The 56656-nt window shown below is 71.6% G+C and carries 50 protein-coding genes and 2 pseudogenes; 40 read left to right on the top strand and 12 right to left on the bottom strand.

Annotated elements, in window-relative coordinates; genetic code table 11:
- Nucleotides 1-1242 precede the first annotated feature (1242 nt).
- From KUA19_RS35965 to recN, 7 genes and pseudogenes are all read left to right on the top strand, one after another.
- Entirely contained in the window at nt 1243-2199 is a 957-nt protein-coding gene (locus KUA19_RS35965) for a tetratricopeptide repeat protein (protein WP_372451980.1), read from the top strand.
- Nucleotides 2196-2996 (top strand): annotated as a pseudogene (locus KUA19_RS35960) (HAD-IIA family hydrolase); the annotation flags it as partial. The gene KUA19_RS35965 and the pseudogene KUA19_RS35960, both read left to right, overlap by 4 nt.
- A 118-nt stretch (nt 2997-3114) precedes the next feature.
- The gene (locus tag KUA19_RS44235) at nt 3115-3912 is read left to right on the top strand and encodes a phasin family protein (RefSeq protein WP_308167841.1); all 798 of its coding nucleotides are present in this window, start codon (nt 3115-3117) and stop codon (nt 3910-3912) included.
- A complete protein-coding gene (locus KUA19_RS35945) occupies nt 3909-4136 on the top strand; it encodes a hypothetical protein (RefSeq protein WP_217403397.1) in 228 nt (75 codons plus the stop codon). The genes KUA19_RS44235 and KUA19_RS35945 overlap by 4 nt, the downstream gene beginning before the upstream one ends.
- Before the next feature lie 7 nt (nt 4137-4143).
- Nucleotides 4144-4962: a TlyA family RNA methyltransferase gene (locus KUA19_RS35940; RefSeq protein ID WP_217403375.1), complete on the top strand. Its 819-nt coding sequence runs from the start codon at nt 4144-4146 to the stop codon at nt 4960-4962.
- A gap of 17 nt (nt 4963-4979) precedes the next feature.
- Nucleotides 4980-5882 (top strand): NAD kinase, encoded by a 903-nt coding sequence (locus KUA19_RS35935; protein ID WP_308167840.1) that lies wholly within the window; start codon nt 4980-4982, stop codon nt 5880-5882.
- A gap of 61 nt (nt 5883-5943) precedes the next feature.
- Nucleotides 5944-7692: a DNA repair protein RecN gene (recN, locus tag KUA19_RS35930; RefSeq protein WP_217403373.1), complete on the top strand. Its 1749-nt coding sequence runs from the start codon at nt 5944-5946 to the stop codon at nt 7690-7692.
- Between the two features lie 150 nt (nt 7693-7842).
- Here recN and KUA19_RS35925 read toward each other — a convergent pair whose 3' ends face one another.
- Complete coding sequence (locus KUA19_RS35925; protein ID WP_217403372.1) at nt 7843-8166, bottom strand: DMT family transporter; 324 nt, start codon at nt 8164-8166, stop codon at nt 7843-7845.
- 306 nt (nt 8167-8472) lie between these two features.
- On the opposite strand from KUA19_RS35925, the gene KUA19_RS35920 reads away from it, so the two are divergent.
- The 14 genes and pseudogenes from KUA19_RS35920 to KUA19_RS35855 all read left to right on the top strand — a co-directional run bounded on the left by KUA19_RS35920 (nt 8473) and on the right by KUA19_RS35855 (nt 26548).
- Nucleotides 8473-9819, top strand: a complete 1347-nt coding sequence (locus tag KUA19_RS35920; RefSeq protein WP_217403371.1) for a hypothetical protein — start codon at nt 8473-8475, stop codon at nt 9817-9819.
- A gap of 121 nt (nt 9820-9940) precedes the next feature.
- A complete protein-coding gene (steA, locus tag KUA19_RS35915) occupies nt 9941-11119 on the top strand; it encodes a putative cytokinetic ring protein SteA (protein ID WP_217403370.1) in 1179 nt (392 codons plus the stop codon).
- 25 nt (nt 11120-11144) lie between these two features.
- Complete coding sequence (locus KUA19_RS35910) at nt 11145-12074, top strand: copper transporter (RefSeq protein ID WP_217403369.1); 930 nt, start codon at nt 11145-11147, stop codon at nt 12072-12074.
- An 8-nt stretch (nt 12075-12082) separates the two neighbouring features.
- A pseudogene (locus tag KUA19_RS35905) lies at nt 12083-12910 on the top strand (hypothetical protein); the annotation flags it as partial.
- 212 nt (nt 12911-13122) lie between these two features.
- A complete protein-coding gene (gene murJ, locus KUA19_RS35900; protein WP_254550633.1) occupies nt 13123-14751 on the top strand; it encodes a murein biosynthesis integral membrane protein MurJ in 1629 nt (542 codons plus the stop codon).
- A 185-nt stretch (nt 14752-14936) separates the two neighbouring features.
- A complete protein-coding gene (locus tag KUA19_RS35895) occupies nt 14937-16022 on the top strand; it encodes a glycosyltransferase family 4 protein (RefSeq protein WP_217403395.1) in 1086 nt (361 codons plus the stop codon).
- Complete coding sequence (locus KUA19_RS35890; RefSeq protein WP_254550632.1) at nt 16022-18190, top strand: hypothetical protein; 2169 nt, start codon at nt 16022-16024, stop codon at nt 18188-18190. Before KUA19_RS35895 ends, KUA19_RS35890 begins: the two co-directional genes overlap by 1 nt.
- 40 nt (nt 18191-18230) lie before the next feature.
- On the top strand, nt 18231-19934 hold the full coding sequence (gene pyrG, locus KUA19_RS35885; RefSeq protein ID WP_217403368.1) for a CTP synthase: 1704 nt from the start codon (nt 18231-18233) through the stop codon (nt 19932-19934).
- An 83-nt stretch (nt 19935-20017) separates the two neighbouring features.
- A complete protein-coding gene (locus KUA19_RS35880) occupies nt 20018-20605 on the top strand; it encodes an NUDIX domain-containing protein (protein ID WP_308167839.1) in 588 nt (195 codons plus the stop codon).
- Nucleotides 20606-20970: 365 nt separating this feature from the next.
- A complete protein-coding gene (gene ald, locus KUA19_RS35875) occupies nt 20971-22083 on the top strand; it encodes an alanine dehydrogenase (RefSeq protein WP_217403366.1) in 1113 nt (370 codons plus the stop codon).
- A gap of 219 nt (nt 22084-22302) precedes the next feature.
- A complete protein-coding gene (locus KUA19_RS35870) occupies nt 22303-23232 on the top strand; it encodes a ParA family protein (RefSeq protein WP_212831028.1) in 930 nt (309 codons plus the stop codon).
- Nucleotides 23233-23297: 65 nt separating this feature from the next.
- Nucleotides 23298-24239 carry a segregation and condensation protein A gene (locus KUA19_RS35865; protein ID WP_308167838.1) on the top strand — a complete coding sequence of 314 codons (942 nt, stop codon included), beginning with the start codon at nt 23298-23300 and terminating at the stop codon, nt 24237-24239.
- 676 nt (nt 24240-24915) lie between these two features.
- Nucleotides 24916-25755, top strand: a complete 840-nt coding sequence (gene scpB, locus KUA19_RS45260) for an SMC-Scp complex subunit ScpB (protein ID WP_443623190.1) — start codon at nt 24916-24918, stop codon at nt 25753-25755.
- Entirely contained in the window at nt 25742-26548 is an 807-nt protein-coding gene (locus tag KUA19_RS35855) for a pseudouridine synthase (RefSeq protein ID WP_217403361.1), read from the top strand. Before scpB ends, KUA19_RS35855 begins: the two co-directional genes overlap by 14 nt.
- Here KUA19_RS35855 and KUA19_RS35850 read toward each other — a convergent pair.
- From KUA19_RS35850 to KUA19_RS35825, 6 genes are all read right to left on the bottom strand, one after another.
- Complete coding sequence (locus KUA19_RS35850) at nt 26492-27604, bottom strand: S8 family serine peptidase (protein ID WP_217403359.1); 1113 nt, start codon at nt 27602-27604, stop codon at nt 26492-26494. The genes KUA19_RS35855 and KUA19_RS35850 overlap by 57 nt on opposite strands.
- Nucleotides 27601-28809, bottom strand: a complete 1209-nt coding sequence (locus KUA19_RS35845) for a hypothetical protein (protein WP_217403356.1) — start codon at nt 28807-28809, stop codon at nt 27601-27603. Before KUA19_RS35845 ends, KUA19_RS35850 begins: the two co-directional genes overlap by 4 nt.
- Entirely contained in the window at nt 28806-29225 is a 420-nt protein-coding gene (locus KUA19_RS35840; RefSeq protein ID WP_217403354.1) for a hypothetical protein, read from the bottom strand. The genes KUA19_RS35845 and KUA19_RS35840 overlap by 4 nt, the downstream gene beginning before the upstream one ends.
- 96 nt (nt 29226-29321) lie before the next feature.
- Nucleotides 29322-30092: a hypothetical protein gene (locus KUA19_RS35835; RefSeq protein WP_217403353.1), complete on the bottom strand. Its 771-nt coding sequence runs from the start codon at nt 30090-30092 to the stop codon at nt 29322-29324.
- Nucleotides 30089-34402, bottom strand: a complete 4314-nt coding sequence (locus KUA19_RS35830) for a WXG100-like domain-containing protein (protein WP_217403352.1) — start codon at nt 34400-34402, stop codon at nt 30089-30091. Before KUA19_RS35830 ends, KUA19_RS35835 begins: the two co-directional genes overlap by 4 nt.
- 121 nt (nt 34403-34523) lie before the next feature.
- Nucleotides 34524-35519 (bottom strand): hypothetical protein, encoded by a 996-nt coding sequence (locus KUA19_RS35825; RefSeq protein WP_217403351.1) that lies wholly within the window; start codon nt 35517-35519, stop codon nt 34524-34526.
- 195 nt (nt 35520-35714) lie between these two features.
- On the opposite strand from KUA19_RS35825, the gene KUA19_RS35820 reads away from it, so the two are divergent.
- The 7 genes from KUA19_RS35820 to der all read left to right on the top strand — a co-directional run bounded on the left by KUA19_RS35820 (nt 35715) and on the right by der (nt 40841).
- Nucleotides 35715-36434 carry a hypothetical protein gene (locus KUA19_RS35820; RefSeq protein WP_217403350.1) on the top strand — a complete coding sequence of 240 codons (720 nt, stop codon included), beginning with the start codon at nt 35715-35717 and terminating at the stop codon, nt 36432-36434.
- 81 nt (nt 36435-36515) lie between these two features.
- Nucleotides 36516-37058 carry an NUDIX hydrolase gene (locus KUA19_RS35815; protein ID WP_217403348.1) on the top strand — a complete coding sequence of 181 codons (543 nt, stop codon included), beginning with the start codon at nt 36516-36518 and terminating at the stop codon, nt 37056-37058.
- Between the two features lie 78 nt (nt 37059-37136).
- Nucleotides 37137-37775 carry an endonuclease V gene (locus tag KUA19_RS35810; protein ID WP_217403391.1) on the top strand — a complete coding sequence of 213 codons (639 nt, stop codon included), beginning with the start codon at nt 37137-37139 and terminating at the stop codon, nt 37773-37775.
- Nucleotides 37756-38184 carry a YbaB/EbfC family nucleoid-associated protein gene (locus KUA19_RS35805; RefSeq protein WP_217403346.1) on the top strand — a complete coding sequence of 143 codons (429 nt, stop codon included), beginning with the start codon at nt 37756-37758 and terminating at the stop codon, nt 38182-38184. Before KUA19_RS35810 ends, KUA19_RS35805 begins: the two co-directional genes overlap by 20 nt.
- The gene (locus KUA19_RS35800; RefSeq protein WP_217403344.1) at nt 38171-38500 is read left to right on the top strand and encodes a hypothetical protein; all 330 of its coding nucleotides are present in this window, start codon (nt 38171-38173) and stop codon (nt 38498-38500) included. The genes KUA19_RS35805 and KUA19_RS35800 overlap by 14 nt, the downstream gene beginning before the upstream one ends.
- Nucleotides 38501-38677: 177 nt before the next feature.
- Entirely contained in the window at nt 38678-39346 is a 669-nt protein-coding gene (gene cmk / locus KUA19_RS35795) for a (d)CMP kinase (protein WP_308167836.1), read from the top strand.
- A 76-nt stretch (nt 39347-39422) separates the two neighbouring features.
- Nucleotides 39423-40841: a ribosome biogenesis GTPase Der gene (gene der / locus KUA19_RS35790; protein WP_217403342.1), complete on the top strand. Its 1419-nt coding sequence runs from the start codon at nt 39423-39425 to the stop codon at nt 40839-40841.
- Nucleotides 40842-41063: 222 nt separating this feature from the next.
- Here the strand turns inward: der and KUA19_RS35785 are convergent, their stop codons facing one another.
- Entirely contained in the window at nt 41064-41273 is a 210-nt protein-coding gene (locus tag KUA19_RS35785; protein WP_217403341.1) for a heavy-metal-associated domain-containing protein, read from the bottom strand.
- Nucleotides 41274-41393: 120 nt separating this feature from the next.
- On the opposite strand from KUA19_RS35785, the gene KUA19_RS35780 reads away from it, so the two are divergent.
- The 6 genes from KUA19_RS35780 (at nt 41394) to mscL (ending at nt 45661) form a co-directional block, all read left to right on the top strand.
- Complete coding sequence (locus tag KUA19_RS35780; protein ID WP_217403340.1) at nt 41394-41759, top strand: ArsR/SmtB family transcription factor; 366 nt, start codon at nt 41394-41396, stop codon at nt 41757-41759.
- Nucleotides 41756-42331 (top strand): SRPBCC domain-containing protein, encoded by a 576-nt coding sequence (locus tag KUA19_RS35775; RefSeq protein WP_217403339.1) that lies wholly within the window; start codon nt 41756-41758, stop codon nt 42329-42331. The genes KUA19_RS35780 and KUA19_RS35775 overlap by 4 nt, the downstream gene beginning before the upstream one ends.
- 170 nt (nt 42332-42501) lie before the next feature.
- On the top strand, nt 42502-43584 hold the full coding sequence (locus KUA19_RS35770; RefSeq protein ID WP_217403338.1) for a type III polyketide synthase: 1083 nt from the start codon (nt 42502-42504) through the stop codon (nt 43582-43584).
- Nucleotides 43585-43586: 2 nt separating this feature from the next.
- Nucleotides 43587-44099 carry an isoprenylcysteine carboxyl methyltransferase family protein gene (locus tag KUA19_RS35765; protein ID WP_308167835.1) on the top strand — a complete coding sequence of 171 codons (513 nt, stop codon included), beginning with the start codon at nt 43587-43589 and terminating at the stop codon, nt 44097-44099.
- The gene (locus KUA19_RS35760; RefSeq protein ID WP_217403337.1) at nt 44096-45139 is read left to right on the top strand and encodes an NAD(P)/FAD-dependent oxidoreductase; all 1044 of its coding nucleotides are present in this window, start codon (nt 44096-44098) and stop codon (nt 45137-45139) included. The genes KUA19_RS35765 and KUA19_RS35760 overlap by 4 nt, the downstream gene beginning before the upstream one ends.
- 84 nt (nt 45140-45223) lie before the next feature.
- A complete protein-coding gene (gene mscL, locus KUA19_RS35755; protein WP_217403336.1) occupies nt 45224-45661 on the top strand; it encodes a large conductance mechanosensitive channel protein MscL in 438 nt (145 codons plus the stop codon).
- Between the two features lie 9 nt (nt 45662-45670).
- Here the strand turns inward: mscL and KUA19_RS35750 are convergent, their stop codons facing one another.
- Nucleotides 45671-47842 carry a serine/threonine-protein kinase gene (locus KUA19_RS35750; protein WP_217403334.1) on the bottom strand — a complete coding sequence of 724 codons (2172 nt, stop codon included), beginning with the start codon at nt 47840-47842 and terminating at the stop codon, nt 45671-45673.
- 227 nt (nt 47843-48069) lie between these two features.
- Between KUA19_RS35750 and KUA19_RS35745 the strand changes: the two genes are divergently transcribed.
- The 5 genes from KUA19_RS35745 (at nt 48070) to KUA19_RS35725 (ending at nt 52184) form a co-directional block, all read left to right on the top strand.
- A complete protein-coding gene (locus tag KUA19_RS35745) occupies nt 48070-48516 on the top strand; it encodes an NUDIX hydrolase (protein WP_217403333.1) in 447 nt (148 codons plus the stop codon).
- A gap of 77 nt (nt 48517-48593) precedes the next feature.
- Entirely contained in the window at nt 48594-49463 is an 870-nt protein-coding gene (locus KUA19_RS35740; RefSeq protein WP_217403332.1) for a YunG family protein, read from the top strand.
- A 94-nt stretch (nt 49464-49557) separates the two neighbouring features.
- Nucleotides 49558-50184, top strand: a complete 627-nt coding sequence (locus KUA19_RS35735) for an alpha-ketoglutarate-dependent dioxygenase AlkB (RefSeq protein ID WP_217403331.1) — start codon at nt 49558-49560, stop codon at nt 50182-50184.
- 25 nt (nt 50185-50209) lie between these two features.
- A complete protein-coding gene (locus tag KUA19_RS35730; RefSeq protein WP_217403330.1) occupies nt 50210-50851 on the top strand; it encodes a class I SAM-dependent methyltransferase in 642 nt (213 codons plus the stop codon).
- A 97-nt stretch (nt 50852-50948) separates the two neighbouring features.
- Nucleotides 50949-52184, top strand: coding sequence for a threonine/serine exporter family protein (locus KUA19_RS35725; protein ID WP_217403329.1), 1236 nt, complete (start codon nt 50949-50951; stop codon nt 52182-52184).
- Between the two features lie 86 nt (nt 52185-52270).
- Here KUA19_RS35725 and KUA19_RS35720 read toward each other — a convergent pair whose 3' ends face one another.
- Nucleotides 52271-54763 carry a DEAD/DEAH box helicase gene (locus KUA19_RS35720; RefSeq protein WP_217403328.1) on the bottom strand — a complete coding sequence of 831 codons (2493 nt, stop codon included), beginning with the start codon at nt 54761-54763 and terminating at the stop codon, nt 52271-52273.
- A gap of 15 nt (nt 54764-54778) precedes the next feature.
- A complete protein-coding gene (locus tag KUA19_RS35715; RefSeq protein WP_217403326.1) occupies nt 54779-55303 on the bottom strand; it encodes a PadR family transcriptional regulator in 525 nt (174 codons plus the stop codon).
- Nucleotides 55304-55398: 95 nt separating this feature from the next.
- On the opposite strand from KUA19_RS35715, the gene KUA19_RS35710 reads away from it, so the two are divergent.
- Nucleotides 55399-56187 carry an alpha/beta fold hydrolase gene (locus tag KUA19_RS35710; protein WP_217403324.1) on the top strand — a complete coding sequence of 263 codons (789 nt, stop codon included), beginning with the start codon at nt 55399-55401 and terminating at the stop codon, nt 56185-56187.
- Between the two features lie 131 nt (nt 56188-56318).
- Here KUA19_RS35710 and KUA19_RS35705 read toward each other — a convergent pair whose 3' ends face one another.
- Nucleotides 56319-56624, bottom strand: coding sequence for a hypothetical protein (locus tag KUA19_RS35705; RefSeq protein ID WP_217403322.1), 306 nt, complete (start codon nt 56622-56624; stop codon nt 56319-56321).
- Nucleotides 56625-56656: the final 32 nt, after the last annotated feature.

The raw sequence follows: 56656 nt of genomic DNA, 5'->3' as shown, positions 1-56656 counted from the left end.
GACCGGCCTTCGTACGGTGACCGTCGTGAGGGCGGCGACCGCGGCGGGTTCCGCAGCGGTGGCGACCGTCCCGGTGGTGACCGCTCCGGCGGTGGTTTCCGTTCGGGTGGCGACCGGCCTTCGTACGGTGACCGTCGTGAGGGTGGCGGCGGGTTCCGCAGCGGTGGTGACCGTACCGGTGGTGACCGCTCCGGCGGCGGGTTCCGCTCGGGTGGTGACCGGCCTTCGTATGGCGAGCGTCGTGAGGGTGGTTTCCGCTCCGGCGGCGACCGGCCCGGTGGCGACCGTCAGGGTGGCGGCTACCGCTCCGGTGGCGACCGTGAGCGTTTCGGCGGCGGTGACCGTCGTGAGGGCGGCTACCGTGGCGGCGACCGTACCGGTGGCGACCGCTCCGGTGGTGGCTTCCGCTCCGGCGGCGACCGGCCTTCGTACGGTGACCGTCGTGAGGGCGGCGACCGCGGCGGGTTCCGCAGCGGTGGCGACCGTCCCGGTGGTGACCGCTCCGGCGGTGGTTTCCGTTCGGGTGGCGACCGGCCTTCGTACGGTGACCGTCGTGAGGGTGGCGGCGGGTTCCGCAGCGGTGGTGACCGTACCGGTGGTGACCGCTCCGGCGGCGGGTTCCGCTCGGGTGGTGACCGGCCTTCGTATGGCGAGCGTCGTGAGGGTGGTTTCCGCTCCGGCGGCGACCGGCCCGGTGGCGACCGTCAGGGTGGCGGCTACCGCTCCGGTGGCGACCGTGAGCGTTTCGGCGGCGGTGACCGTCGTGAGGGCGGCTACCGTGGCGGCGACCGTACCGGTGGCGACCGCTCCGGTGGTGGCTTCCGCTCCGGTGGCGACCGGCCTTCGTACGGTGACCGTCGTGAGGGCGGCTTCCGCTCCGGCGGCGACCGGCCCGCGTACGGCGACCGTCGTGAGGGTGGTTTCCGCAGTGGCGGCGACCGTCCCGGTGGCGACCGCTCCGGTGGTGGCTTCCGCTCCGGTGGCGACCGGCCCGCGTACGGCGACCGTCGTGAAGGCGGCTTCCGCAGCGGTGGTGACCGTCGTGAGGGCGGCTTCTCGCGTGAGGGCGGTGACCGCGGCGGTTTCCGTGGCGGTGACCGTGAGCGCGGCGGCGAGCGGCGCGACTTCGCCCGCTCGGATGACCGTGCCGGGTTCAAGAGCGAGGACGCGCCCCGCGAGGAGCGCGACGAGCGTTCGACCGGCCCCGCCCCGCAGCTGCCCGACGACATCTCCGCGTCCGACCTGGACGCCGACGTCCGTGCCGAGCTGCTGTCGCTGGCCAAGCCGGTCGCCGACACCGTCGCGAAGCACCTGGTCGCCACGGGTCAGCTGCTGGACGACGACCCCGAGCAGGCACTGCAGCACGCGCTGGCCGCACGTCGGCTGGCCTCGCGCATCGCGGTCGTCCGCGAGGCGGTCGGGCTGGCGGCGTACCAGGCCGGTGACTGGGCCAGCGCCATCGCGGAGCTGCGCACGTACCACCGGATGACCGGGCGGCAGACGCACCTGGCCGTGCTGGCCGACTGCGAGCGCGCGCTGGGTCGGCCGGAGAAGGCGATCGACCTGTTCCGTGCGGCCGAGCGCGACAAGATGAGCCAGGGCGAGGCCCTGGAGCTGCTCATCGTCGCCGCCGGTGCCCGCAGCGACCTGGGTCAGCACGACGCCGCGGCCGCGATGCTGCAGGTGCGCGAGCTGACCGTGGAGTCCACTGAGGACTGGGCGCCGCGGCTGCGGTACGCGTACGCCGACGCGCTGCTGGCGTCGGGTCGTACCGAGGAGGCGCGGGAGTGGTTCACCAAGGCCGCCGCCGCCGACACCGACGCGGTGACCGACGCGGCGGAGCGCCTGCTGGAGCTCGACGGTGTTGAGCTCGAGGACGAGTCCGATGAGGACGACGACCGTCCCGCCGCCCGCGCCGCCGGCGACTCCGCCGACGACCTCGAGTCCGATGAGGATGACGAGGACGACGACGACGACGATTACGACGACGAGGACGACGACTACGACGACGAGGATGAGGACGACCTCGACGACGAAGACGACGACCGCGACGAGGACGACGACGAAGAAGACGACGAGGACGACGAAGACGAGGACGACGAAGACGAGGACGGCGAAGACGACCTCGACGAGAAGGACTCGGCGTCGCCCGCGGCCTCGGCCGACAAGACCGAGCGGAAGGCGGACTCTGCCTCGTGACCGCGCTTGTCGAGGTTTATGACCTGGTCATCTTCGACCTCGACGGTGTGCTCTACCTCATCGACCGCCCCATTGCCGGGGCGGTCGATGCGCTCGCGAAGCTGCGGGCGCAGGGCATGCCGGTCCGGTTCGCGACCAACAACGCGTCTCGGCGCGCCGGTGAGGTGGCCGCGCTGCTGCGCGGGATGGGCATCGACGCGCAGCCTGACGAGGTGCTGACCTCGGCGGGCGCGGCGGCGGCGCTGCTGGCGCAGCGGCTCGAGCCGGGCTCGCCGGTGCTGGTGGTCGGCGCGGCCGCGCTGCGGGCCGAGGTCGTCGACGCGGGCCTGCGCCCGGTCGACAGCGCCGAGGACAACCCGCGCGCCGTGGTGCAGGGATTCGGTCCCGAGGTGGGCTGGGCGCAACTGGCCGAGGCCAGTGTGGCGATCCGGGCGGGTGCCTGGTGGGTCGCGACCAACACCGACCGTACGCTGCCGACCCCGCGGGGGCCGTTGCCCGGCAACGGTTCCCTGGTCGCGGTGCTGGTCTCGGCGCTGGAGCGGCAGCCGGACGTGGTGGTGGGCAAGCCCGAGCCGGGCCTTTTCGCCACCGCCGCGAGTCAGGCGGGCGCGCACCGGGCACTGGTCGTCGGCGATCGGCTCGACACCGACATCGCCGGAGCGCACCGCGCCGGCATGGACAGCCTGCTGGTATTGACCGGGGTCTCGACCGCCGTCGAGGCGGCAAAGGCGGACGGGCAGCAGCGGCCCACCTATGTGGCGGCTGATCTCGGGGGCCTCTTCACAGCGCCCGCGGTGCCGGCACGGTAGTTTTGACCCGCGTAGGCCGGAGCCTGCCCCGTTCCGCCGTCGTTCGGCGGGGTCGTGGGCGGGCCCTTTCCGGGTACGTCAGTCGGCAGGATGGATGGTGACAGCAGTGGCAACCAAGTCGAGCGAACCGGTCCAGGACGTGGTCAAGGCGTACCTTGAGCTGGCGTTCGGGCTCACCGAGGCGTCGAAGAAGAAGGCCGAGAAGACCGTCCGCAAGGCGGCCAAGGAACTGCTGGGCAAGAGCGGAGCCACCGCCACGCAACTGCAGGCGATGGCGGAGGACCTGGTCAGCACCGGGCTGGCGAACCGGGAGGCGGTCACCCGGATCGTGCGGCTGGAGCTCGACCGTGCGCTGGGCCGGGTCGGCCTGGCCACCGCCGAGGAGGTCGCCACGCTGACCGCCCGGATCGAGGACCTGGAGCGCGAGCTGCACGAGGCCCACGCCGCGGCTGCCGCCGCCCCCGCTGTCGCGAGCCCGGCCCCGGCCGCCGCGACGGCACCCGCGCAGTCAAAGCCTGCCGAGTCGAAGCCGGTCGAGCCGAAGCCCGCCGTCAAGGTCGTGGCAAAGAAGACGGTCGCGAAGAAGGCTGTGGCCAAGGCCACCCCGGCCAAGCCGGTGGCGTCCGCCACGCCGACCGAGCCGGTCGCGCAGGCCGAGCCGGTCACCGCCGCGGCGCCTGCCGCTGTCGCCGCGCCGAAGGCGGCCGACGACGTGCCTGTCGCGGCGAAGAAGGCACCGGTCAAGAAGGGCGCCACCAAGGCTTCCGCCAAGGCCGAGCCCGCGAAGGCGGCACCTGCCAAGAGCGAGCCGGTCAAGGCCGCGGCGACCAAGGCGACCGTGACCAAGGCCGCTGCCAAGAAGGCCCCGGCCAAGAAGGCGGCCGCCGGTAGGGCCGGGTCATGAGTTCGCCGCAGCTGCCGCTGTCGTTCTCGACGGGTACGCCCGGACCGCGTCCGGTGCCGAGCCCGGCGACGCTGATGCCAGGTCCGACCGGCCATCACGCGGTCGACGCGGCCGTGCGCGCGGTCGCCAACACCGCCGAGCTGCCCCTGGCGGAGCAGCTGGAGGCGTACGAGGCGGCACACCGCACGCTGCGCGAGGTGCTGACCGCGATCGACGCGGCCTGAGGCTGCCGTGGCCAAGCGCACCCGCCTGGACGCGGAGCTGGTCCGGCGCGGCCTGGCCCGCTCCCGTGAGCAGGCCGGCGAGCTGATCGCCGCGGGCCGGGTCGAGGTCCGCGGCACGGTGGCGCACAAGGCGGCGGCGATGGTCGACCCCGCCGACGCGGTACGGGTCGTCGATGCCCCAGGTGACGAGTACGTCTCCCGGGGCGGGCACAAGCTGGCCGGTGCGCTGGCGGCGTTCGTCCCGCTGGGGCTGGGCGTCGCCGGGCGCCGCTGCCTGGACGCCGGGGCGTCCACCGGCGGCTTCACCGACGTGCTGCTGCGCGCCGGGGTGGCCGAGGTGGTCGCTGTGGACGTGGGTTACGGGCAGCTGGCCTGGGCGCTGCGTACCGACGAGCGGGTGCGGGTGCACGAGCGCACCAACGTGCGCACGCTGACGCCTGAGCTGATCGGCGGCGTGGTCGGGCTCACCGTCGCGGACCTGTCGTTCATCTCGCTGCGGCTGGTGCTGCCCGCGCTGGCCGCCTGCACCGACGGCGATTTGGTGCTGATGGTCAAGCCGCAGTTCGAGGTGGGCAAGGAGCGGGTCGGTCCGGGCGGGGTCGTGCGCGATCCGGCGCTGCGTGCCGACGCGGTGCTGGACGTGGCCGCCGCCGCGGCCGAGCTGGGGCTGGGTGTGGCGGGGGTCACCGCGAGCCCGCTGCCCGGACCGTCGGGCAACGTGGAGTTCTTCGTGTGGTTCCGCCGGGACGCGCCCGCGCCCGACCCCGCGCGCATCCGCGAGGTGGTCGAGGCAGGAGTGCCCGAGCAAACAGAGGGCGGGCTGTGACGACTGGGGGAGGCACGGTGACGGAGCGCATTGCGCTGCTGGTCACCCATACCGGGCGTAAGGATTCCACCGACCACGCCCGGACGGTGGCGCGCGACCTGATCGCGGCCGGTTTCACGGTACGGGTCGTCGCCGAGGAGGCCGGTGAGCTGGACCTGTCCGGCGTGACGCCGATGACCGGCGCCTGCGCGGCGCGCGACGCCGAGATTGTGTTCGCGATCGGCGGCGACGGCACCCTGCTGCGCGCGGCCGAGCTGGCCCGCCCGGAGGGCGCCCCGCTGCTGGGCATCAACCTGGGCCGGGTCGGCTTCCTGGCCGAGGCCGAGATCGCCGACCTGGACCTGGCCGTACGCGACGTGGTGGCGCGCGCTTACAGCGTCGAGGAGCGGCTGACCATCGACGTCACCGCGGAACTGGCCGGTGAGACGATCGCCGAGTCGTGGGCGCTCAACGAGGTCAGCGTCGAGAAGTCCAGCCGGGAACGGATGCTGGAGCTGCTGGTCGATGTGGACGGTCGCCCGCTGTCGCGCTACGGCTGCGACGGCGTGGTGTGCGCCACGCCGACGGGCTCGACGGCGTACGCGTTCTCGGCGGGCGGGCCGGTGGTGTGGCCGCAGGTCGAGGCGCTGCTGTTGGTGCCGATCAGCGCGCACGCGCTGTTCAGCCGACCGCTGGTGACGGCGCCCAGCTCGCTGATCCAGATCACCATCGACCCGTACACCGAGCAGGCGGCGATGTGCTGCGACGGTCGGCGTACGTTCATGCTGCCGCCAGGTGCGCAGGTCACGATGCGTCGCGGGGCGCTGCCGGTGCGGGTGGCGCGGCTGCGGCCGCAGCCGTTCACCGACCGGCTGGTGGCCAAGTTCGGGCTGCCGGTCGAGGGCTGGCGAGGACACAGCGGCCGACACGGCACCCACTGAGCAGGTGGTGTGCCCCCTCCCAGCGTGACAGTGTCACAGGGGCGGACTACTGTCATCAGCTGTGCTGGAAGAGTTGCGCATCACCGGTCTCGGCGTCATCGAGGACACCACGCTCCCGCTGACCCGTGGCATGAACGTCATCACAGGCGAGACCGGCGCTGGCAAGACCATGGTCGTGACCGGTCTGGGGCTGCTCTTCGGCGGCCGGGCCGACGCGGGCCGGGTCCGGTCCGAGCCGGGCCGGGCGTCGGTCGAGGGTCGGTTGCGGCTGAGCGGCCACGCCGCCTCCGCCGTTGCCACCCGCGTCGCCGACGCCGGTGCCGAAGCCGACGTGGACGGCAGCCTGCTCATGGGTCGCACCGTCACCATCGAGGGCCGTTCCAAGGCGTTCGTCGGGGGGCGCACCGTCCCGGTGTCGCTGCTGGGCGAGGTCGGCGAGCTGGTCGTCGCGGTGCACGGGCAGTCCGACCAGTTGCGGCTGCTGCGCCCGTCCGAGCAGCGCGGCGCGCTGGACCGCTTCGCCGGGCCGGAGCACGAGAAGCTGCTCGTCGAGTTCAAGGAGCTGTTCGGCCGCTGGCGCGCCGTCGCCGAGGACCTGGCCGACCGGCGCGCCAACGCGCGCACCCGGGCGCAGGAGGCCGACCTGCTGCGACTGGGCCTCGACGAGATCACGCGGGTCGACCCGCAGCCCGGCGAGGACGAGGAGCTGCGCAACGAGGCCCAGCGTCTCGAGCACGCCGAGGGGCTGCGTACGGCGGCGCACATCGCGCACCAGGCCATCGCCGGTGGCGGCGAGACCGACAGCGAGGACGCGACCAGCCTGGTGGGCACCGCCCGCCGCACGCTGGAGTCCCAGTCGACCGTCGACACCAAGCTCGGGGAGTACGCCGCCCGGCTCGAGGAAGCGGCGACGCTGCTCGGCGACGTGTCGGTGGAGCTGTCGACGTACCTGGCCAGCCTCGACGCCGACCCCGCCCGCCTGCAGTTCATCTACGAGCGGCGGGCCGCCCTGCGCTCCCTGACCCGCAAGTACGCCGACGACGTCGAAGGCGTCATCGTGTGGGCCGAGAAGGCCAAGGCGCGCCTGGCCGCGCTGGACACCTCGGACGAGTTGCTGGACGAGCTCGAGCGCGAGATGAACCGGCTCGCCGGTGAGGTCGCCGTGCTCGCCGAGAAGCTGCGTGCGGCGCGGCTGGAGGCCGCCGGGCGCTTCGCCGACAAGGTCACCGTCGAGCTCGCCGGTCTGGCGATGCCGCACTCGCGCATCCAGGTGCTGGTCGTGCCACGTCCGGCCGGTGACATCAGCCTGGTGGTCGGCGGGGTCGAGTCGGGCGTCAGCCCCGACGGCGCCGACGACATCGAGCTGCGCCTGCTGGCCCACCCGGGCGCGCCCGCGCTGCCGCTGCAGAAGGGCGCCTCCGGCGGTGAGCTGTCGCGCGTCATGCTCGCCATCGAGGTGGTCTTCGCCGGTGTCGGCGGCCCGCCCACGCTGGTCTTCGACGAGGTCGACTCCGGGGTCGGCGGCCGTGCCGCGGTCGAGATCGGACGGCGGCTGGCCCGGCTGGCGCGCAACCACCAGGTGCTGGTGGTGACGCACCTGCCGCAGGTCGCGGCGTTCGCCGACCGGCATCTGGTGGTGGCCAAGGACACCGGCGGCGCGATCACGACCAGTGGCGTTCGCGTGGTCGAGGAGACGGAGCGGGCCCGCGAGCTGGCACGCATGCTGGCCGGTCTACCCGACTCCGACCTGGGCATCGCGCACGCGGAGGAGCTGCTGGCGGTGGCCGCCCGCGAACGTACGGCCGACTGACCCGTCGTATCCGTCAGCCCCGGCTCCCGCTCTCAGCGGAGGCCGGGGCTGACGCGTATCCGCGGACGATGCCGTGCGGTGGGAGGTGTGGCGCGCGTGGTGTGAGGCGTGGGCGGGGTCAGCGGCGTTGTCGGGTGGTGGTTGGGCGGTTCAGTGGGACTGGCCGAGTTCGAGGGCGGCGACGCCTGCGGCGACGAGGACCAGGCCGAGGACCTGGATCCAGGTGAACTTGTCGTAGAAGAAGACGACTCCGGCGATGGCGACGAGCGCGACGCCGATCCCGGCCCAGACGCCATAGGCCAGACCGAGGGCCATGCCGCGCTTCAGTACCTGGCTCAGCAGGACGAACGCCGTCACGTAGCCGACCACGACGACGACCGATGGCACCAGCTTCGTGAAACCCGCCGACGCGCGCAGGCACACAGTCGCGGCGACCTCCGCCAGGATCGCCCCCGCCAGCATCAGATAAGCCATTTGATCACTGTAGACAGTCCCGTCCGGGCCGCCGCCTGGTCCCATCGTGCAGTTTCCGGGTAAGTGCAGGAATCTTGGCCGTCATTCGTGCACCTTCCCCGAAACTGCACGGATCTTGGCGCGGCGCGGGGGAGCGCGGCGTGGCGCGGCGTGGCGCGGCGTCGTGGCGTGGCGTGGCGCGGCGTCGTGGCGTGGCGTGGCGTGGCGCGGGACGGCGTGGTCGGGGACGGCGTGGCGCGGTGTGGCGTGGCGCGGGACGGCGTGCTCGGGGCCGTGTGGGGTGGGGAATTCTGTTAGCGTGCGCGCGTGCTTGGGGCCGTCGACGTGAAGGTCGCCGCCGCGGCCGGTACGGCACCGCGTGCGGACCGGTCCGCCGCGCGGCTGGACTATGTGCTGCTCGCGGTGGGTCTGCTGACGATGGTGCTGGCCCGGCACCGGATCACCGGCGACGGCCTCTTCCGGTACGACGCCCTGTCCCGCCTGCTGTCCGGCGGCGGCCTGTCCGCGGACCGGTACCCGTTGGTCGGGCCGCTGTTCGCGGCGCCGCTGTGGTGGCTGGGTCGGGCGACGGTGGGCGCGGAGCAGTTGCTGCGATACCACAATCTGATCTTGTTCGGGCTGGGCCTGCTCGCGCTGCACCTGCTGCTGCGCGACCGGATCGACCGCGTCCTGCTGCGCCGGTTCCTGTTGCTGCTGGTCGTGGCGGGGATGGTGCCCGCGCACATCGCGAACTTCTATGGCGAGATGTTCACCGCGCTGGCGGTGGTGCTGGGCCTGGTGGTGCTCTACCGGGTGGGCAGTGGACCGGTGCTGCGGGCGCTCGGCTGGGCGGGGCTGGTGCTGGGCACCGCGAACACCCCGGCCGCGCTGCCGGGGCTGGGGCTGGCGCTGGGCGACCGGGCCGTGCGCACGCGCCGCTTGCGTTACGGCCTGGCCGTGGTCGCGGCGTTGGCGCTGGTGCTGGCCGAGGCGTGGCTGCGCCGGGGTGATCCGCTGGAGCAGGGCTACACGGGGGAGCGGTTCGACTTCCCGATGGTGTTGGGGCTGCTGGCGATCATGCTGTCGTTCGGCAAGGGGCTGGTGTTCTTCGTACCCGCCCTGTTCCTGCCAGTGCGTGACCGGCTGGCCGGGTTGTATGACCCCGACCGGCTCGACCTGCCCGCGATCCTGCGCGGCTGGCGGTTGTTCGTGCTGGGCCTGGCCCTGGTGTACGCGAACTGGTGGGCCTGGAGTGGCGACCTGTACTGGGGCCCGCGGTTCTTCCTGGTGGCGGTGTTCCCGGCGGCGCTCGGCCTGGCGGTGTGGCTGCACCGCCCCGATCCGCGTCCACTGGCGCGGCTGGGGTTGCTGGCGGTGCTGGCGTTGTCGGTGTGGGTGGCCGCGAACAGCAGTGTGTTCGAGACCACAGCGCCGCCGCGCTGCTACGACCCGGCCAGTCCGCAGGAGGACTACTGCCGGTTCGGGGTGGTGGAGAGCGACCTGTGGTATCCGCTGTGGCACCGACCCGTGCTGCCCTGGTTCCGCTGGGCGGAGCTGGCGTTCTTCGTGGTGGCTTTCGTCCGGTTGGCGTGGCCGCTGCTGCCCGCGCTGGTCCGGGCCGCCGCCGCGGTGCCGCCCCGGGTGCGGGCCCTGGCGGCGGGTTGGCGCTGGTAGCGCGACGCGCCGACGTCGATGCGGTGTCCAGCACATTTCCTGCATCACAATTCGGTCGGTATCGGCCGATCAAGGGGTGTCGTACGCGCCAACCCCGAACTGACATGCCAGGATGGCAGCGATGCGTCTTCCCACCTTGCGCCGGACCCGGACTGCCGAACCGGGAAACCTCACCGGCACCGCACGGCTTGACCGCCGGACCAAACGTCTGGTCGGTCGTCTGCGCCCGGGTGAGATCGCCGTGATCGATCACGTCGATCTGGACCGGGTCGCGGCTGACTCCCTCGTTGCCGTAGGGGTCGCCGCGGTCCTCAACGCCAAGCCGTCCATCTCCGGCCGGTACCCGAATCTGGGTCCGCAGGTGCTGGTTGAGGCGGGCATCACCCTGATCGACGATCTCGGCGAGGGGGTGTTCCAGCAGATCCGCGAGGGCGACGCGGTGCGGATCGAGGGCAACACCGTCTACGTCAAGGGCGAGCCGGTGGCGCATGGGACGCGCCAGGACGCCGACACGGTGAGCAAGGCCATGCTCGACGCCCGTGAGGGCTTGTCGGTGCAGCTGGAAGCGTTCGCCGCCAACACCATGGAGTACCTCAAGCAGGAGCGCGAGCTGCTGCTCGACGGTGTCGGCGTGCCGGACGTCAAGACCCAGATCTCGGGGCGGCACTGCCTGATCGTGGTGCGCGGCTACGACTACAAGGCCGACCTGGACGTGCTGCGGCCCTACATCCGCGAGTTCAAGCCGGTGCTGATCGGCGTGGACGGCGGCGCGGACGCGCTGGTCGAGGCGGGCTACACCCCCGACATGATCATCGGGGACATGGACTCGGTCACCGATGACGTGCTGCGTTGCGGCGCGGAGGTGGTCGTGCACGCGTACCCGGACGGGCGGGCGCCCGGTCTGGACCGCGTGCACTCGCTGGGCGTGTCCGGGATCACCTTCCCGGCCGCGGCGACCAGCGAGGACATCGCGATGCTGCTGGCCGACGAGAAGGGCGCCACCCTGATCGTCGCGGTCGGCACGCACGCCACGCTCGTGGAGTTCCTGGACAAGGGCCGGGGCGGCATGGCATCGACGTTCCTCACCCGGCTGCGGGTGGGTGGCAAACTGGTCGACGCCAAGGGCGTGAGCCGGCTGTACCGCCAAAGCATCTCAGGATCTTCGCTGTTGCTGCTGGTACTGTCCGCGATCGCGGCCATGGCCGCGGCGGTGGCGGTGTCGACGGTCGGCAAGGCGTACCTGTCGCTGGCCGCCGAGCGTTGGGACGCGTTGATGTTCAACCTCCAGAAACTCTTCTAGGCATCCCGGGACGATAGGTTTCGACGTGATCAATTTCCGATACCACGTGGTGTCGATGACCGCGGTCTTCCTGGCCCTGGCGATCGGCCTGGTGGTCGGTACGGCGGCGCTGAACGGCCCCGCCGCCGACGCGCTGGAGGACAACGTCAACGCGCTGCGCAAGACCAACTCGCAGCTGCGTGACCAGGTCACCGGCCTGCGCGATCAGGCCAACCGCGAGGAGCAGTTCGTCACCGAGGCCGCCCCGATCATGCTCAAGGGCAAGCTGACCGGCCGCCGGGTGGTGCTGCTGTCACTGCCGTCGGGCCGTGACCACGTGCCCGGGGTGGCCGCGATGCTGAAGACCGCCGACTCCAAGATCGTCGGTACGGTCGAGCTGCAGGACAAGTTCTTCAACCCCGACAACAGCGCCGAGCTGCTGGATCTGGCCAGCAAGGCCGAGCCCGCCACGGTGCCGACCTCGGCCATCCCCACCAACAGCGACGGCGTCGAGACCGCCAGCGCACTGCTGGCGGCGGTGCTGCTGGACCGCTCGCCGACGGTGCCGAACCCGGACCGGCAGGCCGTGCTGACCGCGTTCAACAAGCTCGGTTACCTGAACTTCGACAGCACCATCTCGGGTCCCGCCGAGGCGGTCGTGATCGTGTCGGGGTCGCCGTACACCGACAGCCAGGCGGCGGGCAAGAACGCGTCGGTGGTCACCACCGCGGTGCAGTTCGACCACGCCGGGATCGCGGCGGTGGCGGGCGTGCTGGGCGGCGAGGGCAACCTGATGCTCGAGGTGCGCGACGACGCCACGCTGGCCAAGACGATCTCCACGGTCGACAACGCCGACACCGCGCAGGGCCAGGTCGCCACGGCGCTGGCCATCTATGAGCAGATCTCCGACAACAAGGCCGGGCACTACGGCGTCGGCACCAACGCGACCGCCCTGCTGCCCCAAGAGGCGAAGTGAGCTGAACATTGGGCCTGCTGGCTAGGGCAGCGTTGATCGGCCTGGGCGCCTATGGCGCCCGGGCCGCGCTGCGTACGGTGAACACCCGGCCTCAGGCCGGTCAGCTCGAGCGCACCAACTTCCGCGGCCGCAAGGTGACCCTGGCCGGCGGTCCCGCTCTGGCCGTGTCGGCCAGTCTTACCAGCGCCCTGGGCGCCGGCGACGTGCGCACGGGCGCCGCCGCCGTGACCGCCGGCCTGTCGGCGGGCGCGGTCGGCCTCTACGACGACATCGTGGGCGCCCGGCCCGACCAGAAGGGCGACAAGGGCTTCCGCGGCCACCTGCGCGCGCTGCGCGAGGGCCGGGTCACCAGCGGCCTCGTCAAGATCGCCGGAGTGGGCGCGGGCGCGCTCGCGGCCGCCGCGCTGCTGCCCAACCGACGTGGGCGCGGCCGGGCCGGACGGCTGGCCGAGGTGGCGCTGGGCGCGGGCGTGATCGCGGGCAGCGCCAACCTGATGAACCTGCTCGACCTGCGCCCCGGCCGGGCGCTGAAGGCGGGCGTGCTGCTCGGCGTGCCGCTGACCGCCACGCGTGCCGGTGGGCTGGCCGCGGGTCCGGTCGGCGCGAGTGTGAGCCTGCTCCCCGACGACCTCGGCGAGAACATCATGCTGGGCGACTCGGGCGCGAACTCCCTCGGCGCGCTGCTGGGCGTCGCGGCCACCGCTCGCACCGGGCTGTTCGGGCGCGCGGTGCTGCTGACCGGGATCACCGCGCTGACGCTGGCCAGCGAGAAGGTCAGCTTCACCAAGGTCATCGAGCGTACGCCGGTGCTGCGCGACATCGACGCCTTCGGCCGCCTGCCCGCCGACCGCGTCCCGGCCATCCGCAGACCCACGGTGCTGGACCAGCCGACCGGACCGGCAGCCGTCGTGGCGGCCGTGGTCGAGCAGCAGGTCCCGGCCGAGGCGCCGGAACTCGACGACGCGACAGTCGACGTGACCGAGGCCGCCGTCACCCCGGCGGCCAAGCCCAAGCCGACCCGGGCGCGCGCTGCTCGCAACACCGCGAAATGACCGTGGCCGCCGACACCCCCGTCGGCGCCGCGGCCTCCGGCGGCCCGGCGACGGCGCGCATCGCCGGTGCCGCGACGCTGATCGCGATGCTGACGGTCGCGAGCCGGATCGCGGGCTTCGCCCGTACCTACGTCTTCGGGCACACCGTCACCGACAAGCAGCTCAGCGACATCTACCTGGCCGCCAACACCATCCCCAACATCATCTTCGAGATCGTGGCCGGTGGCGCGCTGGCGGGCATGGTGGTGCCGCTGCTGGCCGGGCCGCTGGCCGCCGGTGACCGCGCCGCCGTCCGCCGCACCGTCTCGGTGCTGCTCACCTGGACCCTGACCGCGCTGATCCCGATCGCGTTCCTGCTGTGGCTCGGCGCCGATCTGGTGATCGGGCTGCTCGCCTCCGAGGCGACCCCGGCGCAGCTCACGGCGGGCGCCGACATGCTGCGGGTCTTCGCCCCGCAGGTGCCGCTGTACGGCATCGGCATCGTGCTCACCGGGGTGCTGCACGCCCACCGACGGTTCGCCTGGCCGGTGCTGGCGCCGCTGCTGTCCAGCCTCACCGTCATCGCGACGTACCTCACCTTCGCGGCCGTGGCCGGGGCGAGCGCGCCGCTGTCCACCGTCGACGGGCGGGCGCTGGCGATCCTGGCCGGGGGCACCACGCTGGGCGTGGTGGTGCTGTCGCTGTGTCTGGTGATCCCGGTGGGGCGGCTGCGGCTGGGGCTACGGCCGACGTACCGGATCGAGCCCGACGTCCGCTACCGCATCGGCAGTCTGGCCGCGGCGGGCCTGGCCACCGTCGCGGCGCAGCAGCTGGCGCTGCTCGTGGTGATCCACCTGGCGCTGGACGGCCCCGACGGCACCAACACTGTCTACAACTTCGCCCAGACGCTGTTCCTGCTGCCGTGGGCGGTGCTGGCGGTGCCCGCCGCGACGGCGGCGTACCCGGCGATCGCGACCGCGCACGCCACCGCCGACACCGCCGGGCTGCGCGTCACCACGGCCCGGACCGGCCGGGCGGTGCTGCTGCTCAGCGGGCTCGGCACGGCCGGGCTGATCGCCGTGTCCACCCCGGCCGCCGAGCTGATGCTGCCCGGCACGTCGGCGCCCGCGCTGGCCCGCGCCGTGGTCGCGTTCGCGCCCGGCCTGCTCGGCTACGGCCTGGCCGCGCTGCACCAGCGCACCCTGTACGCCGTCGGCGCCAACCGGCTCGCCGCGCTCGGGGTCGGCGCGGGCTGGACGGTCACGGTGGTGGCCGCGCTGGTGCTGTCGGCGGTGCTGCCCGAGCACGAGCGCGCGGTGGCGCTGGGCGCCGCGAACTCGCTGGGCATGCTCGTCATGGGCCTGGCGCTGGCGGTGGCGGTCCGTGCCCGGGTGGGCGGTCCCGCCCTGTCCGGCCTGGTGAGGGCCGGTCTGGCCGCCGGTGTGGCGGCTCTGGCGGGCGCGGCCGTCGGCTGGGAGGCCGGGCGGGTGGTGATCGGGCCGACCCCAGGCATCATTGCTGTGATCGGACAGGGCATGCTGTCCGGTGGCGTGTCACTCGCCGTGTACCTGTGCGTGTGCGCCCTGCTCGACCGGCCGGACCTGCGGCCCCTGATCGAGCGGGTGACGCGGCGCGGGCGACGGTGACGTGACCGGCTACGGGGAGCCGTCGAGCAATCCTCGGCGGGCGGCCGATCAGGCGGACCGCCCGGACGGGTCGGCGGCGGAGGGACGGACAGGACGTGCGCGAGCAGGTGGAGCAGGCTGAACGAGGGCAGGCCCAGGATCGGGGTGTGGTCGTGACCGCGGGGCAGGACTGGACCGGCAGCGTCATGCTCGTGCTCGCCTCCAGCATCGGAGGCATCGGCCAGCATGTGGCGAGCCTGGCCGAGGGCTTGTCCCGGGCCGGATGCGCCGTCACCGTGTGCGGCCCCGCCGCGACCGAGGAGCACTTCCGGTTCACCGACCGTGGTGCCCGGTTCCACCCGGTGGAGATCCCGGCCAACCTGCACCCCAGCGACATGCGCGCGGTGCGGCAGGTGCGCGCCCAACTGGCCGCGGTGCGACCGGATGTGGTGCACGCGCACGGGCTGCGCGCCGGTATGGCCGCCGCGCTGGCCCGCCCCACCTGCCCACTCGTGGTGACCTGGCACAACGCCCCGCTGCGAGCCGGACTGAAGGGCCGGGTGCACACCCTGGTCGAGCGCCTGGTCGCCCGCGCCGCCACGGTCACCCTCGGTGCCTCGGCCGACCTGGTCACCCGAGCCAAAGCCGTCGGCGCCGCCGACGCGCGCCTGGCACCGGTGGCCGCGCCCGCGCTGCGCCGCACCCGCCGCAGCACCGCCTCGGTGCGCGCCGGCCTGGGCGTGCCCGACGGGGCGCCGCTGATCCTGTCCGTGGGGCGGCTGCACGAGCAGAAGGCGTACGACGTGCTCGTCTCGGTCGCCGCGCGCTGGCGCGACCTCACCCCGACCCCCCGGGTGCTCATCGCCGGAGAGGGCCCGACCTACCTCGACCTGGCGGCGCAGATCTCGCAGCTGCGCGCGCCGGTGACCCTGCTCGGGCACCGCAACGACGTCGGCGACCTGATCGCCGCCGCCGACCTGGCCGTGGTCACCAGTGTGTGGGAGGCGCGGCAACTGTTCGCCCAGGAGGCCCTGTCCGGTGGCCTGCCGCTGGTCGCCACCGCCGTCGGCGGCATCCCCGAGCTGGTCGGCGACGGCGCGATGCTGATCGAGCCGAACGACCCGGACGCGCTGGACACGGCCGTACGCAAGCTGCTGGCCGACCCCGAGGCCCGCGCGAGCCTGGCCGAACGCGGCCGGGCGCAGGCCGCGACCTGGCCAGATGAGGCGGCAACCATGTCCGAGCTGCGCGAGGTCTACGCCGAGCTGACCGACCGGGCGGGTCAGGGCTGATGCTCAGGCCGCCACCCCTCCTCCTGGCCGCCGTCGTCTCGCTCCTGGCACTGCTCGGCCTCGGCGCGTCCGCGATCCCCGCCACGGCCGCCCCGACCGCGGTCCCGCTCGCCGACGACGAGTCCGACTACGTGATCATCGCCGGTGCGGCCGGGTTGCGCTGGGACGACATCGACGTCGAGCGCACCCCGACGCTGTGGACGCTGGCCGAGCGCGGCGCGATCGGGTCCCTGTCGACCCGGTCGGCGCACGTGCCGACCTGCCCCGGCGACGGCTGGCTGACCCTGGGCGCGGGTAACTACGCCGAGCGGACCAGGAGCGAGGTCGCCGAGGTGTGCCCGCGCCTGGACGTGGCGATCGAGCGGCCCGACGCGATCGGGGCGTCCCTGCCCGACCAGCACACGGTGGCGGAGCGGCAGCGGGAGCTGTCGTTCGGCACCGTGCCCGGGGCACTGGCCGAGTCGGTGCGCTGCACCACCGCGATCGGCCCCGGCGCGGCGGTGGCGGCGGCGCGCTCGTTCGGCCGCGTCGACCGGTACGCCCCCGAGCTGCCTGCCGACCCGACGTCGACGCTGTCGAAGTGCGTGTTGAGCATCATCGACCTGGGCGCGGTGGACGGGCTCACGCCACAGCGTCGAGCCAAGCAGGTCGAGGCGGCCGACGCGCTGTTGGCCAAGATCCTGGCGGCGCGGCCGGAGCGGTCCACCCTGCTGGTGGCCGGGGTCTCCGACACCGACCGCACCTCCCGCCTGCACGTGGTCATCGCCGACGGCAAGGGTTGGAGCGGCGGCTGGCTGACCTCGGCCAGCACCGGGCGGCCGGGCTACCTGGAACTGGTCGACCTGGCCCCGACGGCGCTGAGTCTGCTCGGCCGGGAGGTGCCCAAGAAGGTGATGGCCGGGCACCCGGCCGCGCACGCGCTGGGCCGCCCGGACGACCTGGGCGAGGCCACCGCGGCGGGCACCGACGCCGACCGGCAGGCAGCCGCCGCGCGTACCGTGTCGGCCTGGTTCTTCCTGCTGCTGGCGGCGGCCCAGATCGGCCTGTTCGCGGCCGTGGTGCCGCTGCTGCGGCGCAGCTACCGCCACGCCGGGCCGACCGGCCCGACCCCGCCCCCCGAGCGCCTGGTGCGCCTGCTGGAGCTGCTGCTGGTGGGAGCCGCCCTGGCCGTGCCCGCGGCGATGATCACCGGCATCGTGCCATGGTGGCGCTTCGGGCAGCGCGGGTTGATCTTCTTCGCGATCACCGGCGCCGTGCTGGCCGTGCTCACCCTGATCACGGTACGGCTGCCCGTCTCCCGCACCCGCACCCTCGGCCCGGTCGGGGCGGTCGCGGCCATCGCCACCGCCGTGGTCGGCCTGGATCTGATCACCGGGGCCCGGCTGCAGCTCAACGGCGTCGCGGGCTACTCGGCGTTGGAAGGCGGCCGCTACTCCGGGATCGGCATGGTCGGCATGGGCGTGTTCTTCGCCGCCGTCCTGCTCAGCGCGGCGTGCCTGGCGCAGCTCGTGCCGCAGCGCCGCCGCCCGCTGGTGGTCGCCGGGGTCGGCGTGGTGCCGATCCTGCTGGTCGGCACGCCCGCCTGGGGTGCCGACGCGGGCGGCGCGATCGCGCTCACCGCGGGCGTCTGCCTCACCGCCGCGCTGTGCCCCGGCGGCTGGCTGAGCTTCCGCCGTCTGGCCGTCGCGCTCGGCATCGGCCTGGTGGTCACCGTGGGCTTCGCCTACGTCGACCTGCACCGTCCGGTCGAGCAGCAGGGCAGCCTCGGCCGGTTCCTGGCCCAGTGGGCCGAGGGCACGTCCGGGCTGACCCTGAACCGGCTCGGCAGCGGCAACCGCATCGCGCTGGTGACCAGCCCGCTGACGGTGCTGGCACTGGTGGCGGCGGTGTTCATGTGGGCGGTGCTGATGCGCCCGTGGGGCGGCCTGAAGCGCCTCTACGGCATCTACCCGCCCATCCGGGCCGCCGTGGTCGGCATCGCCGTCTCCTCGGTGCTGGGCGGCCTGCTGGGCGGCGCGGCGCTGAACGTGGCGGGCACCGCCGCGGCCACCGCGCTGCCACTGCTCACGCTCGGGGCGATGCGGGTGCTGGGGCACGCCGCCGACCGGACCCGGATCGTGGAGGAGTCGGTGAGCACCGACACCCCGGTGGGGGTTTCCGGGACGTAGCCGCCGGATGAACCCGGTGGCCGTGTTAGGGTGAAACCCCGTGGTAGCAGCGCGGACGACCAAACATATCTTCGTCACTGGAGGCGTCGCCTCCTCGCTGGGCAAGGGCCTCACGGCCTCCAGCCTCGGCAATCTTCTCACCGCTCGCGGGTTGCGCGTGGTCATGCAGAAGCTCGACCCGTACCTGAACGTCGACCCGGGGACGATGAACCCGTTCCAGCACGGTGAGGTCTTCGTCACCGAGGACGGGGCCGAGACCGACCTCGACGTCGGGCACTACGAGCGCTTCCTGGACCGGGACCTGTCGGCCAAGGCCAACGTCACCACCGGCCAGATCTACTCGGCGGTGATCGCCAAGGAGCGGCGCGGTGAGTATCTCGGCGACACGGTGCAGGTCATCCCGCACATCACCAACGAGATCAAGTCCCGGATCCGGGCCATGGCCGAGCCCGACGGCCATGGCCGCACCCCGGACGTGGTGATCACCGAGGTGGGCGGCACGGTCGGCGACATCGAGTCGCTGCCGTTCCTGGAGGCGATCCGGCAGATCCGGCACGACATCGGCCGGGACAACATCTTCTACCTGCACGTCTCGCTGGTGCCGTACCTGGCGCCGTCGGGTGAGCTGAAGACCAAGCCGACCCAGCACTCGGTGGCGGCGCTGCGCAACATCGGCATCCAGCCCGACGCGCTGGTGTGTCGGTCCGACCGGGACATCCCGGCCAGCGTCAAGAGCAAGCTCGCGCTGTACTGCGACGTCGACGTCGAGGCGGTCGTGGCCGCCCCGGACGCGCCGAGCATCTACGACATCCCGAAGGTGCTGCACCGCGAGGGCCTGGACGCGTACGTGGTGCGCCGGTTGGGCCTGTCGTTCCGCGACGTCGACTGGACCTCGTGGGACGACCTGCTGGAGCGGGTGCACCACCCGATCCACGAGGTCACCATCGCGCTGGTCGGCAAGTACATCGACCTGCCGGACGCGTACCTGTCGGTGTCGGAGGCGATCCGGGCGGCCGGGTTCGGCCACCGGGCCAAGGTGAAGCTGCAGTGGGTGCCCAGCGACGACTGCCAGACGGCCGAGGGCGCGGCCAAGGCGCTGGCGCACGTCGACGGCGTGGTGATCCCGGGCGGCTTCGGCGTACGCGGCATCGAGGGCAAGATCGGCGCGGTGCGCTACGCCCGCGAGAACAAGATCCCGACCCTGGGCCTGTGCCTGGGCCTGCAGTGCATGGCGATCGAGGTCGCCCGGCACGTGGCCAACATCGCCAAGGCCAGCTCGCTGGAGTTCGACGAGCGCACCCCGGACCCGCTGATCTCCACCATGGCCGACCAGGAGGACATCGTCGCGGGCAAGGGCGACCTGGGCGGCACCATGCGCCTGGGCGCCTACCCGGCGAAGCTGACGCCGGGCTCGATCGTGGCCGAGGTCTACGGCGGCACCGAGGTCAGCGAGCGGCACCGGCACCGGTACGAGGTCAACAACGCCTACCGGCCCGCGCTGGCCAAGGCGGGCCTGCAGATCTCCGGCACCTCGCCCGACGGGCGCCTGGTCGAGTTCGTGGAGCTGAACCGGGAGCTGCACCCGTACTTCGTGGCCACGCAGGCGCACCCGGAGCTCAAGAGCCGTCCGACGCGCCCGCACCCGCTCTTCAGTGGACTCGTGGGTGCGGCCATCACCTATGCTCAGGCCGACCAGCTGCCGGGCGTGGCCGAGGCGGCCGAGCCGGTGGCGGCACCGCGCTAGGCACCACAACCACACACCACGCGGCGGTCGCGACCAGGCCTTTTCGGCCGGTCGCGGCCGTCTCGTCTTTCGAGGGGGTACGGGTGTACGACGTCGTCGACAGCACCGACCGGTTCACCGGACGGGTCTTCCGGGTGCGCACCGACCGCGTGACCATGCCGGACGGCTCGGTGGCGCCACGCGACGTGGTCAGTCACGTCGGCGCGGTCGTGGTCGCCGCCCTGGACGACCAGGGCCGGGTGGTGCTGGTGCGCCAGTACCGCCACCCGGTCGGCCGCTACCTGTGGGAGCTGCCCGCGGGACTGATGGACGTCTCCGGCGAGGACCTGGCCACCGCCGCCCTACGGGAGCTGGCCGAGGAGGCCGACCTGACCGCCGCCCGCGTCGACCTGCTGGTGGACCTGCACACCTCGCCCGGCTTCTCCAACGAGCTGGTGCGGGTGTTCCTGGCCCGGGAACTGGCCGAGATCCCGGAGGCCGACCGGCACGTGCGCGGCGACGAGGAGGCCGACATGCAGGTGTCCCGGGTGCCGCTGGACGAGGCGCTGGGCATGGTCGCAGACGGCCGGATCACCAACGCGGCGGCCGTGGCGGGCCTGCTCGCCGCCGCGCGCGCCCGCGACACCGGCTTCGCCGGGCTGCGCCCCGCCGACGCACCCCTCCCGCGCTGACGGGGCGGCCGCCCTCGCGCCGACGCGGGTAGGGGCGGCTGCAGTTTCGGGGAACCTGCGCGAATAACCGCTGGTATTCGCGCAGGTTCCCCGAAACTGCACGAATCCGGGTCGTCGAGAGCGTGGGCGTGACTTCCGGCATACCCCGTAAAAGGCATTTTTCCTTTTCGGCACTATCCTGGAGGACAGCTGCGGGCGGCGATCCTACCGAGGATGCGCAACACAGTGTCAGGCCGATGGCGCATCGCCTAGCACTCTGTCAAGGCTCCCGGCGCTCGCGCCGAGCCTAGACTGCCGCCGCAGGGGTGGACCGCCGGCAACGGCGCCGACGGCACTCCGGCAGCAGGTATCGAGGAAGGTGCATCGTGAAGGTCGGTATCCCCCGCGAGGTCAAGAACCACGAGTACCGGGTGGCGATCACCCCGGCGGGCGTCCACGAGTTCGTCCGCAACGGGCACGACGTCGTCATCGAGACGGGTGCCGGGCTGGGCTCGTCGATCACTGACGCCGAGTACACCGCGGCGGGCGCCCGCATCCTCGACACCGCCGACGAGGTGTGGGCCGAGGCCGAGCTGGTGCTCAAGGTCAAGGAGCCCATCGCCGAGGAGTACCACCGCATGCGCGAGGGGCAGGTGCTGTTCACCTACCTGCACCTGGCCGCGTCCAAGGAGTGCACCGACGCGCTGATCACCCAGAAGGTCACCGGCATCGCGTACGAGACCGTCGAGACCGCCGAGGGCGCCCTGCCGCTGCTGGCCCCGATGAGCGAGGTCGCCGGTCGGCTCGCCCCGCAGGTCGGCGCGTACCACCTGATGAAGTTCGCGGGCGGCCGCGGCGTGCTGCCCGGCGGCGTGCCCGGCGTGCGTCCCGCCAAGGCGGTCGTCATCGGCGCGGGCGTGTCCGGCCTCAACGCCGCCACCATCGCCCACGGCCTGGGCTTCGAGGTCACCGTCCTCGACAAGAACATCAAGAAGCTGCGCGAGGTCGACCAGCAGTTCGGCGGCCAGGTCCGCACCGTCATGTCCAACTCGTTCGAGCTGGAGCAGGCCGTGCTGGAGGCTGACCTGGTCATCGGCGCGGTCCTGGTGCCGGGCGCCAAGGCCCCGACCCTGGTCAGCAACCACCTCGTGTCCCGGATGAAGCCCGGCAGCGTGCTCGTCGACATCTCGATCGACCAGGGCGGCTGCTTCGAGGACTCCCACGCCACCACGCACGCCAACCCGGTGTACAAGGTGCACGAGTCCATCTTCTACTGCGTGGCGAACATGCCCGGCGCGGTGCCGCACACCAGCACCTACGCGCTGACCAACGTCACCCTGCCGTACGCGGTGGAGCTGGCCAACCACGGCTGGCGCGAGGCACTGCGCCGTGACCCGGCGCTGGCGCTCGGCCTGAACACCCATGCGGGCGAGATCGTCTACGGCCCGGTGGCCGAGGCGCACGGCCTCACCCCGGTCAGCCTCGACGACCTGCTCTGACCAGCACATTTCTGACGGCGGCGGCGGCCTGGGCCGCCGCCGTCACCATGTCGAGATCCTGTATGGCCGACACGCCGAGCCGTGCGGTACGCCGAAGCTCTTCGGTGACGTACAGTCGGACGACGACGACAACAAACGGCCGGTTGGGAAGCTGATGGCCCGACTCACGACGGCGCCTGAACCGGACGGTCGGAAGTCGTCGGGAAGGGCGTAACGGAGATGGCAGGCAACGGGCGCGCGGAGGCATGGACCTCGACGCTACGAGCGGAACAGTCCGCTCTGGACCTCGGTGCTGACCTGGGTCCAGCGGATCCGTCTGCCTACACGGCGCGCAAGGAGATCCCCGAACCGATGCCGACGGACCGCCACGGCCCGTCCCGCATCATCGCGATGGCCAACCAGAAGGGTGGCGTCGGCAAGACCACGACCACCATCAACCTGGGCGCCGCCCTGGCCGAGTACGGCCGCAAGGTGCTGCTGGTCGACTTCGACCCCCAGGGCGCGCTGTCGGTCGGCCTCGGGGTCAACCCGCACAACCTCGACCTGTCGGTCTACAACCTGCTCATGCAGGACGACGTCACCGCCGAGGACGTCATCATCAAGACCGACGTCGCCGGGCTGCACCTGCTGCCCGCCAACATCGACCTGTCCGCGGCCGAGATCCAGCTCGTCAATGAGGTCGCCCGCGAGATGGCCCTGGCCCGGGTACTCAAGTCGGTGCGCAAGGAATACGACTACATCCTGATCGACTGCCAGCCCTCGCTCGGCCTGCTCGCCATCAACGCGCTGACGGTCGCGCACGGCGTGCTCATCCCGCTGGAGTGCGAGTTCTTCAGCCTGCGCGGTGTGGCCCTGCTGCTGGACACCATCGACAAGGTGCGCGAGCGCCTCAACTTCGACCTCGAACTCGAGGGCATCCTCGCCACCATGTACGACAGCCGCACCACCCACTGCCGCCAGGTGCTGCAGCGGGTCGTCGAGGCGTTCGGCGACAAGGTGTACCAGACCGTGATCACCAAGACGGTCAAGTTCCCCGAGTCGACCGTCGCCGGTGCGCCGATCACGTCGCTGGACCCGGCCTCCTCCGGCGCCCGCAACTACCGCCAGCTCGCCCGCGAGGTCATCGCGGCCGAGGCCGCCCGGCGCTGAACGGCCGCGTCAAACGGGCCGACCGGCCTGCGCGGTCGACATGAGCTGCTGGGATACTGTCCGACGTGAGTGATCCTTTGGTGACGGCCGCCCCGGCGGCCGAGCAGTCCGCCGAACCGTCCGGTTCCGGGCGCTTCACCGTACGGCTCACCAACTTCGAAGGCCCCTTCGACCTGTTGCTGCAGCTCATCGGCAAGCACAAGCTCGACGTCACCGAGGTCGCGCTGCACCGGGTCACCGACGACTTCATCGCCCACATCCGCGCCATGGGCAAGGAATGGGACCTCGACGAGGCCAGCGAATTCCTGGTCATCGCCGCGACCCTGCTCGACCTGAAGGCCGCTCGGCTGCTGCCCGCCGCCCAGGTCGAGAACGAGGAAGACCTCGCCCTGCTCGAAGCCCGCGACCTGCTGTTCGCCCGGCTCCTGCAGTACCGGGCGTTCAAGCAGGCTGCCGCGTTCATCGCTGACCTCGAGGTCAACGGCGCACGCCGCTGGCCCCGCGCCGTCGCCCTCGAACCCCAGTACGCCGAGGCCCTGCCCGACCTGGTGCTCGGCATCGGCCCCGACCGGCTGGCCAAACTCGCGCTCAGGGCGTTCACCCCCAAGGTCGTGCCGACCGTGTCGGTCGCGCACATCCACCAGATCCGGGTCAGCGTCCGCGAACACGCCGAGATCCTGCGTAACCGGATCTTCGAACTCGGCAAGGCGACCTTCCGCGAGCTCACCGCCGAATGCGAGAACACGCTGGAGATCGTCGCCCGGTTCCTGGCCCTGCTGGAGCTGTACCGGGAAGGGCTGATCGCGTTCGACCAGGAGACGGCGCTCGGCGAGCTGACCGTCAGCTGGATCGGGGGAGAGGCCGTCGACGTGGAACTGGCGGTCGAGGAGTACGACGGCGACGGCGACGCGCGCCAGGCCATGGCCGCCGCGGACGCGGAGACCGTTGAGCAGGAGACCGAGCCGGAGGAAGAGCCCGGCGAGGGTGGGGGAGACGACGATGAGTGACCAGGAATCGCTGCAGCAGCAGGCAGCGGCGTGGGTGCCGCCGTGGGCCCGGCCCACGCCGGAGGGTGCCCCCGACGACTCCTCCGACCGCCCCGGCGACGCGGCGGCTGACGGCGACGCGGCGGGCGACCGCGCCGCGCCAGGCGACCGCGACGTGGCTGGCGGCGACGCCGCGGTTGATGGCGACGCGGCGGCTGACGGGCGTGAGCCGGCTGCGGCGGACCATGATCACGGCTTGAGGTCAGAAAGTGGGCCGCAGGCCGAGGAAGTGGCCTCGGAAGCCGATCTTCCGGCTGTCGCCGAGGACGCCTCGATGGCCCCGCCGCTGCTTGATGGCGCTTTTGGGGCAGCTTCTTCGGCTGAGGTCGAGGTTGTGACCACCGACGCCGATCATCCGGATCCGGCCGATCCGGTTCGGCCGGAGGGCCTGGCGGCTGAGCTGGACGATGATCGCGAGTTCGTGTCGGCGGCGGAGGCTGGCTGCGAGGTGGTGACCGGAGACGATGATCTCGTCGAAGCGGTCACCGGCGAGACGGATGTCTTCGTCCCCCGGCAGCGGGCCGACGAGGCCGAGGCGACGGTCTCCGAGCAGGAGCGGGTCTTAGAGCAGGACTTCGAGCCCGTGGCGGATGCGGCGCAGGCCGTCGAGGCCGATGTCGCAGCCGCCGATCCGCCGATCGGCGACGTCCCTGGCAGCGACCTCTTCGGTGATGACCTCTCCGCGCCGTCCGGACATGCCGTCTCGGGCGGCGACCTTCCTGTCCGTGACGTCTCCAGCGCCGATGTTCCCGATGCCGATCCGTCCGGTGCGCTGGAATCCCCGGCCGGGACGGTCGGGGTCGAGACCGTCGACAGCGCGACCTTCGATGCCGAGATCTTCGGCGGGGCGTCGACCGGTGGTGCCGGGCCAGTCGCCGCATCGCCGGTGGCGGCCGCATCCGCGCAGCTGGGAGTGGCGGCGCCTGGGCTGTCGCCGCTGGACCTGGTACCGGCCCTGGAGGCGATCATGTTGGTGGTCGACGAGCCGGTGAGCGAGCTGACGCTGGCGCAGGTGCTCGACATGCCCGCGGAGGAGATCGCGGCGACGCTGATCGAGCTGTCCGCCGCGTACACCCGGCAGAACCGGGGTTTTGATCTTCGCCGTGCGGCCGGTGGCTGGCGGCTCTACACGCGCGCCGACTACGCGCCGTATGTCGAGCGGTTCGTGCTCGACGGGCAGCAGCTGCGGCTCACGCAGGCGTCGCTGGAGACGCTGGCGGTGATCGCGTACAAGCAGCCGGTCACCCGCTCACGGATCTCGGCGATCCGTGGCGTGAACTGCGACGGTGTCGTCCGCACCCTGGTCACCCGAGGGATGATCGAAGAGTGCGGCACCGAACCCGAGTCGGGCGCCTACCTTTACCGCACCACCACCCTGTTCCTGGAGAAGCTCGGCCTCGACTCGGTCGACCAGCTTCCGCCACTGGCACCATTCCTGCCAGACAACGTTGAGGAGATCGCCGATGAGCAGCGCTGACACCGAGGGCCTGGATCGCCTGCAGAAGGTGATGGCCGCCGCCGGTGTCGGATCGCGGCGGGCCAGCGAGGAGCTGATCGCCGCACGGCGCGTCACCGTCAACGGCAAGGTCGCCAAGCTGGGCGACAAGGCCGACCCGGTCAACGATGTCATCCACGTCGACGGGCAGCGCATAGTCACCGACAGCCGCCTGGTGTACCTCGCGATGAACAAGCCGCGCGGCGTCGTGTCGACGATGGCCGACGACAAGGGCCGCGAGGCGGTCGCGGACTACCTCGGCAATCTGACCACCCGCGTGTACCACGTGGGGCGGCTCGATGCCGACAGTGAAGGGCTGCTGCTGCTCACCAACGACGGAGGGCTGGCGCACAAGCTGATGCACCCGTCGTACGAGGTGCCGAAGACCTACCTGGTGGAGCTGGTCGGACCGCTGCCGAGGGCGGTCGGACGGGACCTGCTCGCCGGTGTTCAGCTGTCGGACGGGCCCGCCCGGCTCGACGCGTTCAAGCTGGTGCAGGCGATCGACAAGCTGGCGCTGGTCGAGGTGACGCTGCATGAGGGGCGTAACCGGATCGTACGGCGGATGTTCGACGCGGTCGGATTCCCGGTGCAGCGGCTGGTGCGTACGGCGATCGGGCCGATCAAGCTGGGGGACCTGCGGGCGGGCCGCCATCGTCGGCTCAATGCCGGGGAGACGGCGGCCCTGTTCAAGCTCGTCGATCGGAAGCGCGGGGCTTCAGCTGCGGCGGCCGGCGATGACGACGGCACCGGCGATGAGGGCTACGAGGACTAGTAGGCCTGCCAGACCTGCGAGCAGGATGCCGAGGTTCAGCGGTTTGTCCGCGGGGGCCTCGGCATTCGTGGTTGGCGGGGTGGAAGGGGCGGCGGCGCTCGGGGCTGCTGATGGGGTGAGCGGGGGGACGTTGGCGGTGAGGGCGGCTACGAGGTTGATCACGCCATAGCCGTACTGGTCATCCCGCCCTTTGGGGCCCTTGTCGGTGGCGGTGGCCGTGAGCCGGTGGATGACCTCGGTGGCGGACATGTCGGGATACTTGGACCGGATCAAGGCCGCAGCTCCTGCGACAATTGCAGTCGAGTTGGAGGTGCCGCTTCCATGTCCCCATTTCCCGGCGAGATACGTGGATGAGATGTCGTCACTGGGTGCTGCGATGACAAGTTCCTTGCCGTTCACCGATATTTTGGAATGGTTACCGTTACGATCGACTCCACCCACTGCGATAACGCCAGGCTGTGAGGCTGGATACTCCACCTGACCGGCTTCGGGCGTGTTTCCAGCCGCAGCGACGACGACGACATCTGCTTCTGCCGCCATCACGAGTGCATTTCGGACCGTGATGGTGAACTCGCCTCCAAGTGAGATCGAGATGACACTGGCATGGTGCTCGACCGCCCACCGGATGCCAGCTTCTAACGACCCTCGTCCTGTAAGGCCACCCTCTCCGCTTTCCTGAACTCGGACCGACATGACCTTTGCGCCTGGTGCGATGCCATGCACCCGCCCGTTGGCTGCGATGAGGCCGGCCATTGATGTGCCATGTCCGTCTGTGTCCGTCCGGCCGTCGGGACTGCCGACACCGGTGATATCGAACCCCGGCACCATGGACGCGTCTATATCAGGGTGATGGGCAACGCCAGTGTCAAGTACGGCGACCAGTACACCAGTGCCGTCGGTCGTCCGATGTGCTTCAGTCGTGTGCAGGTAGTTATGAAACCACTGACCGTCAGCGACTTCATCGGCTGCCTGTGCCGCTAGACCGCTGGCTGCGTTGCCGCCGACAATTGCCAATGCGAGCGCCAACACAAATATCCGCTGGAGTTGTCTCGTCAATTCACATCTACCCCTCGTCTGATAGTGACGGTCGGTGCGGGGCCGTCCTCGCCGTCCAGCCGCCATGGCATAGCGAGTTCGGTATACCACTGTTGGAAAGCTTCGGTGGTCTCTCTGTCGATGGCTTCTGAAGGTGACGCTGCGTCGGGTGCGATGATCGGAGGGACGCCTTGGCGCACCGGCCAGATAGTGTCTGCTTGCCGCCGGTAGTGACCGTTGCCACCTGCGCCACGGGCGCCAGCACCGGCCCCTCCGGGGATAGGCATCGGCATCATGCTGTTCCCAGACGCGTTTCGGGCGCCCAATGCGGCGGCCCCGTAACCTGTAGCACTGCCAGCCTGAGTGGGCATCGGGACTATATATCCGCCAGCGCCAACACCCGGACCGGGGAGGATGTAGGCGCCACCGCCCGGTACGTATGGGTTTCCGGGCATGATGGGCAGCATCGAGATAGGCTGCCCTGGTCTCAGCGGGATCTCCGTCGGCAAGCCTTCCAAGTCTGGACCGGATCCGACAATCGGTGGGTAGCCTGGTACAGGAGGCACCGGACGGTTTGGGGTGAACCGGCCGCCGACTCCCGAGCGTGTCTGTTCATCGTCCGTAGAACCGTCTTTGATGGCTTCAGTTTTCGAATACGCGGGTGGAATGACCGCTACGGGCAGGATGATTCTTGAGCGGTAAGCGTTGACATCGGCATCACTCTGAGCCATGATCGCCCGCGCCTCGTTGTTGAGGCGCTCGGCGATGTGGTTCCACCACGGTCCAGGCCGCGTGCGGTAGCTGGTGTGGCTGAACCATTCCTCGGCCAAGGGCCTCATCTGCTTCTTGGCCCCAGCGAGGCTGGTCATGATGCCGCTCAGGCCGTGAGAGGTCGTTCCAGCGGCCAAGGAATCTGATTTCAGGGCATTGATGTGCTTCTCAACGGCTCGGAGAAGCACGCCTGCCGCGGGTGTGCTTTCTGGCGGCCAGGCGTTCCAAAGTTGCTCCCGCTGTCTCTCAAGCGCTGCAACATGGCTGTCAATCAATTCGCTCAGCTGGCGGAATCCCTGAATCTGTTCCCACCCCAGTGGGTCGTCCTCACCGTGCACCATGTCCCACATGCGTGGCACGTCATAGGAGTTCCACTCAACGTCCCGGTACGGCCAAATGGGTTGAGGTGGCAGGCCTTGCGGCAACGGGCGCATGAGCTTTTTGGCTTGGATCATTCCTGGTCACCCCTGCCGTAGGGGTTCTGGCTTGGCTGGGATGATGGCCTGACCAGCGCTGCGGCTTGCGCTAGCAGTGCGTCGACAGTCTCAAGCTTCGCGGCGGCGACGTGGTCGGCATCTGCGTAGTGAGTGAGAATGTTGTCGATCGCCAATGACAACGCGGCGGCTGTCTGCAGGTGAGCCTCACCGTTGTGAAAGTGAGTTGTCAGCGTGGCGGCGAAGGCGTGGCGGGCGGCGTATCCAGGACCGCTGGGCGACCGCAATCCGAACCGCACGCCATGCTGCATGAGCTTGTTGCATCGCTCTAGACCTGGCGATAGTTCCTTCGCGGTCTGGTCGCGCACAGCAGTTGCGACCTCTTTCAGGCCCACCAGGTCGACTTTGACCTGCTGTCGCAACGGTTTCTCAGACATCGACGCCTCCCCCTGCGGATGTTCTGTACGACAAACTGTCCCCGGCCATCGGGCAGAGTAACTGATCGGCCACTCTCAGTACAGTCATTCTCCTGCTCACCGGGTCTCGTACGCGTCCACACTGGACCCGATCTCCATGATGGCCAGCTTCCCCTGCTCCACCATCGGCGCCACCGCCTTGCCCAGCTCCGCCACGTCCCGGGCCGAGAACATCGCCACCCCCAGACACCACCAGTCCGTCCCCGGCGTACGCGTCAGATCCACCACCACCCCCTCCCCGCCCACGGCCGTCAACACATCCCCGAACATCACGTCCTGCGGCGCCCCGAGTTCCCCGTACGGCAGCATCCCCATGCGCCCTCGCAACGTCTCCAGCGCCGCCGGCGTCATCACATGCCGGAACCGCAGCAACCACCGCCGGGGCTGTGGCTCGGTGGCGCTGTCGGCGATCGGCGCGTCGGGCCGTACTCCCATGTCGGCCAGCGCCAGTCCGAAGTGCTCGCACACCAGGATCACGGCCTGGGTCAGCTCGTGCATGTGCTGCCGTACGGTCTCGTCGTCGACCAGCGGCGGTTCGGCCGCGCTGACCCGCAGCCGGTCGACGCGCAGCTCGACCGCCCACCGCCCGTCGGCGGTGCCGCGTAGCAGCTCAAGCCGCCCCCGGCAGTCCGCGACGGGCAGCTCGCGCGAGGCGAGCAGTTCGACGCTGCCGTCCTGTGGGTCGGCGACGGGCCGCAACGACAGCGGTCGGCACAGTTCGGCAAGCGTCTGCGCGGTGAGGGTGCCTCGCAGGTGGATGGTCACCGCCCGCAGCCGGGCCAGCATCTCGGCTGGTCCGCAGGGTGGGAACGAGGTCTGGATGGTCACTGGTGGCTCCCGTCGAGGTCGGCGCGCAGGTGGTCGGCGATCGTGGTGAGGGTGTCGGTGGTCGGGGTGTCGCGTGTGAACACGGCGTGGTGCAGCGCGGCCGCGGCCTGCGGTGTCCGGGACAGGCGCAGCAGCACGTCCGGCTGGTCGGTCAGCGCCCGTCGGAGCATCGGCGAGTCGAGTAGGAGGTCCACCACGTCGTCGTTCTCGCGTACGGCGCGGATGAGTTCGTCGGGATCGACCGCGACATCGGGTCCCGCCACCTGCAGGCGACGCACCGCTGCCGCGACTTCGGGCAGCGTGTGGGCGGCGGCCCGGCGTCTGGCGCGTTCGGACCAATCGGGTCCAGGGTCGAGGTCGACGACCCAGTCCGTGTCGCGGAAGTGCGACGACTGGCCCGGTGACTTGTCGGGCGGTCCGGCCGAACCGAAGACGGCCGGAGCGACCTCGCGGCCGAGTTCCAGTTCCCAGGTCCGCGCCCAGCGGTAGAGCTCGGGGAAGGCCATCTCGATGCTCGACTTGTTCAGGAAGTTGTACTTGTCGTTGCTGAGCGGCGAGTCGGGGAAGAACAGCCGCCGGATCTGATCGGTGCGGACCGCCATGGCGTCGCTGGACAGCTGGAGGTCGTAGTCGCTGGGTTCCTGGTCGAGGCTAAGCCGGTACATGGAGTCGAACGGGCGTCGCTGCGGCCGCTGGCGGTCGGCGAACCAGGAGCGCAGCCTCCCGGCCGCGCGACGATGACCTCGTTTGCGCAAATCCAGGTCGCTCTCGTGCGGCATGGCCTTGTGCGGGCCGGAGAAGAACTCCGCCGAGGAGCCTTTGAGCCGGGCGTCGACATGGTCGGCGGTGATGCCGCGAGCGGCGAGGGCTTCGGCCAGGGTGACGGTGAACTGCCGGAACTGGGTCTCGGTCATGCCCAGTGGGGCGATGCGGGCGGCCCAGCGGACCACCGCTTCGGGGACGACGCGCAGGTGGTCGGCCTCATCCGGGTGTACGCGATAGCCGCTGCCGTCGCCGGGCAGCAGGTGCCCGGCCTGGTCCCAGGTGGCGGTCAGTTGCGGGGCGGGTTCCCCTGCCACTGGAAGAACCACCGGATCGTGTCCTCGTCCGGCAGCTGCTCCCCGTCCGTGAAGCCCGGCGTCGCCGCCTCGGCCTGCGCCCGGTCGATCGGCAGTCGTCGCTCCCGGTACGTCTCGTCCCGCATGATCCGCCGCGCCCCCGCCGGGTCGTAGTCCCAGCCCCGGTTCCGGTGGCTCCACATCATGGCGTGGTAGCGGTACTCCTGGCCCGGTTCCGTCGTCTCCACCACGATCCCCACCGGCGACTCGCCCGTCCGCCAGCCCTGTGCCGTGCGATAGAGCGCGTAGTAGTACAGCTCGCGCTGGGTGTCCATCGGTCCCCTTCATCAGGTCTGCGGTGGTGAGCCCGAACTCCGCGACGACGTCGGAGAAGCTCCGGCCGTGGTAATCCAACCACGCTTGGTAGTCGGCCCAGTCTGCTCGGTTGTCCACGATCCAGCTCCCCAGGCCTGTGCCCTGCGGGGACGGCCAGCCCGTCGGCACCTGCGGCAGGGTGGTGTCGAGGCCGAGTTCGCGGTTGACCGCCATGATCTGCAGTAGCGCGTGTACGCGCCGGGCCGGGCGCTCGTCGTCGCGCCACAGCACCTCGTGCAGGCCCTCGGTGCGACGGTCGGCCTCCAGCGCGGCGGCGGTGGTGAACCGAACCTGGAAGCGCTGGCCCTGTGGGGTGCGCAGGGTCGCCTCGACGCCGTACCGCTGGTTGCCGTCGGCCCACAGGTTGCGGATCGGTCCGACTTGCCCGTAGCCGCGTTCGAGCATCCCGGCCAGGGACGACTCGACACCGGCGGGGTAGCCGTCGCCGTCGGGCAGCTCGACGGTGAGGCGCAGTACGCGGTCGCCGTGGTTGGCGACGAAGGTGCCGAGGTCCTGGTGGAAGCGGTCGTTCTCGTCGAGGAACGTCGCGGCCAGGGTCTCGTACGACATGACGTGCGGTTGCCCGGAGGTGGTCAGCCCGAGTCCGCGCAGGTCGGCCTCGACCACCGGGGCCGTGGTTTCGGCGCCCCGGATCAGGTTGCGCAGTGCCGCCTGCACGCGCCGCCCGAGTGGCCGTCGCTGCGACGGTGGCGGCGGCAGCAGCATCGGTTCGTGGCTGGTGCCGTACAGCTGAGTCGGCAGCAGGCTGCGCTGCTGGGCGGCCTGGAACAGGGCGAGCTCACCCCAGGTACGCGGCGGTACGCCGCGTGGATGGACCACTTCGCCGACGCTGCCGCCGACGACCAGGCTGCCGTCGGGGCGCCGCCGGATGTCGACGGTCGGGGCGAGCGCCGCGAGTTGCTTGGCCGTGAACTCGTGCGGCCAGTCCGACAGCCGCTCGGACGGCCGGTGTACGGCGACCGGCACCCGGTCCAGCCCGGCCCGGCGGGCGGCGCGCAGCCGCTCGTTGTCCAGCGCGGCGAGACTGCCGTCGCCCCAGCGTACGGCGTGGATCGGCAGCCCGGACCAGCGGTTGAGCGCGTACCGGGTCTCCAGCGCGACCGAGGTCTGGTCGTCGACCTTCACGGCCGCGGCGCGCTGGGTGTAGTTGAGTTCGGTCGGCGGCAGGAGCACCGTCTGCGGCAGCGCGGCGTTGATGCGTGCGCGCTCCTGGCCGAGGCTCTTGGCGTCGAGGTTCAGGTCGCGCGTGGTGGCGTTGCCGAGTCCGAGCGAGTCGCGCGTGCCGCCGTCCGGGTCGCCGAACATCACCTCGGCGAGCACCGGTTGTGCCTGCGTGGGTCCGCTGGTCGGTGATGGCGAGTCCGGCCAGCCGACCGCGTCGTAGTGCTGCCCTGCGGTGGTATTCGTGGTCGCCGCGTCGGCTGTGACGGTACCGGTGGTCCGCTGCGGATCGGGCAGGCTGCCGTCGGCGTACTCGCCCGACGTCGGGTTGGCATCGCCACCAGTGGGCGCCGGGGCTTGATCCCCAGCGGTGCCGGGCTCATGCGGCCAGGCGGCGGCGGATGGCGTGTGCTGGTCGGCGGTCGCGAAGGAGGATGCGGATCCGGCTGGGTCGGATGCTTCGTGCGGTCGCGGCGGTTCGGCGGTGACGGGCGGGCCGGAGTCGGTGACCGGGTGCGGAACGCCGGTCGCGCCGGAGTCGGTGGCCGGGTGCGGAACGCAGGTCGCGCCGGAGGTGTCGAAGGTCGCGAGTCCCGCGGCTGCGCCGGTGGCGGCAACCGCGGGGGTGGGCAGGCCATCGGCGTGGAGATCGGCGAGCTTGAAGCCGTAGAGGTCGGGCAGGTGGGTGGCGGCCAGGTGATGGTTGGCCAGGTGGTGGGTGTTGCCGGTGATCGCGCCGGTGGTGGCCGAGGTGGCGGCCATACCGAGCGATTGCAGGCTGACACCTTGGCCGCTGACCAGGCCGATGGCGCTCTCGGCGAGGATCTCGCCGCCCGCCCCGCGCAGCGAGTGCTCGGTGTAGCTGCCGAGCAGGCTTCCGGCGTGGCGGCGGCCCAGGGAGGCCAGTCCGCCGACACTGCCGCCGAGTGCGCCGTACCCGGCGGAGGTCAGCAGGTCGAGGCCGTCCAGGCCGCTGCGGTTGCCGGAGCTCACCTGGTAGACCTGGGTGCCCAGCGAGGTGACCGACTCCTCGACCGCTTCCTCGACGGCCTCCTCGCCCATCTCCAGCACGACCTTGGACCGGACCCGCTGGGCGATGCGGTCGCGGACGGCGTGCTTGAGCCGGTTGGTGAGGCCCTTGCGGGCGCCGCGCTCGATGAGGCGCTTGGCGGCGGCCTTCAGCGCCTGGTGGATGGCGAAGCGGGTGCCCAGCATGGCCGGGCCCGCGCCGGCCATCGAGGCGCCGAGGGTCACCGTGGCGGTCGCGGCCAGCGTGAGCAGTTCGATGAGCAGCAGGCCGAGTTCGACGTAGAACTCGATCTTCACGCTCTCGACGTCGTTGGCGCCCGCGTCGAGCAGGTTGCCGAACTCGCCGAGCAGTTCGGTGACCGCCCCGATCGCGGCGTCGTCGCCGCCGCGCCCGAGCTGCGCCCACAGGCCGCGGATGGCGGTGGCGACCTCGCCGTCGGCACCGCCGTTGGCGGCGATCGCGGCCAGTACGGCGTCGTCGGCATCGTCGAGCAGCGGGCCCATCGCCTGCCCGGCGGCGTGCCAGTCGTCGGCCAGCTCGCGCATGGCCGCCTCGTCGCCCTCGGGCCAGTCGACCCCGACGACCCACTCGAGGGCGGTGTACGCCCAATCAGGCGCATCGAAGAACGTAAGTGGATGTGGAATCGGAGATGCTAACGCGGGCATCGATGAAAGTCCCTCCCCAGGAGCCCCTGGCGTGACCGTAATCGACGCCGGTGCCGCGCGTCACGAACTGATTCGCGCCTGTGGATAACTCGCGGCGGGGTGCCGGGGAGGGACTGGAACGCTAGCCGAGCAGGGCGTTGACGACCTCGGTCGCGTTGTCCTCGTGCTTGGCGTACGCGTCGGGGAAGGCCGAGATCTGCACCGACTGGGCCGCCACCGTCAGCGGCAGGTTCTGCCAGCCGTCGATGGTGACCAGCACGGCGTAGAACGCGCCCGCCGAGTACGACGGCGTCATGATCTGCTGGACCGTGCCCCAGCTGCCACTGGCCCGCTGCTGGAACAGGCCGACCGAGTCGTGGTCGGCGCCGGTGCCCTGGTGCGGGTAGTCCAGCGACTCCGGCACCGCGTAGCTGGCCAGGTTGTACAGCGCGCTCTCCTGCATGGAGGTCGCCACCGCGATCACCATGGCCCGCTTGGGCAGGCCCATGTCCTGCGCCTTCTTGACGATCGCCGCGGCGTTGTCCATCTGCAGCTGGTCCAGGCCCGCGACCGGCTTGACCACGTGCTTGGTCGGCCTGGGCTTCGGGGTCGGCTTGGGCGCGGGCTTGCGGGTGACCGTCGGCTTCGGCGTCGCCGTCCTGGTCGGCTTGGGTTTCGGCGAGGCGCTGGGGGTCGGCGAGGCGCTGGGCTTGGGGGAGGCGCTCGGCGATGGGGACTTGCTGGGCGTCGGCGCGGACAGGTTCGGCGAGCGGCTCAGCAGCGAGCGGCTGGAGTTGTCGTCGCTGGTCGCGACCCGTTGCACGGTCAGCGTCGGTGCGGGCAGCGCCGCCGCGTTCGGGTCGGGACTGCCGCCGTTGGCGCCGGTGAGCAGTGCGAACGTGCCGACGCCGACGAGGGCGGCGGTGGTGAGCAGCGGCGCGACGGCGCGCCGCAGCGCGGTGGGGGTCGCCCGGTGGGCGGGTTCGTAGCCGCCGTGACGACTGCGCCGGGCGGGGGCTTCGGCGCCTGAAGTGCGTTGGCGGACGAGGGCGGTCGGCTGGAGCGCTGCCGGGGCGGTGGCGCGCCGGAACGACGCCTGTTCGCCAAATGGCAGCTCACGGGGGTCACGCGGGGGCATGCCGGGAATAGTAGAGACGCAAAACCGCAGGTCAAAAGGGGTGTGCTCAGTTTTCTTCCAACTGCGCCCTGATTTAGGGCGAATTGCGGTGAGTTGTGCTGAGAAACTTTGCCCACCTGGACGAATGTTGGGATCAGGTAAGGCTTCCCGGTCGCCCCTGCCGCCGGGGAGCGCGGGCTCGGTACAGTGCCGCGCGTGACCGAGCGCCCCACGCGGCCGCTGCCGCCCGCGGTCGACCCGTGGGCCGGGCAGGACGACACCGCCATCAACTTCGTCGGCATGGCGGGCATTCCACCCCGCCCCGAGCCCACCGGCGTGCTGCCCGAACCCCAGGTCGTGTACGTCGAGCGGCCCCGTCGGCGCCGCTGGCCGTGGGTGCTCGGCGTGCTCGGGGTGCTCAGCCTGGCCTGCTGCGGGGTGCTCGTGGCGGTGACCGAGCCGATCCGGGCGCAGTACCCGGTGCACGCCGAGATCCACGGGCGGGTGGCCGGGTTCGTCGTCGACGGCGACCCCAAGGTGCGGGCCGAGGCCGTGAAGATCGTGTCGCGGATCAAGGCCGACCAGGGGGCCGACGGCGCGTTCGCGGCGAAGCTGGACGACCCCGCCGACGCCAAGCGGCCGGTGGTCGTGTTCGGGGCGACCCGGCTGGTCTGGGACCCGGCGGCGGAGATGAAGAAGGCGATCGGCGGGCTGGGCGACGGCCTGGTCACCGACGTGCGGTCGTACCAGATGCGGGTGCGCGACGCGCAGCTGCGCTGCGGCGACACCCACGACGACCAGGGCACCGCGGTGGTGGTGTGCGCCTGGTTCGACCACGGCAGCGTCGGGGTCGGGCTCTTCTACGGCGGGCGTACGAAGGACGCCAGCGCCGCGGCACTGCGCGAGATCCGGGCCGCGATCCTCGTCAAGGATTGACGACCGTCGCCATTCCTACTGGTCGCTGGGTTATCCACAGGCTCCGAACGCGTGGGGCCGTGGCTGTCTACCATCAGCCGAGTGAACGAGATCCTGCACGCCGACGCGCTCGCCCTGCTGACCGGATGGCAGCCGCCCGCCGACGCGCACACCGACTGGCGCCGTACGCTCGACCTGCTCGAACAGGGACCACAGGTGATGGCCAAGCCGCACCCCGACGGGCACCTGACCGCCAGCGCGGTGATCGTGTCGCACGACCGCAGCCAGGTGCTGCTGTGCCTGCACGGCAAGCACGACATCTGGTGCCAGGTCGGCGGCCACTGCGAGCCGCACGACCAGAGCATGTCTGAGGCCGCGCTGCGGGAGGCGACCGAGGAGTCCGGGATCGCCGGGCTGACCGTCGACCCGGTGCCGGTGGACGTCGACGTGCACGAGGTGCCCTGCGGCGGCCGACCCAACCGCCACCACGACGTGGTCTTCCTGGTGTACGCGCCGCCGCAGGCGCAAGCCCAGGTCAGCGAGGAGTCACACGAGCTGGGCTGGTTCGACCCGGCCGCCCTGCCCGCGCCGCTGGGCACCGACACCGGCCGCGTCGTCGCCAACGCGCTGCGCCGGCTGGGCTGAGCCGTGCGGATCGAGCACGACCCGTGGCCACGCGACGCCGAGCGGGCCGAACAGATCCAGTTGACGCTGCGCGAACTGATCGTCCCGGACGGCGAGGTCACCGGCGTACGGACCGTCGCGGGACTGGACGTCTCCTATGACCCGGACTCCGCCCGGGTCGTGGCGGCAGCGGTCGTGCTCGCCCTGCCCGAACTGACCGTCCTGGAGGCGGTCACCGTCCCCGGCGAGGTGACCTTCCCGTACGTGACCGGCCTGCTCGCCTTCCGTGAACTGCCGACGCTGGTCGAGGCGCTGCGGCGGCTCACCATCACCCCGGACGTGCTGGTCTGCGACGGGTACGGCATCGCCCACCCGCGCCGCTTCGGCCTGGCCTGCCACGTCGGCGTCCTGACCGGCCTGCCCACCTTCGGCGTGGCCAAGACCCCGCCGCCACTGGCCCGCCCCGACGAGTCCGCGAGCAACTTCGCCGCGCCCGGACCGGCGCGCGGGGCCTGGTCGCCGCTGGTCGAGGACGGGCAGGTGCTCGGGCGGGCGCTGCGTACCCGGGAAGGGGTCAAACCGGTCTTCGTCTCCGTCGGCCACCGCATCGGCCTGGATGCCGCCACCGACCTCACCCTGGCCCTGTGCCGCGGTTTCCGGCTGCCGGAGACCACCCGCCAGGCCGACCACCTGTCCCGACGCGTACTGGGAGGCGCGTATGCCACCGACCGACCGTGACGCCAACGCCGCGCTGCGGGCCCGTTTCGACGAGGTCCACGCGCGCTACACACACCTGCGCGACAACGTCGCCGAACTCAAGCGCCGCCTGGACGGTCTGGAGGTGACCGCGAAGTCACCCGACGGCACCGTCACCGTGGCCGTCGGCGCCCGGGGGCAGCTCACCAAGCTGCGCCTGCACGAGAAGGCGTACGCGCACCGCCCGGACCGGCTCGCCGACCTGATCACCGAGACGACCCGCAAGGCCGAGACCGCCGCGGGCGAGGCCGTGCTGCGGCTGACCGCGCAGGTCGTGCCCGCCGAGGCGGGCGTGGCCGAGCTGCTGCGCGGCGGTGACCTGGGTGGGCTGCTGCGCCGCCACGACGAGGCACTCGGCTGGCGCCCGGCTGGCGACGATGGACTCCGGTGAGCTGCGGCTCGACCCCGACGCGGCGGTTCGGGCGGGCGGTGACCTGCACGACGCGGCCGAACGGATGGCCCGGCTGCGGGACGGCACCGGGGAGCGGCTCGCGGCGGGCGGCACCGCGGCACCGTGGGGGCGCGACGCGCTGGGCAAGTCGTTCGCGGCCAACTACGACCCGTACGCCGGACCGGTCCTGCAGTTGTGGCGCGAGGCCGCGCAGCGGGCCGCGCTGATGGGCGAGCAGATCGTCGAGGCGGCGCGGCGCTCGGTCGCGGTCGACGAGGCTGGCGCGCAGCGCCTGGACCAGGCCGACAGATTGTGAACCCGGTCACCGGCGGGGATCGCGGCGCCCGCTGGTGACGTTGTGGCACGCGGGGTATGTGCGCAGGCAGGGGGCGGTGGGACGTGTTCTGCGCCGCGTCCGCCCCCGGCTGCCTGCTTACCCTCCGGACGGACCGGGCAGAATGGGAGCATCAAACCTAGGGGCGGAGGATAGGTCGTGGCTGAGCTGCGCTGTGTGGTGGCGGTGGACGGTCCGTCGGGCTCGGGCAAGTCGACGGTGTCGCGTCGGCTGGCACAGCGACTGGACGCCCGCTACCTGGACACCGGCGCCATGTACCGCGCCGCCACCTGGGCGGTGCTGCAGGCCGGGGTCGACCTGGCCGACGCCGACGGCATCGCCAAGGTCGTGATCGACCTGGAGCTGCTCATCACCACCGACCCCGCACACCCCTCGATCAGCGCCAACGGTGAGAACGTCGACGCGCCGATCCGCGGGCCCGAGGTGACCGCGGCCGTGTCGGCGGTGTCGGCGGTGCCGTTCGTGCGGCAGGTCCTGGTCGCCCGCCAGCGCGCGCTCATCGACGAATCGGCCCGGATCGTCGTCGAGGGCCGCGACATCGGCAGCGTCGTCGCCCCCGAGGCCGACCTGAAGGTCTTCCTGACCGCCTCGTCGGCCGAGCGCGCCCGCCGCCGCAGCACCGAGAACGCCACCGATCACGCCGCGACCGAGGCCGACCTGGCCCGCCGTGATCACCTGGACTCCACCCGCAAGGTCAACCCGTTGCAGCAGGCCGCCGACGCGGTCGTGCTCGACTCGACCGAGCTGGGCATCGATGAGGTCGTCAGCGAGCTGTACCGGCTGCTGACGACAAGGAAGGCAGCATGAGCAAGCGCAGCGAGCGAATCATGGGCGCAGGGCAACCTGTGCCTCATTCCGTTTCCGCGCGGAGCGGGGAAACGGAATGAGCAACTCAGAGTGGACCGAGCTGGCCGTCGTGGAGACGGCGGAGCCGGAGGAATCGGCCGCTCCGGTCGCTCCGCAGCCGGTCCTGGCGGTGGTGGGCCGCCCCAACGTGGGCAAGTCCACCCTCGTCAACCGCATCATCGGCCGCCGTCAGGCGGTCGTCGAGGACATCCCCGGCGTGACCCGCGACCGCGTCGCGTACGACGCGCAGTGGGCGGGACGCCGGTTCACCGTGGTGGACACCGGCGGCTGGGAACCCGACGCGAAAGACCGTGCCGCGGCCATCGCCGCGCAGGCCGAGGCGGCGGTCGCCTTGGCCGACGTGGTGCTGTTCGTGGTCGACTCGACCGTGGGCGCCACCGACGTCGACGAGAAGGCCGTACGCATGCTGCGCCGCAGCTCCAAGCCGGTGCTGCTGGTCGCCAACAAGGCCGACAACAACGCCATGGAGCACGAGGCGCACGCGCTGTGGGGCCTTGGCCTGGGCCAGCCCTGGCCGGTGTCGGCGCTGCACGGTCGCGGCTCCGGCGACCTGCTCGACGCGGTGCTGGAGGCCTTCCCGAAGGAGGCCCCGCGCGAGACGTTCGCGGCCGGGCCGCGCGGTCCGCGCCGGGTGGCGCTGGTCGGCCGCCCGAACGTGGGCAAGTCCAGCCTGCTCAACCGGCTGGCCAACGAGGAGCGCTCGGTCGTCGACGCCGTCGCCGGCACCACCGTCGACCCGGTCGACTCGCTGGTGGTCATCGGCGGCGAGACCTGGCAGTTCGTCGACACCGCCGGGCTGCGCAAGCGCGTGGGCAAGGCCAGCGGCACGGAGTACTTCGCGTCGCTGCGTACCGCGGCGGCGATCGAGGCGGCCGAGGTCACCGTGGTGCTGCTCGACTCCAGCGAGGTCATCAGCGAGCAGGACCAGCGTCTGCTGTCGATGGTGACCGAGGCCGGTCGTGGCGTGGTGCTCGCCTTCAACAAGTGGGACCTCGTCGACGCCGACCGGCGGCACTACCTGGACAAGGAGATCGAGCGGGAGCTCAAGCGCATCCCGTGGGCGCTGCGCGTCAACATCTCCGCCAAGACCGGCCGGGCGGTGGAGAAGATCGCCCCGGCGCTGCATACGGCGCTGACTAGCTGGGAGAAGCGCATTCCGACCGGTCAGCTCAACCAGTGGCTGACCGCGCTGGTGCAGGCCACCCCGCACCCGGTGCGCGGCGGCCGCGCCCCGCGCATCCTGTTCGCCACCCAGCCGGGTGTCGCCCCGCCGAAGTTCGTCCTGTTCACGACGGCGCCGCTGGATCCGGGCTACATCCGCTTCGTGGAACGCAAGCTCCGCGAGGAGTTCGGCTTCGACGGCAGCCCCATCGACATCTCGGTGAAGCCCCGCAAGGAAAAGGGCCCTGGCGGCCGAGGCAAAACCCACGGCTGACCTGCCCCGCCCACCAAGGGCCGGACCCGCGCTCGGCGCAGGCCCGGCCCTTTTTTGCGTCGATCATGAACTTGTGGCACGGTTCGACGGCGTGTCCCCGGCACGACTTCCTGATCACTTTCGGCACCCTGTGCGCCGGACCTCTTGCAGTCGATCAGGAAGCTGTGGCCGCGACACACCGTCGAGCCGTGCCATAAGTTCATGATCAACCAATAGGGGTGGCTACAGGGGGATGGCGGGGTAGCCGTGGTGGGTGATGGTGGTGGCCACCTCGGCGGGGGTGGTGGCGGCGGAGAGATCCACCTCGGTGCGGGCGGCGGTGTGGCTGGTGTGGGTGGCCAGGACGCCCGGCAGTCGGGATACGGCCTGGTCGATGAGGTCGGCGCAGTTCTCGCAGTGGATGCCGGAGACGGCGAAGGCGTGCTTGCCCATGGGGCTCCTCGGTTCATGGCGGGGGATTCGAGGGGATAACGGCGGGTCGGGGGTGCGGGTGATCCCGGCTTCCTTGTTTTAGTTATTGCTTATATAAGGCGGGACGTATATTGTCGGTACGTGCACGCGTTCGACATCCTCGGTGACCCCGTCCGGCGACGGATCCTCGAGCTGCTCGCCCCGGGCGAGCGGTCCGCGGGCGACCTCGCCGCCGTGGTGCAGGCCGAGTTCGGGATCACGCAACCCGCCGTCTCCCAGCACCTGAAGGTGCTGCGGGACAACGGCTTCGCGACGGTACGCGCCGAAGGCACGCGCCGCCTCTACGCCGTCGACGCCGAACCGCTTCGGCAGGTCGACGAGTGGCTCGATCCCTACCGGCGCTTCTGGACGCAGCGCCTGGACGCCCTGGCCACCGAACTGGCCCGAGGCAAGCGAGAGCGGCAGAGCGCCGCCGACCCGACCACGAAAGGCACGGACCAGTCATGAGCACTACCGAAACCGCCAAGACCGACATCGAGCTGTACCGTCGCGAGATCGCCGCGGGCGAGGCGCGCTGTGCGGTGTTCCGCCGCGTATACGACGCGAGCATCGAGGACGTGTGGGACGCCTGCACGAACCCCGACCGGCTCGCCCGCTGGTACGCCCCGGTCGCGGGCGAGCTGCGGCCCGGCGGCGACTTCACCCAGGGCGACTTCGGGCCCGGCCGGGTGCTGCGCTGCGAGGCGCCGCGGCTGCTGACCGTGGCGCTGGGCGGCGGCGACCCGGCGCCCGACGAGATCGAGCTGCGCCTGTCGGAGGGCCCGGACGGCACCACGATCCTGGAGTTCGAGCACGCGACGACGCTGGACGAGCACAACATCGGCGGCCGGCTGTTCGACGCCGTCTACTGTATGGGCGGCGGGTATGGCCCGCGCCTGGTCACCCTGGACCGCCACCTGCGCGGAACCCTCGGCGAGGTCGACGCGACCCAGCTGCATCTGCGCGAGGACCTGCGCCCGGCCATCGAACACGCGATGTCCACCCTCGCCGACCTGGTCGAAAAGGACAAGAACCGCTGACGGGCGAGCGCCCGCCGCTCGCGCCGCCGCGTGAAAGTACATTTTCGGGGAAACTGCTCGAAAGCGAGCCAAGATTCCCGCAGTTTCCCCGAAAATGCAGCCAACCCCGGGCGGCGCGACGCGACGTCGAGATGGGATGGTCTGGTGCTCGGGCGCGGTAGGGTCGGGTGATGAGTGACGTCGATGTCCGCGCCCCGCAGGTGGCGTCGGTGGCAGTACGGTTCCCCGCGCACCGCTACCAACAGGAGGACATCGTCGCGGAGTTCGCGCAGCTCTGCCTGCCCGCTCCGCACCCCTCTCGCGACGCCTTCGCCCGCTTCGGCCGCAACACCGGCGTACGCACCCGGCACCTGGCCCTGCCCCTGGACAGCTACGCCGGGCTGACCGGGTTCACCCAGGCCAACGACCACTTCATCGAGATCGCGCTGGAGCTCGGTGAGGCGGCGCTGCGGGCCGCGTTGGACGAGGCCGGAGTCGACGCGGGCGAGGTCGATCTGATCGCGACGACCAGCGTGACCGGCCTGGCCGTGCCGTCGCTGGAGGCGCGGCTGGCGCAGCGGGTGGGCCTGCGGCCGGACGTGAAGCGGCTGCCGCTGTTCGGCCTGGGCTGCGTCGCGGGCGCCGCCGGGGTGGCCCGGCTGCACGACTACCTGCGCGCCTGGCCGGGGCACACGGCGGTGCTGCTGGCGGTGGAGTTGTGCTCGCTGACGCTGCAGCAGGAGGACACCACGGCGGCGAACCTGGTCGCGACGAGCCTGTTCGGCGACGGGGCGGCGGCCGTGGTGCTGGTCGGCGGCGACCGGCCGGTGCCTGGGCCGGGGCGGCCGCGGGTGCTGGCCACGCGCAGCCGTCTGTATCCGGACACCGAGCAGGTGATGGGCTGGCGGATCGGGTCGACCGGCTTCCGGATCGTGCTGTCGACCGAGGTGGCCCCGATCGCCGAGCGCTACCTGGGTGATGACGTGCGCGGCTTCCTCGGCGAATTCGGGCTGGCCCCGGCGGACATCGGCACCTGGGTGTGCCATCCCGGCGGTCCGAAGGTGATCGACACGGTGGAGCGGGTGCTGGGGCTGCCCGCCACCGCGCTGGAGCCGACGCGCAGGTCGTTGTCGGCGCGCGGGAACCTGTCATCGGTGTCGGTGCTGGACGTGCTGCACGCCGGGGCGGCCGATCCGCCGCCGCCGGGCACGCCGGGTCTGATGATCGCGATGGGTCCGGGGTTCTGTTCCGAGCTCGTACTGCTGAGGTGGTGAGCGTGCTGCCGTACACCCTGTTGGTGCTGGCGGTCGGTGCCGAGCGCGTGGTCGAGTTGGTGGTCTCGCGCAGGCACGCCGCATGGGCGCTGGCCCGGGGCGGTCGCGAGTTCGGTCGTGGCCACTATCCGGCGATGGTGGCGATCCACACGGGACTGCTGGTCGGCTGCGTGGCCGAGGTCTGGCTGGCCGACCGGCCGTTCCTGCCGGTGCTGGGCTGGAGCATGCTGGCGCTGGTCGCGGCGAGCCAGGCGCTGCGCTGGTGGTGCGTGACCACGCTCGGGCCGCGCTGGAACACGCTGGTGATCGTGGTGCCGGGACTGCCGCTGGTGGACCGGGGGCCGTACCGGTGGCTGCGGCATCCGAACTACGTCGCGGTGGTGGTGGAGGGGATCGCGCTGCCGCTGGTGCACACCGCGTGGGTGACCGCGTTGCTGTTCACACTGGCCAACGCAGCGGTGCTGGCGGTGCGGATCCGGGTGGAGAACGCCGCGCTGGCGCAGGCCGCCGCGTGAGCCACGACGCCGACCTGCTGGTCGTCGGTGGCGGTCCGGCCGGGTTGGCCACCGCGCTGCTGGCCCGGCGGGCCGGGCTGTCGGTGGTGGTGGCCGAGCCCCGGGACGCGCCGATCGACAAGGCGTGCGGCGAGGGCCTGATGCCCGGTGGTCTGGCCCGGCTGCTGGACCTGGGCGTGGACCCGCCGGGCGTGCCGTTCCACGGCATCGCCTACCGGGGCCCGGACCGGATCGTCGACGCCCGGTTCGCGGCCGGGCCGGGTCGCGGCGTGCGCCGCACGGTGCTGCAGGCGGCGCTGCACGCGGCGGCGACGCGGGCCGGGGTCGGCTGGGTGCGGCACCGGGTGACCGGCCTGGTGCAGGAGACCGACGCGGTCGTCGCGGCGGGGGTACGGGCGAACTGGCTGGTCGGCGCCGACGGTCTGCACTCGCGGGTGGCCCGCGAGGCGGGCATCGCCTCGTCCGGCGGCTCGCCGCGCCGCTACGGGCTGCGCCGCCACTGGCGGGTGGCGCCCTGGTCGGAGCTGGTCGAGGTGTGGTGGTCGCCGCACGCCGAGGCCTACGTGACCCCGGTCGCCCCGGACGAGGTCGGGGTGGCGATCCTGCACCGGCGGGCCGAGACCGGGCACCCAGCGTCGTACGCGGACCTGTTGGCGGGGTTTCCGGGGTTGGCGGCGCGGCTGGCCGGAGCGCCGCCGACCGGGCCGGTGCACGGGGCCGGGCCACTGCGGCGCCGGGTGCGCGATCGCGTGCGCGGGCGGGTGTTGCTGGTCGGCGACGCGGCCGGATACGAGGACGCGCTGACGGGCGAGGGGATCAGTCTCGCGCTCGGGCAGGCCGAGGCGGCGGTGGCCGCGATCGTGGCCGGACAGCCGGAGGGCTACGAGGCGCAGTGGCGCCGCCGCACCCGCACGTACCGGCTGTTGACCCGGGGACTGGTGCTGGCCACGGTCCCGCGTCCGTTGCGGCGCGTGGTGGTGCCGGTGTGCGCGGCCGCCCCGGCCCTGTTCGGGCGAATCGTGAACGTGCTCGCGGGCTGATGTGAGCGGGTTCACCGGAGATCATCTCCGTGGAACCGGTGTCGTGGCTGGGAGCATCGCCGCTGCTGACGTACGGTGAGGTGCATGCTGAACGGCTTCAAGAACTTCGTCATGCGCGGCAACGTGGTCGACCTGGCGGTCGGTGTGGTGATCGGTGCTGCTTTCACGACACTGGTCAACCAGTTCACCGCATCGTTCCTGCAGCCCTTGATCAAGATGATCGGCGCGGGTAGCGCGGTGTCGGGCCTCAAGTACAACCTGCCCGGCGTCAACAACGCCATCGATCTGGGTGCGTTCCTCAACTCCGTGATCACGTTCGTGCTGACGGCGGCGGTGCTGTACTTCCTTGTCGTGATGCCGATGAACAAGCTCGCGGAGCGGCGCGACCAGGGCAAGGAGCCCGAGCCGAAGCCGATCACGGAGGACATCCGGCTGCTGACGGAGATCCGCGACGCGCTGGTGGCGGCGCGGGTGCCCGCGCAGGCGGCGCGGCCCGACGCCGAGCAGCCCGCCGAACGCTGAGGCCGCCGCTCAGGCCTGCGGTTCCAGCGCCACCGCCAGCACGTCGGGCTCGTTGGAGTCCGGGAACGGCGGTGGGCGCAGCACCAGGTATGCCAGCGGCGGCCGGATGAGCAGGGCCTCCACCGCGCCCTCGTCGGCGGCGGCCATCGGCGCGTTCCACGCGGTCTTGCCGTCCGGGGTGATCGCCGCGATGTGCTCATCGCCGACGACGTAGAGCATGCTGCTGTCGGGGGCGGCCGCCAGCCGGGAGCCGCGCAGGTTCGGTCCGAGCCAGGCGTCGTCCCCGCTGGCCAGCCGGAATGCCACGATCCGGTCGGCGCCCAGAACCACCAGGTCACCGAAGAGGGTGATCGTGGCAACGGGCCTCTCCCACTGACGCTGCCAGACCGTGCTGCCGTTCGACAGCCGCAGCAGCCGGATGTCGGCGCCGTCGCGCACCAGCACGTGCGCTCCGACCAGGCGCGCCTCGCCGACGACCCAGTCCGGTGGCGGTCCGTCCGGGCCGCCCGGTCCACCGGGTCCGTCACCCGGCCCGCCGGGGCCGCCGCCACCGGGCGGGCCCTCGTTCGGCCCGGCCGGGAACTGCTGCTGCCAGGCGCGGTCGCCCGAGCCGGCGGCGCGCAGCGTGATGGTGACGGTGCTGCCGAACTGGCGCCGGGTCACCAGCCAGTTCGAGTCGGCGGTCAGCGGTTCCTCCGGCGACGACAGCTCCCAGCTGCGCACCCCGGCCCGCGTGTAGGCGAGCAGCTTCGCGTTCTGCTGGATGAAGGCGAGTTCGGGGCTGGTCAGCGCCCCGGTGACCGTGCTGGTGGTGTCGACGTCGAACTCGACGCCGCCGGAGGCGGCGTTGACCCGCCAGATCTTCGAGCCGCCGGTCACCAGCACCGACGGGCCCCAGTCGTACACCGACAGCTGTTGGGCGCCGTTGAGCTGCTTGGTCCACACCTCGGTGTCGTCGCGGACGTCGCGGGCGAAGACGTGGCCGCCGTTGGCGCCGATGATCCGGCCCTTGCCGTCGACGATCAGTCGGTGCTTCTCCGCTGTGGCGTGCGAGGCGGCCTGGGCGATCACGTCGCCGCGACCGCCGGTGTCGCCGGTGCGGCTCGGGTCCGGCTCGTCGGAGACGATGTGCAGGCTGGGCTGCGGGCTGGCCTGCGCGTTCGGGGAGCCCGAACCGCGACCCAGTGCCCAGGCCACCCCGGCGATGAGCGCCGCACCCCCGCCCGCGCCGGCGATGATCAGCGCGCGTCGCGACAGTCGCGGCAGCCGGGAGGGCGCCGGGTGGGGCCACCCCTCCGGCGGAGTGGGCGGGTTGAGCGAACCCGGGCCGGGCAGCGCCCGCGGCGCCCTGGGCTCGTACCAGCCCGGGGTGGGGCCGGACACGCCGGTGCCGATGAGGATGCGGGCCAGCTCGACCGCGGTCGGCCGGTCCTGCGGGCGCAGACTGACGCACCGTACGATGAAGGGCCGCAGCGTCGGCGACAGTTTTGCCAGGTCGAAGCGGCCCTGGGTGACCTGGTTGATCTGCTCGAACATGCTGCCGCCGGAGATCAGCGTGCGGCCGGTGGCGGCGAAGTACAGCAGCGCCCCCAGCGAGAACACGTCACCGGGCGGCCCGCTCTCCTCACCCTGGATCCGCTCCGGTGCCATGTACGAAGGCGTTCCCACGTTGACGCTGGTGGTCATCCGGTCGTCGGCGGCGTCCAGGGCGATGCCGAAGTCGATGATGTGCGGGCCGTCGTCGTCGAGCAGCACGTTGGCCGGTTTGAGATCGCGATGGGTGAGGCCGACCCGGTGGATCGAGGCGAGCGCCTCGGCCAGGCCGGTGGCCAGGGTCAGCACCGCCGGCTCCGACAGTGGCCCATGCTCGGCGACCTGGCGCTCCAGGCTCGGCCCGTCGATGAACGCCGTCGCCAGCCAGGGCGCCTGGGCCTGGGTGTCGGCGTCGACCACGGCCGCGGTGAACAGCGGGCTGACCGAGCGCGCGGCGGCGACCTCGCGGCTGAACCGGCGTCGGAACACCGGGTCGGCGGCCAGCTCCGGCCGGATCACCTTGACGGCGACGCGGCGGCCGCTGGGGGAGTGTCCCAGGTAGACGCGGCCCATGCCGCCGCCACCGAGGACCCCGGCCAGCCGGTACGACCCGACGGAGATCGGGTCGGAGGTTTCCAGCGGACGCATAGCTCACCCTCATACACGATTCAACCAAATGCCCGGCGGCATACTATCCCCGTCGATCCTTCGATTCGCGAGCTGCGACACGGCTCGAATTCCGGATCGGACGGATTGCGGTGTCGGCACCGGCGATGCCATCAGTGAACCGCTCGGTAGTCCACCGGCCGGACCGATGCGGTCCCGGGCGTGTCGCGACGGCCCGACCGGATGGCCGGAACCGGTATCTTCAGCGGATGTCACTGATCCGCCCGATCGCCCTGGCCGTGCCGCGCCGGGGCGATGACCTGCTGGTGTTCGAATACCACGATCCGACGAAGGATCAGGTTTTCTACCGTCCGCTGGGCGGCGGCATCGAGTTCGGCGAGACCGCCGAGGACGCGGTGTGCCGGGAGCTGCGGGAGGAGTTGGACGCCGAGCTGCTGGACGTGCGCCGGGTCGGGGTGCTGGAGAGCATCTTCCATGGGTTCGGCCGCGACGGGCACGAGATCGCGTTCGTCTTCGACTGCCGCTTCGCCGACCCGTCGTGGTACGAGCGGGATGTCCTCGGCGGCGTCCTCGACGACCCGGGCGCGACGGTCATGTGGCGACCGCTGAGCGGGTTCGGCCCCGCCCGCCCGCTGTACCCGGTCGGGCTGGCCGACCTGCTGGCAGCGAACCCGGTTGAGGCGAGCCGCACCTGAGCGTGAGCCACCTCCCAACCCGGCGCTGCCGGACATACTCCGCTGACGTTGTCGGTGGCGGGTTGCATGATGCTGCGGTGCTGACTTTGTCGCGGCTGAGACCCGTCGTGCGGGACTCGTGGGGGCCGGATACCTGTGATCCCGTCGATCTTGCGGATTGGCGGCCGGAGAACCCGAGTCGGGGTCAATGTGGGGTCACTGCCCTTGTCGTCCACGACCTGCTCGGTGGCGATCTGGTGCTCGGCGAGGTGTTCGAGAGCGGAGTACGGCGCGGGTATCACTACTGGAATCGTCTGCCCGACGGCACCGAGGTCGACCTCACCCGGGATCAGTTCCGGCCGGGCGAGACCGTCACCGGCGGCGTGGGCGTGGCCCGTCCGTCTGGCTCGCCGAACCGGTGTCGTGGGCAGTACGAGCTTCTCCGGCACCGGGTGCAAGCGGGGCTGCACCGCATCGACGGTGCGCACTCATCGACACCGGCTGGTCCGCCGGTGCGGATCGCGGTGGTTCTGCTCGTCGATTCCGCTGGGGCGGTCTTGCTGCAGCTTCGTGATCGCAATGCCCGGGCCGAGCCAGGGCAATGGGGTCTGGTCGGCGGACATGTCGAAGAAGGCGAGGGTTACGAACAGGCGGCTCGACGCGAACTGGCTGAGGAGACCGGGCTGGTCCTCGATACGGAGTTTCAGCTCTTCTGGCAGGACATGCGTCCAGACCTCGCCGAAGGCACGTCGGGGGTGGACGTGCGCGTCTACACGGCCCGCTGCGGCTTGGTGCCCTCCGGCGCCATCGTCCTCGGTGAGGGGCAGGCTGCGGAGTTCGTAAGGCTCGCAGAGGTCACCAAGCTGGACCTGGCCCCGACGGCTGCGGCTGTGCTGGCGCAGCTTCTCGCCCGAACTGGCGAACTACCCACCCGAACTGGCCAACTACCCATGGGAATGGCCGACTAGGTCTGGGAGTCACACGCGAGGGCCGAGGCAGGGTCGTCTGCCGAGGCGGCCGTCGTTAGAACGCCTGTTCTAGGCCGGGTGTATCATCGCAGCCATGGCCCCTGTCGCCCATCAGCCGTCGATGTTCGACCTCGCCGAGCAGGCGGGTCTGGGCCCGCTCGCCCCGGTCCGGCACGAGCTGACCCGGGGCGCGTGGGTCGACCACCTGACCGGCTGGGTCACGGGCTCGGAGGCGGTGCTGCAGACGCTGCTCGACGAGGTCGACTGGCGCGCCGAACGCCGCGAGATGTACGACCGCGACGTCGACGTACCCCGCCTGCTGCGCTGGTACGGCGCCGACGAGCCGCTGCCGCACCCGATCCTGACCCGGGCTCGCGACCTGCTCAGCGCGTACTACGTCGCCGAGCTGGGCGAGCCGTTCGTCACCGCGGGCATGTGCCTCTACCGCGACGGCCGCGACAGCGTGGCCTGGCACGGTGACACCATCGGGCGGGGCGCCCGGCACGACACCATGGTCGCGATCGTGTCGTTCGGTGAACCCCGGCCGCTGCTGCTGCGCCCACGCGGCGGAGGCGACAGCATCAGGTTCCCGCTCGGCCACGGCGACCTGGTCGTGATGGGCGGCTCCTGCCAGCGCACCTGGGAGCACTGCATCCCGAAGACGGCCCGGCACGTCGGCCCGCGCGTGAGCGTGCAGTTCCGCCCGGTCAACGTGTCGTGATCCGCCCTGGCTATGCTGCGTCCGCATGGGGGACAGCAGCATCGGTTACTGGGAGACCGCGGGCGCCACGAAGACGTACAGCCACCCGCTGCGACAGTCCTGGCTGGACGGTGTGCCGCGCGAGGCGCGGGTGCTGGACTTCGGTTGCGGCTACGGCCGGGTGATGAACGAGCTGGCCGGGCAAGGTTTCACCGACCTGACCGGCGTCGACGTGTCGGAGTCGGCGGTGCGTCGGGGTCTCGCGGCCTCGGCCGGGCTGGACCTGCGTGTGATCGCGCCGGGCGCGGCGCTGCCCTTCCCGGACGGTTCCTACGACATGGTGCTGCTGTTCGCGATACTCACCTGCGTGCCGTCCGACGCCGCGCAGGAGGCCCTCGTCGCAGAGCTGATCCGGGTGCTCGCCCCGGGCGGCCTGCTCTACGTCAGCGACGTGTCGCTGCAGGACGACGACCGCAACCGCGCCCGCTACGCCGCCCACGCCGCGACATCACCGCTGCCGTACGGCACCTTCGTCACCGATGACGGCGGGGTCTGCCGCCACCACGAACCGGCTCGCCTACGCACCCTGCTGTCCGAATGCGACCTGCTGCGCGAGGAAACCGTCCTGGTCACCACCATGAACGGCAACTCCAGCCAAGCCCTGCAGCTACTCGCCCGCAAGCGGTGACGCACCCTCCCGCCTGGGGCGTCAGGTAGCGAAGGACCCCTTCCCTACCTGTGGACGGGGGGTTCTGTGGGGGAGGATCTTGCGCGATACTGCGGCGGTGACGCTGCCCCCCGAGGACATGCTGGAGTTCTTCCGCAAATGCGGTGCCGCCCTGTGCCTGGCCGGGGAGACGGCCAGCCGCATCCCGGAGGAGCTGTCGGCGCTGGCCGACGCGTACGGGCTGCGCGACGTGGAGTTCCTGGTGGTGCCCACCGGCGTGTTCGTACGGGTGGCCGGAGAGGGTGGGGTCACCGTCGACTTCGCCAACGCCGACAAGGCTCCGCTGCGGCTGGACCAGGTTGACGCGCTATACAAGCTGATGGAGCAGGTCAAGGCGGTGCCGGTGCCGCCCGCCGAGGCGATCGCGAAGCTTGAGCAGATCATGGCGGCGCCGCCACGGTTCGGCGCGGTCGTTTCCGTGCTCGGGCACGGGGTGCTGACCGTCGGGATCGGCCTGATGTTCGTCCGTGAGGCGCGGGCGCTGCTCATCCTGGCCGCGCTGGGCCTGCTGGTCGGCATCCTGCGGCTGCTGGCCGACCGGGTGCATGTGCTGTCGCTGGCGCTGCCGGTGGCCGCGGCGATGGCGGTGACCGTGGTGGCGTACCGGTTCAGCCCGCAGCTGGGCACCGAACCGGCGAGCCTGCTGATTCCGCCGCTGGCCACGTTCCTGCCGGGAGCGGCGCTGACGTTGGGCGCCCAGGAGATGGTGACCCGGTCGATCATCAGCGGTGCGAGCCGACTGGTCGCCGGGACGTACGTGCTGCTCCTGCTCACCTTCGGCATCTACGCTGGGATGCAGCTGGCCGGTCCGGTCCCGGCGGCGCCCCCGGTGGAACGGCTGGGCCTGTGGGCCGCCTGGGTGGGCGTGGTGGTGTTCGGGCTGGGCATCTACATCAACAGCTCCGCCCCGGCCCGTTCGCTGCCGTGGCTGCTGCTCACCCTGCTGATCGCGTACGGCGCGCAGTACGGCGCCGGGTTGCTGGCCGACAGCCTGTTCGCCGCCTTCGTCGGCGGGCTGGTCATCGTGCCGATGGCGATCGTGGTGCAGCGGCTGGGCGGGCCACCCGCGCAGGTGGTGTTCCTGCCCGCGTTCTGGCTGCTGGTGCCCGGTGCGCTCGGCCTGATCGGCACGACCGGCGCGACCGGGCTGCTCGCGCTGGCGCCCGGCGGCAAGTCCAACCTGGCCACCGCGCTGCTGACCGTGGTCGCGGTCTCGCTCGGCGTCCTGGTCGGCTCCAGCCTCATGGCCAACGTCAAGGAAAGTTCGCGCCTCGCGACCGCCCGCGCCGTCTGATGCGCACACGCCGTCCGCCAGGGGATGTTAAGAAGGGCCCCTTCCGCTACGTAAAGCGATAAGAGGGGCCCTTCCTTGCTTCGCTGTCAGAGCTGGCCGACGTCGGTGATGCGGACGACGGCGTGCCCGGCCTCGTCCGAGGCGGCGAGGTCGATCTCGGCGCTGATGCCCCAGTCGTGGTGGCCGTCCGGGTCGTCGAGGATCTGGCGGGCGAGCCAGATCTCGGCGCGCTGCTCCAGGATGAGCCGGGCGGGACCGCGCGCGTCGGGGCCGATGCCGATCTCGTCGTACAGCTCGAAGTACGGCGCCAGCGCCTCGTGCCACGCGTCGGCGTCCCAACCGGACTCCGCGTCGAGCTCGCCGAGCAGGTCCCAGCGCCGCCGCGCGGCGAGCTCGACCCGGCGGAACAGGGCGTTGCGCACCTGCACCCGGAACGCGCGCACGTTGCGGGTGACCGCGGGCGGGGCCGCCGCGGCCGCGGCGGCGAGCTTGTCGGCGGTCGAGGTGCCGGACTGCAGCTGCTCCCACTCGTCGAGCAGGCTGGAGTCGACCTGGCGCACCAGCTCGCCCAGCCACTCGATCAGGTCGAGCAGTTCGTCGGTCTTGGCGTCCTCGGGGACGGTCTGGCGCAGCGCCCGGTACGCGTCGGCGAGGTAGCGCAGCACCAGGCCCTCGGAGCGGGCGAGGTTGTAGAAGCTGACGTACTCGGTGAAGGTCATGCCCTGCTCGAACAGGTCGCGGACCACCGCCTTCGGGGACAGCCGGTGGTCGTCGACCCACGGGTGCCCCTTGCGGTACGACTCGAACGCGACCTCGAGCAGCTCCTCCATCGGCTTGGGCCAGGTGACACCCTCGAGCAGCGCCATGCGCTCCTCGTACTCGATGCCGTCGGCCTTCATCTGCGCGACGGCCTCGCCCTTGGCCTTGTCCTGCTGGGCGTAGAGGATCTGGCGCGGGTCCTCGAGCACCGCCTCGATGATCGAGACGACGTCCAGCGCGTAGCCGGGCGAGGTGGGGTCGAGCAGTTCGATCGCGGCGACGGCGAACGGCGACAGCGGCTGGTTGAGCGCGAAGCCGAGCTGCAGCACGTTGGTGACCCGGATGCGGCCGTCCTCGCTCTGCTCGACGATGCCCGCGGTGCGCAGCGCCTTGTAGATCGAGATGGCGCGGCGGATGTGCTTGCGCTGGGCCGCGCGCGGCTCGTGGTTGTCGGTGAGCAGGTGGCGCATGTTGGCGAAGGCGTCGCCGCCGCGCTCGATCACGTTGAGGACCATGGCGTGGCTGACGTGGAAGCTGGAGGTCAGCGGCTCGGGCTCGGCGGAGACCAGGCGCTCGAAGGTGGGCTGGGCCCAGCCGACGAAGCCCTCCGGCGGCTTCTTGCGGACCAGCTTCTTGAGCTTCTTCGGGTCGCCCGCGGCCTTGGCGGCGGCCTTCTCGTTCTCGACCACGTGCTCGGGCGCCTGCACGATGACGGTGCCCAGGGTGTCGTAGCCGGCCCGCCCGGCCCGGCCCGCGATCTGGTGGAACTCGCGCGCCTTGAGCAGCCGCATCTTCTGGCCGTCGAACTTGTTCAGGCCGGTGAACAGCACGGTGCGGATGGGCAGGTTGATGCCGACGCCGAGGGTGTCGGTGCCGCAGACGACCTTGAGCAGGCCCGCCTGGGCCAGCAGTTCGACCAGGCGGCGGTACTTGGGCAGCATGCCCGCGTGGTGCACGCCGATGCCGTGGCGGACCAGCCGGGACAGGGTCTTGCCGAAGCCCGCGGTGAACCGGAAGTTGCCGATCAGTTCGGCGATGGCGTCCTTCTCGGCCCGGGTGCACATGTTGATGCTCATCAGGGCGCTGGCCTGCTCCAGGGCGGCGGCCTGGGTGAAGTGCACGATGTAGATCGGGGCCTGCTTGGTGCTCAGCAGCTCCTCGATGGTCTCGTGCAGCGGCGTGGTGACGTACGAGTGGATCAGCGGGACCGGCCGCTCGCCGGAGCTGACCACGGCGGTGGCCCGCCCGGTGCGCCGGGTCAGGTCGTCCACGAACCGGGTGACGTCGCCCAGGGTGGCCGACATGAGGATGAACTGCACGTCGGGCAGCTCGATCAGCGGCACCTGCCAGGCCCAGCCCCGGTCGGGCTCGCTGTAGAAGTGGAACTCGTCCATGACGACCTGGCCCACGTCGGCGTCGGCGCCGTCGCGCAGGGCGAGGTTGGCCAGGATCTCCGCGGTGCAGCAGATGATCGGCGCGTCGGGGTTCACGGCCGCGTCGCCGGTCATCATGCCGACGTTCTCCGGCCCGAAGGCGGCGCACAGCGCGAAGAACTTCTCCGAGACCAGCGCCTTGATCGGCGCGGTGTAGAAGGTCCGCTTGCGCTGGGCCATGGCGGCGAAGTGGGCACCCAGCGCGACCATGCTCTTGCCGGAGCCGGTGGGGGTGCTCAGGATCAGGTTCGCCCCGGAGACGATCTCGATGAGCGCGTCCTGCTGGGCTGGGTACAGCGAGAAGCCCTGGCTCTCGGCCCAACCGGCGAAGGCGTCGTAGAGGGTGTCGGGGTCGGTGTCCGCGGGGATCTGATCAGTGAGCGACATGGTCCGCAAATTGTCTCACGTTTCGAGTTGGGCCAGCGCGTCGCGTAGCCACGCCTTCTCGGCGCGGCTGGTGGCGCGCGCCACCTCAAGCATGCCCCGCCGGAACAGGTCGGTCTGGTCGGCGGCCCGTTGCGGTCGCGCGTCGGTGTGGAAGAAGCTCGCGGGCTGCTCCAGGAAGTCCAGTCGGCGGCGCAGCACGGCGGCCTGGGCGTGGCGGTCGGGCAGGCGACCGAGGAACGCCAGCAGGGCGAAGAAGCGGGTGCTGTCGCTGAGGTCGAGGTCGGCGGGGTGGGTGAGCCGCCGGGTCAGCTCGGCGCGGCCCGCGTCGGTGAGTTCGAGGGTATGGCGCTGCGCGGCGGCGGGTCCGGCCTCGCGGCGGCGGGTGAGCAGCCCGGCCTGCTCCAGTCGGTTGATCGCCGGGTACAGCGTGCCGTCGCTGATCGGGCGGGCGTGGCCGACCAGGTGCGCGATGCGGGTGCGCAGCTCGTAGCCGTGCAGTGGCTGCTCGGCCAGGAAGCCGAGGATGGCGAGCTCGATCACATCCGCATTCTCCTTCTCGCGGTCTTCTTGCCTCGATTCGAGGTATGCCGCTAGCCTATACCTCGAATCGAGGCACCGACGAACGGGAGTTTTCCATGGACGTGCTCGGCTACGGCGGCGTACGGCTCAATGTGCTCGACCTCGGCGGCTCCGGCCGCGGCATCCTGCTGCTGCACGGCCTCACCGACCGGGCCTCCACCTGGACTGACACCGCCCAATGGCTAACCGCCCACGGTCACGTCTACGCCTACGACGCCCGCGGCCACGGCTACAGCGACAAGCCCGACGGCCCGTACGACCGCGACGCCTACGTCGGCGACGCCGCCGCGGTGATCGAGGCGCTGGAGCTGGGCCCGGCCCTGGTCGTCGGGCATTCGATGGGCGGCCTGACCGCCTGGCAGCTCGCCGGGCGCCGCCCCGACCTGGTGCGCGGCATCGTCGTCGGCGACATGAACCCGGTGACCCCGGCCGACGGCATCGCCAAGTGGCAGGCCTGGCTCGACGACTGGCCGGTGCCGTTCCCGACCCTGGCCCGGGTGCGCGAGTACTTCGAGGGCACCGACCCCGGCGAGGGCGGCGCGTTTCCCGAGGTGATGACGGGCGGGCCGGACGGCTGGCGGCCGCTGGTGCGTACCGAGCACGTGCTGGCGACGCTGGAGCACTGGATGGGCCGCGACCACCGGCCGGAGCTGGCCGAGGTGACCTGCCCGGCGCTGGTGGTGGCCGGTGCCGCGCGCGGGCGCCCGGTCGAGGGCCAGCGCGAGTCGGCCCGGCTGCTGCGCGGGCGCTACGTCGAGCTGCCGCGAGCCGGGCACGTGGTGCACTTCAGCGATCCGGCCGGGTGGCGGGCCGCGGTGGAGCCCTTCGCCGCCGAACTGGCCTGACCAGCGCGCGGGCCGTGGTTCCGAGTTGCCGGGCAATCGGGGGTATCGCGGTTCGGATACCCCCGATTGCCCGGCAACTCGCGAGCGAGCGGAGGGTCCGGGACATGGCCCGGACCCTCCGCCGTGGACCTTCAGCGCTTCGGGCTGTGCTTGGGCTGGTTGCCCTTCTTGGACTTCATCGACGTCGGCGCCGGAGCGGTGTGCTCGCGCTGGGCCGTGCCGGTGGCGACGGCGGTCGCCGCGGCCGCGCCCTGCTGCTGCGTACCCTGGTGCTGCGTACCCTGGTGCTGGATGCCCTGCGGGGACTCCTGGTGCTGGTCGGCCGGATGCGCGGCCATTCCGCCACTGGCGTGGTTCGCGTGCGGCTGGGCCGCGCGCGGTGCGTCGGTACGGCGGGTAGCGCGGTCGGGTCGGTTGTTCTTCGCCATTGTTGCCATGCCTCCTCGGCTGACGGCCGCAGCACCATGCT

Source organism: Catellatospora tritici (assembly GCF_019083965.1).
Classification (GTDB): domain Bacteria; phylum Actinomycetota; class Actinomycetes; order Mycobacteriales; family Micromonosporaceae; genus Catellatospora; species Catellatospora tritici.
Note: the sequence above shows the minus strand (reverse complement) of the source record. Positions and strands in the feature narration are given on the sequence as shown.

Excerpts from the sequence above, each read along its gene's own strand:
- KUA19_RS35945 (WP_217403397.1), top strand. The coding sequence starts at position 3,909 with ATGAGTTCGCCGCAGCTGCCGCTGTCGTTCTCGACGGGTACGCCCGGA.
- KUA19_RS35925 (WP_217403372.1), bottom strand. The coding sequence starts at position 8,166 with ATGGCTTATCTGATGCTGGCGGGGGCGATCCTGGCGGAGGTCGCCGCG.
- steA (WP_217403370.1), top strand. The coding sequence starts at position 9,941 with ATGCGTCTTCCCACCTTGCGCCGGACCCGGACTGCCGAACCGGGAAAC.
- murJ (WP_254550633.1), top strand. The coding sequence starts at position 13,123 with ATGACCGTGGCCGCCGACACCCCCGTCGGCGCCGCGGCCTCCGGCGGC.
- KUA19_RS35895 (WP_217403395.1), top strand. The coding sequence starts at position 14,937 with ATGCTCGTGCTCGCCTCCAGCATCGGAGGCATCGGCCAGCATGTGGCG.
- KUA19_RS35890 (WP_254550632.1), top strand. The coding sequence starts at position 16,022 with ATGCTCAGGCCGCCACCCCTCCTCCTGGCCGCCGTCGTCTCGCTCCTG.
- KUA19_RS35870 (WP_212831028.1), top strand. The coding sequence starts at position 22,303 with ATGGCAGGCAACGGGCGCGCGGAGGCATGGACCTCGACGCTACGAGCG.
- KUA19_RS35855 (WP_217403361.1), top strand. The coding sequence starts at position 25,742 with ATGAGCAGCGCTGACACCGAGGGCCTGGATCGCCTGCAGAAGGTGATG.
- KUA19_RS35845 (WP_217403356.1), bottom strand. The coding sequence starts at position 28,809 with ATGATCCAAGCCAAAAAGCTCATGCGCCCGTTGCCGCAAGGCCTGCCA.
- KUA19_RS35840 (WP_217403354.1), bottom strand. The coding sequence starts at position 29,225 with ATGTCTGAGAAACCGTTGCGACAGCAGGTCAAAGTCGACCTGGTGGGC.
- KUA19_RS35830 (WP_217403352.1), bottom strand. The coding sequence starts at position 34,402 with ATGCCCGCGTTAGCATCTCCGATTCCACATCCACTTACGTTCTTCGAT.
- KUA19_RS35825 (WP_217403351.1), bottom strand. The coding sequence starts at position 35,519 with ATGCCCCCGCGTGACCCCCGTGAGCTGCCATTTGGCGAACAGGCGTCG.
- KUA19_RS35805 (WP_217403346.1), top strand. The coding sequence starts at position 37,756 with ATGCCACCGACCGACCGTGACGCCAACGCCGCGCTGCGGGCCCGTTTC.
- KUA19_RS35800 (WP_217403344.1), top strand. The coding sequence starts at position 38,171 with ATGGACTCCGGTGAGCTGCGGCTCGACCCCGACGCGGCGGTTCGGGCG.
- der (WP_217403342.1), top strand. The coding sequence starts at position 39,423 with ATGAGCAACTCAGAGTGGACCGAGCTGGCCGTCGTGGAGACGGCGGAG.
- KUA19_RS35785 (WP_217403341.1), bottom strand. The coding sequence starts at position 41,273 with ATGGGCAAGCACGCCTTCGCCGTCTCCGGCATCCACTGCGAGAACTGC.
- KUA19_RS35775 (WP_217403339.1), top strand. The coding sequence starts at position 41,756 with ATGAGCACTACCGAAACCGCCAAGACCGACATCGAGCTGTACCGTCGC.
- KUA19_RS35770 (WP_217403338.1), top strand. The coding sequence starts at position 42,502 with ATGAGTGACGTCGATGTCCGCGCCCCGCAGGTGGCGTCGGTGGCAGTA.
- mscL (WP_217403336.1), top strand. The coding sequence starts at position 45,224 with ATGCTGAACGGCTTCAAGAACTTCGTCATGCGCGGCAACGTGGTCGAC.
- KUA19_RS35750 (WP_217403334.1), bottom strand. The coding sequence starts at position 47,842 with ATGCGTCCGCTGGAAACCTCCGACCCGATCTCCGTCGGGTCGTACCGG.
- KUA19_RS35745 (WP_217403333.1), top strand. The coding sequence starts at position 48,070 with ATGTCACTGATCCGCCCGATCGCCCTGGCCGTGCCGCGCCGGGGCGAT.
- KUA19_RS35735 (WP_217403331.1), top strand. The coding sequence starts at position 49,558 with ATGGCCCCTGTCGCCCATCAGCCGTCGATGTTCGACCTCGCCGAGCAG.
- KUA19_RS35730 (WP_217403330.1), top strand. The coding sequence starts at position 50,210 with ATGGGGGACAGCAGCATCGGTTACTGGGAGACCGCGGGCGCCACGAAG.
- KUA19_RS35720 (WP_217403328.1), bottom strand. The coding sequence starts at position 54,763 with ATGTCGCTCACTGATCAGATCCCCGCGGACACCGACCCCGACACCCTC.
- KUA19_RS35710 (WP_217403324.1), top strand. The coding sequence starts at position 55,399 with ATGGACGTGCTCGGCTACGGCGGCGTACGGCTCAATGTGCTCGACCTC.
- KUA19_RS35705 (WP_217403322.1), bottom strand. The coding sequence starts at position 56,624 with ATGGCAACAATGGCGAAGAACAACCGACCCGACCGCGCTACCCGCCGT.